This is a genomic window from Nocardia sp. NPDC051833 (assembly GCF_040681225.1).
Classification (GTDB): Bacteria; Actinomycetota; Actinomycetes; order Mycobacteriales; family Mycobacteriaceae; genus Nocardia.
In genome coordinates, this window is sequence record NZ_JBFAYK010000001.1 from 3,089,810 (window position 1) to 3,144,412 (window position 54,603).

General features: G+C 70.0%; 62 protein-coding genes (2 of these 62 only partly in view). 40 read left to right on the plus strand and 22 right to left on the minus strand.

Annotated features, from left to right (window positions below):
• Window positions 1–1,320 carry the 5' portion of a serine/threonine-protein kinase gene (locus tag AB0L91_RS13970; RefSeq protein ID WP_357346128.1) on the minus strand. Its footprint begins 1,086 nt before the window's first position, so 1,320 of the gene's 2,406 nt are visible here — the first part of the coding sequence; its start codon is at window positions 1,318–1,320; its stop codon lies off the left edge, out of view.
• A 225-nt stretch (window positions 1,321–1,545) separates the two neighbouring features.
• On the opposite strand from AB0L91_RS13970, the gene AB0L91_RS13975 reads away from it, so the two are divergent.
• On the plus strand, window positions 1,546–2,895 hold the full coding sequence (locus AB0L91_RS13975) for an amidase family protein (protein ID WP_357346130.1): 1,350 nt from the start codon (window positions 1,546–1,548) through the stop codon (window positions 2,893–2,895).
• Here the strand turns inward: AB0L91_RS13975 and AB0L91_RS13980 are convergent.
• Together AB0L91_RS13980 and AB0L91_RS13985 are read right to left on the minus strand one after the other, a co-directional pair.
• Window positions 2,892–3,788, minus strand: coding sequence for a LysR substrate-binding domain-containing protein (locus tag AB0L91_RS13980; protein WP_355280830.1), 897 nt, complete (start codon window positions 3,786–3,788; stop codon window positions 2,892–2,894). The two genes, AB0L91_RS13975 and AB0L91_RS13980, sit on opposite strands and share 4 nt — an antisense overlap.
• Window positions 3,789–4,203: 415 nt before the next feature.
• On the minus strand, window positions 4,204–5,766 hold the full coding sequence (locus tag AB0L91_RS13985) for an aldehyde dehydrogenase family protein (RefSeq protein ID WP_355270658.1): 1,563 nt from the start codon (window positions 5,764–5,766) through the stop codon (window positions 4,204–4,206).
• A gap of 106 nt (window positions 5,767–5,872) precedes the next feature.
• On the opposite strand from AB0L91_RS13985, the gene AB0L91_RS13990 reads away from it, so the two are divergent.
• A complete protein-coding gene (locus AB0L91_RS13990) occupies window positions 5,873–7,096 on the plus strand; it encodes a helix-turn-helix domain-containing protein (protein WP_365009936.1) in 1,224 nt (407 codons plus the stop codon).
• Here the strand turns inward: AB0L91_RS13990 and AB0L91_RS13995 are convergent.
• Window positions 7,081–7,353, minus strand: a complete 273-nt coding sequence (locus tag AB0L91_RS13995) for a DUF2277 domain-containing protein (RefSeq protein ID WP_189029638.1) — start codon at window positions 7,351–7,353, stop codon at window positions 7,081–7,083. The two genes, AB0L91_RS13990 and AB0L91_RS13995, sit on opposite strands and share 16 nt — an antisense overlap.
• 97 nt (window positions 7,354–7,450) lie before the next feature.
• On the opposite strand from AB0L91_RS13995, the gene AB0L91_RS14000 reads away from it, so the two are divergent.
• Entirely contained in the window at window positions 7,451–8,308 is an 858-nt protein-coding gene (locus tag AB0L91_RS14000) for a DUF1266 domain-containing protein (RefSeq protein WP_355270661.1), read from the plus strand.
• Between the two features lie 22 nt (window positions 8,309–8,330).
• Here the strand turns inward: AB0L91_RS14000 and AB0L91_RS14005 are convergent, their stop codons facing one another.
• Window positions 8,331–9,266: a hypothetical protein gene (locus AB0L91_RS14005; RefSeq protein WP_355270663.1), complete on the minus strand. Its 936-nt coding sequence runs from the start codon at window positions 9,264–9,266 to the stop codon at window positions 8,331–8,333.
• A gap of 276 nt (window positions 9,267–9,542) precedes the next feature.
• Here AB0L91_RS14005 and ftsH point away from each other — a divergent pair, with 276 nt between their 5' ends.
• The 19 genes from ftsH to AB0L91_RS14100 all read left to right on the plus strand — a co-directional run bounded on the left by ftsH (window position 9,543) and on the right by AB0L91_RS14100 (window position 28,459).
• Window positions 9,543–11,891 (plus strand): ATP-dependent zinc metalloprotease FtsH, encoded by a 2,349-nt coding sequence (ftsH, locus tag AB0L91_RS14010; protein ID WP_357346137.1) that lies wholly within the window; start codon window positions 9,543–9,545, stop codon window positions 11,889–11,891.
• A 71-nt stretch (window positions 11,892–11,962) separates the two neighbouring features.
• Window positions 11,963–12,637 carry a GTP cyclohydrolase I FolE gene (gene folE / locus AB0L91_RS14015; protein WP_355270666.1) on the plus strand — a complete coding sequence of 225 codons (675 nt, stop codon included), beginning with the start codon at window positions 11,963–11,965 and terminating at the stop codon, window positions 12,635–12,637.
• Entirely contained in the window at window positions 12,634–13,506 is an 873-nt protein-coding gene (folP, locus tag AB0L91_RS14020) for a dihydropteroate synthase (protein ID WP_355270667.1), read from the plus strand. Before folE ends, folP begins: the two co-directional genes overlap by 4 nt.
• Complete coding sequence (folB, locus tag AB0L91_RS14025; RefSeq protein ID WP_357346140.1) at window positions 13,503–13,925, plus strand: dihydroneopterin aldolase; 423 nt, start codon at window positions 13,503–13,505, stop codon at window positions 13,923–13,925. The genes folP and folB overlap by 4 nt, the downstream gene beginning before the upstream one ends.
• A complete protein-coding gene (gene folK / locus AB0L91_RS14030) occupies window positions 13,922–14,461 on the plus strand; it encodes a 2-amino-4-hydroxy-6-hydroxymethyldihydropteridine diphosphokinase (RefSeq protein WP_365009941.1) in 540 nt (179 codons plus the stop codon). Before folB ends, folK begins: the two co-directional genes overlap by 4 nt.
• A complete protein-coding gene (locus AB0L91_RS14035) occupies window positions 14,455–14,928 on the plus strand; it encodes a DUF3180 domain-containing protein (RefSeq protein ID WP_355270672.1) in 474 nt (157 codons plus the stop codon). The genes folK and AB0L91_RS14035 overlap by 7 nt, the downstream gene beginning before the upstream one ends.
• Window positions 14,929–14,996: 68 nt before the next feature.
• The gene (locus AB0L91_RS14040) at window positions 14,997–16,172 is read left to right on the plus strand and encodes a DUF6779 domain-containing protein (RefSeq protein WP_365009944.1); all 1,176 of its coding nucleotides are present in this window, start codon (window positions 14,997–14,999) and stop codon (window positions 16,170–16,172) included.
• A 228-nt stretch (window positions 16,173–16,400) separates the two neighbouring features.
• A complete protein-coding gene (locus tag AB0L91_RS14045; protein WP_357346145.1) occupies window positions 16,401–17,315 on the plus strand; it encodes a DUF2520 domain-containing protein in 915 nt (304 codons plus the stop codon).
• On the plus strand, window positions 17,315–18,271 hold the full coding sequence (panC, locus tag AB0L91_RS14050) for a pantoate--beta-alanine ligase (protein ID WP_365009947.1): 957 nt from the start codon (window positions 17,315–17,317) through the stop codon (window positions 18,269–18,271). The genes AB0L91_RS14045 and panC overlap by 1 nt, the downstream gene beginning before the upstream one ends.
• Before the next feature lie 14 nt (window positions 18,272–18,285).
• On the plus strand, window positions 18,286–18,705 hold the full coding sequence (panD, locus tag AB0L91_RS14055) for an aspartate 1-decarboxylase (protein ID WP_110041391.1): 420 nt from the start codon (window positions 18,286–18,288) through the stop codon (window positions 18,703–18,705).
• A 19-nt stretch (window positions 18,706–18,724) separates the two neighbouring features.
• Window positions 18,725–19,507, plus strand: coding sequence for a type III pantothenate kinase (locus AB0L91_RS14060; protein ID WP_355270679.1), 783 nt, complete (start codon window positions 18,725–18,727; stop codon window positions 19,505–19,507).
• Window positions 19,508–19,669: 162 nt separating this feature from the next.
• Window positions 19,670–20,266, plus strand: a complete 597-nt coding sequence (locus AB0L91_RS14065) for a cysteine dioxygenase family protein (protein ID WP_355270681.1) — start codon at window positions 19,670–19,672, stop codon at window positions 20,264–20,266.
• An 8-nt stretch (window positions 20,267–20,274) separates the two neighbouring features.
• Complete coding sequence (locus AB0L91_RS14070; protein WP_218720644.1) at window positions 20,275–20,697, plus strand: rhodanese-like domain-containing protein; 423 nt, start codon at window positions 20,275–20,277, stop codon at window positions 20,695–20,697.
• A 304-nt stretch (window positions 20,698–21,001) separates the two neighbouring features.
• Window positions 21,002–22,468, plus strand: a complete 1,467-nt coding sequence (gene lysS / locus AB0L91_RS14075; protein WP_355271703.1) for a lysine--tRNA ligase — start codon at window positions 21,002–21,004, stop codon at window positions 22,466–22,468.
• A 115-nt stretch (window positions 22,469–22,583) separates the two neighbouring features.
• Window positions 22,584–22,946, plus strand: coding sequence for an Lsr2 family protein (locus tag AB0L91_RS14080; RefSeq protein ID WP_019044650.1), 363 nt, complete (start codon window positions 22,584–22,586; stop codon window positions 22,944–22,946).
• Between the two features lie 301 nt (window positions 22,947–23,247).
• Window positions 23,248–23,862, plus strand: a complete 615-nt coding sequence (locus tag AB0L91_RS14085) for an FHA domain-containing protein (protein ID WP_355270683.1) — start codon at window positions 23,248–23,250, stop codon at window positions 23,860–23,862.
• 126 nt (window positions 23,863–23,988) lie between these two features.
• The gene (locus AB0L91_RS14090) at window positions 23,989–24,591 is read left to right on the plus strand and encodes an anthrone oxygenase family protein (RefSeq protein ID WP_365009952.1); all 603 of its coding nucleotides are present in this window, start codon (window positions 23,989–23,991) and stop codon (window positions 24,589–24,591) included.
• Window positions 24,592–24,672: 81 nt separating this feature from the next.
• On the plus strand, window positions 24,673–25,611 hold the full coding sequence (locus AB0L91_RS14095) for an alpha/beta fold hydrolase (RefSeq protein ID WP_365009954.1): 939 nt from the start codon (window positions 24,673–24,675) through the stop codon (window positions 25,609–25,611).
• Window positions 25,612–25,891: 280 nt separating this feature from the next.
• The gene (locus AB0L91_RS14100; RefSeq protein ID WP_355270689.1) at window positions 25,892–28,459 is read left to right on the plus strand and encodes an ATP-dependent Clp protease ATP-binding subunit; all 2,568 of its coding nucleotides are present in this window, start codon (window positions 25,892–25,894) and stop codon (window positions 28,457–28,459) included.
• Between the two features lie 60 nt (window positions 28,460–28,519).
• On the opposite strand, the gene AB0L91_RS14105 is transcribed toward AB0L91_RS14100, so the two are convergent.
• Window positions 28,520–28,984 carry a YfbM family protein gene (locus tag AB0L91_RS14105; RefSeq protein ID WP_365009956.1) on the minus strand — a complete coding sequence of 155 codons (465 nt, stop codon included), beginning with the start codon at window positions 28,982–28,984 and terminating at the stop codon, window positions 28,520–28,522.
• Between the two features lie 121 nt (window positions 28,985–29,105).
• Between AB0L91_RS14105 and AB0L91_RS14110 the strand changes: the two genes are divergently transcribed.
• Window positions 29,106–29,603, plus strand: coding sequence for a hypothetical protein (locus AB0L91_RS14110; protein WP_365009958.1), 498 nt, complete (start codon window positions 29,106–29,108; stop codon window positions 29,601–29,603).
• On the opposite strand, the gene AB0L91_RS14115 is transcribed toward AB0L91_RS14110, so the two are convergent.
• Together AB0L91_RS14115 and AB0L91_RS14120 are read right to left on the minus strand one after the other, a co-directional pair.
• Window positions 29,593–30,387 carry an LLM class flavin-dependent oxidoreductase gene (locus tag AB0L91_RS14115; RefSeq protein WP_365009960.1) on the minus strand — a complete coding sequence of 265 codons (795 nt, stop codon included), beginning with the start codon at window positions 30,385–30,387 and terminating at the stop codon, window positions 29,593–29,595. The genes AB0L91_RS14110 and AB0L91_RS14115 overlap by 11 nt on opposite strands.
• A gap of 9 nt (window positions 30,388–30,396) precedes the next feature.
• Window positions 30,397–30,663: a hypothetical protein gene (locus AB0L91_RS14120; RefSeq protein ID WP_365009963.1), complete on the minus strand. Its 267-nt coding sequence runs from the start codon at window positions 30,661–30,663 to the stop codon at window positions 30,397–30,399.
• A 161-nt stretch (window positions 30,664–30,824) separates the two neighbouring features.
• On the opposite strand from AB0L91_RS14120, the gene AB0L91_RS14125 reads away from it, so the two are divergent.
• Window positions 30,825–31,679, plus strand: coding sequence for an AraC family transcriptional regulator (locus tag AB0L91_RS14125; protein ID WP_365009966.1), 855 nt, complete (start codon window positions 30,825–30,827; stop codon window positions 31,677–31,679).
• An 8-nt stretch (window positions 31,680–31,687) separates the two neighbouring features.
• Here the strand turns inward: AB0L91_RS14125 and AB0L91_RS14130 are convergent, their stop codons facing one another.
• Together AB0L91_RS14130 and AB0L91_RS14135 are read right to left on the minus strand one after the other, a co-directional pair.
• On the minus strand, window positions 31,688–32,878 hold the full coding sequence (locus AB0L91_RS14130) for an MFS transporter (protein WP_365009968.1): 1,191 nt from the start codon (window positions 32,876–32,878) through the stop codon (window positions 31,688–31,690).
• Window positions 32,879–32,950: 72 nt separating this feature from the next.
• A complete protein-coding gene (locus tag AB0L91_RS14135; RefSeq protein ID WP_365009971.1) occupies window positions 32,951–33,421 on the minus strand; it encodes a DUF1877 family protein in 471 nt (156 codons plus the stop codon).
• Window positions 33,422–33,603: 182 nt separating this feature from the next.
• Between AB0L91_RS14135 and AB0L91_RS14140 the strand changes: the two genes are divergently transcribed.
• Window positions 33,604–34,251, plus strand: a complete 648-nt coding sequence (locus tag AB0L91_RS14140) for a VWA domain-containing protein (RefSeq protein WP_355270702.1) — start codon at window positions 33,604–33,606, stop codon at window positions 34,249–34,251.
• A 9-nt stretch (window positions 34,252–34,260) separates the two neighbouring features.
• Here AB0L91_RS14140 and AB0L91_RS14145 read toward each other — a convergent pair whose 3' ends face one another.
• Together AB0L91_RS14145 and AB0L91_RS14150 are read right to left on the minus strand one after the other, a co-directional pair.
• Complete coding sequence (locus AB0L91_RS14145) at window positions 34,261–34,944, minus strand: response regulator transcription factor (RefSeq protein WP_365009974.1); 684 nt, start codon at window positions 34,942–34,944, stop codon at window positions 34,261–34,263.
• Window positions 34,941–36,227, minus strand: coding sequence for a histidine kinase (locus tag AB0L91_RS14150; protein ID WP_365009977.1), 1,287 nt, complete (start codon window positions 36,225–36,227; stop codon window positions 34,941–34,943). Before AB0L91_RS14150 ends, AB0L91_RS14145 begins: the two co-directional genes overlap by 4 nt.
• Window positions 36,228–36,441: 214 nt before the next feature.
• Between AB0L91_RS14150 and AB0L91_RS14155 the strand changes: the two genes are divergently transcribed.
• On the plus strand, window positions 36,442–37,335 hold the full coding sequence (locus tag AB0L91_RS14155) for an ABC transporter ATP-binding protein (RefSeq protein ID WP_365009980.1): 894 nt from the start codon (window positions 36,442–36,444) through the stop codon (window positions 37,333–37,335).
• 5 nt (window positions 37,336–37,340) lie between these two features.
• The gene (locus tag AB0L91_RS14160) at window positions 37,341–38,192 is read left to right on the plus strand and encodes an ABC transporter permease (RefSeq protein WP_365009983.1); all 852 of its coding nucleotides are present in this window, start codon (window positions 37,341–37,343) and stop codon (window positions 38,190–38,192) included.
• 3 nt (window positions 38,193–38,195) lie between these two features.
• Here the strand turns inward: AB0L91_RS14160 and AB0L91_RS14165 are convergent, their stop codons facing one another.
• A complete protein-coding gene (locus AB0L91_RS14165) occupies window positions 38,196–38,678 on the minus strand; it encodes a DUF4240 domain-containing protein (protein ID WP_365009986.1) in 483 nt (160 codons plus the stop codon).
• A gap of 31 nt (window positions 38,679–38,709) precedes the next feature.
• Window positions 38,710–39,318 carry a helix-turn-helix domain-containing protein gene (locus tag AB0L91_RS14170; RefSeq protein ID WP_365009988.1) on the minus strand — a complete coding sequence of 203 codons (609 nt, stop codon included), beginning with the start codon at window positions 39,316–39,318 and terminating at the stop codon, window positions 38,710–38,712.
• A gap of 109 nt (window positions 39,319–39,427) precedes the next feature.
• On the opposite strand from AB0L91_RS14170, the gene AB0L91_RS14175 reads away from it, so the two are divergent.
• From AB0L91_RS14175 to AB0L91_RS14190, 4 genes are all read left to right on the plus strand, one after another.
• Window positions 39,428–40,081 (plus strand): NAD(P)H-dependent oxidoreductase, encoded by a 654-nt coding sequence (locus tag AB0L91_RS14175; RefSeq protein ID WP_365009991.1) that lies wholly within the window; start codon window positions 39,428–39,430, stop codon window positions 40,079–40,081.
• Complete coding sequence (locus AB0L91_RS14180; RefSeq protein WP_189029701.1) at window positions 40,078–40,398, plus strand: multidrug efflux SMR transporter; 321 nt, start codon at window positions 40,078–40,080, stop codon at window positions 40,396–40,398. Before AB0L91_RS14175 ends, AB0L91_RS14180 begins: the two co-directional genes overlap by 4 nt.
• A 55-nt stretch (window positions 40,399–40,453) precedes the next feature.
• A complete protein-coding gene (locus AB0L91_RS14185; RefSeq protein WP_355270717.1) occupies window positions 40,454–40,900 on the plus strand; it encodes an SRPBCC domain-containing protein in 447 nt (148 codons plus the stop codon).
• 82 nt (window positions 40,901–40,982) lie between these two features.
• Window positions 40,983–41,420, plus strand: coding sequence for an OsmC family peroxiredoxin (locus tag AB0L91_RS14190; protein WP_357346181.1), 438 nt, complete (start codon window positions 40,983–40,985; stop codon window positions 41,418–41,420).
• A 15-nt stretch (window positions 41,421–41,435) separates the two neighbouring features.
• Here AB0L91_RS14190 and AB0L91_RS14195 read toward each other — a convergent pair whose 3' ends face one another.
• The 4 genes from AB0L91_RS14195 to AB0L91_RS14210 form a co-directional block, all read right to left on the minus strand.
• Window positions 41,436–41,894 (minus strand): hypothetical protein, encoded by a 459-nt coding sequence (locus AB0L91_RS14195; RefSeq protein WP_365009994.1) that lies wholly within the window; start codon window positions 41,892–41,894, stop codon window positions 41,436–41,438.
• Window positions 41,895–41,930: 36 nt separating this feature from the next.
• On the minus strand, window positions 41,931–42,719 hold the full coding sequence (locus tag AB0L91_RS14200; RefSeq protein ID WP_357346185.1) for a CbtA family protein: 789 nt from the start codon (window positions 42,717–42,719) through the stop codon (window positions 41,931–41,933).
• Complete coding sequence (locus tag AB0L91_RS14205) at window positions 42,710–42,910, minus strand: CbtB-domain containing protein (RefSeq protein ID WP_355270724.1); 201 nt, start codon at window positions 42,908–42,910, stop codon at window positions 42,710–42,712. The genes AB0L91_RS14200 and AB0L91_RS14205 overlap by 10 nt, the downstream gene beginning before the upstream one ends.
• Before the next feature lie 223 nt (window positions 42,911–43,133).
• On the minus strand, window positions 43,134–43,457 hold the full coding sequence (locus tag AB0L91_RS14210) for an antibiotic biosynthesis monooxygenase (RefSeq protein WP_355270725.1): 324 nt from the start codon (window positions 43,455–43,457) through the stop codon (window positions 43,134–43,136).
• A gap of 55 nt (window positions 43,458–43,512) precedes the next feature.
• On the opposite strand from AB0L91_RS14210, the gene AB0L91_RS14215 reads away from it, so the two are divergent.
• Window positions 43,513–44,256, plus strand: a complete 744-nt coding sequence (locus AB0L91_RS14215) for an alpha/beta hydrolase (protein ID WP_365009997.1) — start codon at window positions 43,513–43,515, stop codon at window positions 44,254–44,256.
• A gap of 47 nt (window positions 44,257–44,303) precedes the next feature.
• Here the strand turns inward: AB0L91_RS14215 and AB0L91_RS14220 are convergent, their stop codons facing one another.
• Window positions 44,304–45,182 (minus strand): A/G-specific adenine glycosylase, encoded by an 879-nt coding sequence (locus tag AB0L91_RS14220; RefSeq protein WP_365009999.1) that lies wholly within the window; start codon window positions 45,180–45,182, stop codon window positions 44,304–44,306.
• A 90-nt stretch (window positions 45,183–45,272) separates the two neighbouring features.
• Here AB0L91_RS14220 and AB0L91_RS14225 point away from each other — a divergent pair, with 90 nt between their 5' ends.
• Entirely contained in the window at window positions 45,273–45,896 is a 624-nt protein-coding gene (locus tag AB0L91_RS14225; RefSeq protein ID WP_355270729.1) for a carbonic anhydrase, read from the plus strand.
• Between the two features lie 81 nt (window positions 45,897–45,977).
• Window positions 45,978–46,658, plus strand: coding sequence for a hypothetical protein (locus AB0L91_RS14230; protein ID WP_365010000.1), 681 nt, complete (start codon window positions 45,978–45,980; stop codon window positions 46,656–46,658).
• Window positions 46,659–46,813: 155 nt separating this feature from the next.
• Here AB0L91_RS14230 and radA read toward each other — a convergent pair whose 3' ends face one another.
• Window positions 46,814–48,214, minus strand: a complete 1,401-nt coding sequence (gene radA, locus AB0L91_RS14235; protein ID WP_355270733.1) for a DNA repair protein RadA — start codon at window positions 48,212–48,214, stop codon at window positions 46,814–46,816.
• A gap of 80 nt (window positions 48,215–48,294) precedes the next feature.
• Window positions 48,295–49,017: a hypothetical protein gene (locus AB0L91_RS14240; RefSeq protein ID WP_355270735.1), complete on the minus strand. Its 723-nt coding sequence runs from the start codon at window positions 49,015–49,017 to the stop codon at window positions 48,295–48,297.
• 352 nt (window positions 49,018–49,369) lie between these two features.
• Between AB0L91_RS14240 and carD the strand changes: the two genes are divergently transcribed.
• The 6 genes from carD (at window position 49,370) to AB0L91_RS14270 (ending at window position 53,906) form a co-directional block, all read left to right on the plus strand.
• The gene (carD, locus tag AB0L91_RS14245; protein WP_019044685.1) at window positions 49,370–49,858 is read left to right on the plus strand and encodes an RNA polymerase-binding transcription factor CarD; all 489 of its coding nucleotides are present in this window, start codon (window positions 49,370–49,372) and stop codon (window positions 49,856–49,858) included.
• Window position 49,859: 1 nt separating this feature from the next.
• Window positions 49,860–50,594 carry a 2-C-methyl-D-erythritol 4-phosphate cytidylyltransferase gene (gene ispD / locus AB0L91_RS14250; protein ID WP_365010004.1) on the plus strand — a complete coding sequence of 245 codons (735 nt, stop codon included), beginning with the start codon at window positions 49,860–49,862 and terminating at the stop codon, window positions 50,592–50,594.
• Window positions 50,591–51,058, plus strand: a complete 468-nt coding sequence (gene ispF / locus AB0L91_RS14255; protein ID WP_280342920.1) for a 2-C-methyl-D-erythritol 2,4-cyclodiphosphate synthase — start codon at window positions 50,591–50,593, stop codon at window positions 51,056–51,058. The genes ispD and ispF overlap by 4 nt, the downstream gene beginning before the upstream one ends.
• 132 nt (window positions 51,059–51,190) lie before the next feature.
• Complete coding sequence (gene cysS, locus AB0L91_RS14260; RefSeq protein WP_365010007.1) at window positions 51,191–52,594, plus strand: cysteine--tRNA ligase; 1,404 nt, start codon at window positions 51,191–51,193, stop codon at window positions 52,592–52,594.
• Window positions 52,594–53,577 (plus strand): 23S rRNA (guanosine(2251)-2'-O)-methyltransferase RlmB, encoded by a 984-nt coding sequence (gene rlmB / locus AB0L91_RS14265; protein WP_355270742.1) that lies wholly within the window; start codon window positions 52,594–52,596, stop codon window positions 53,575–53,577. Before cysS ends, rlmB begins: the two co-directional genes overlap by 1 nt.
• A gap of 50 nt (window positions 53,578–53,627) precedes the next feature.
• Window positions 53,628–53,906, plus strand: coding sequence for a DUF4190 domain-containing protein (locus AB0L91_RS14270; protein ID WP_357346199.1), 279 nt, complete (start codon window positions 53,628–53,630; stop codon window positions 53,904–53,906).
• 3 nt (window positions 53,907–53,909) lie between these two features.
• Here the strand turns inward: AB0L91_RS14270 and AB0L91_RS14275 are convergent, their stop codons facing one another.
• Window positions 53,910–54,603, minus strand: partial view of an enoyl-CoA hydratase-related protein gene (locus tag AB0L91_RS14275; protein WP_357346201.1) — the 3' portion only. The gene runs 107 nt beyond the window's last position; 694 of the gene's 801 nt are visible here — the last part of the coding sequence; its start codon lies off the right edge, out of view; its stop codon occupies window positions 53,910–53,912.

Here is a 54,603-nt window from a genome sequence, read left to right on the forward strand (position 1 = left end):
GTAGATGTCGGCGCGGGTGTCCAGGTCGGCGGCGCTGCGGCCGAGCCCGGGATGGCAGGCCTCGAGCTGCTCGGGCGACATGTACGACAGCGAGCCGCCGAAGTACGAGACCGGGCTGGTACCGGCGACGGTGCGGCTGAAGCTGATGTTGAAGTCGGCCAGCTTGGGTACGCCCTCGGCGGTCAGCAGGACGTTGGCGGGCTTGACGTCGCGGTGCAGCACGCCGTGCGCGGCCGCGTAGTCGAGTGCCTCGGCGAGGCGCCTGCCCAGCCAGGCCACGGTCTCCGGCCAGCTCAGCTCGGCCAGTTCGGCGCGCACGCTCGAGTCGGTCGGGCGGATCTCGCCCTTCTCCTCCATCGCCGCGTCCACGGCGTCGAGCAGCAGCTTGCCGCTGCGCTCCTCGGGCGGCGTCGCGCGGACCCAGCGCAGCAGGCCGAGCAGGGTGCCGCCGGGCAGGAACTGCATGTAGAGCAGGCGCAGGCGGCGGGCCGCGGACGGCGTCGCGTCGGTGTCGAGCAGCTGCTGGTCGAACACGCGCACGATGTAGTCGTGGTCGAGCTGGGCCAGGGTCTGCGGCTCGGTGCCGCGGTCGGCGGAGATCTTCACCGCGACCAGCCGCTGCATCGAGGTCTGCCGAGCCAGGAAGACCCGCGCGAACGCGCCGGACCCGAGCCCGGTCAGCAGCTCGAAATCGCCGATCCGCTGACCGATCTCGATCCGGTCCAGCGGTGCGAACGCGCCGGGCCCGGACGCGTCGGCGGTCGCCGCGGCGGTTGCCGCAGCGGTCGCTGTCGCGGTGAGGTCGAGCTCGGGCGTGGTCACCTGGGTAGTACGACGTGACGCGGGCGGTTGGTTCACCGTGGGGTCGGGATCGTCGGTGCGGTGGGTGCTCTGTTCGAGCTCGTCGGTGTTGAGCAGACCGCGCAGGCTCGCCGCCTGATCCGGGTATTCGCGCAGGCAGTCGCGGGGGTCGACGCGCTCGCCGCTGTGCCTGCGGATGACGAATTCCTCGAACACCAGCCCGGCGGGCAGCGTGGTGCGCGCGAGTTCGGGGAACTCCGCGCAGTAGTCGGCCAGGCGCTTGCGGGCGACGGTCTCGCCCGCGTGCTGCAGCCACCGGTGCCGCAGATCGACGCGGATCAGCTCGTGCAGCGCCTGCCTGCGCAGGGTCTGCGCATCGGGCAGGAACTCGGACATATCAGGCGGCTGACCGGTGGCTCCCCAGGCTTCGGCGAACGCGTCGACCATGCTCGCGCGCACGTTTGTACCCGGACCGGCGCTCGTGTCGGGTCCGTCACCGCTTCCGGTGTTATCGCTCATCCAAACCGACCTAAGGTTCGCGTGGAGCGTGACCGAAATTCCTTCCGCCACACCCGACACCATCGGCCCCCGAGCCGTACCCGAATGATACTTTGCGCCTCGAGAGCAGATCACCCGAATTTCGACGACCATGCGACGGGGGCGAATCCGCACATGCACGATGACCTCACAGCGGTAGCATGGGAGTCCGTCGACGACGACGGCGTGACGGACGCTGAGGTGGCGATGAACTCTTCCCACCCACCCGCCGACGAGTACCCCATCGGCGGCCCGGCGGCGGCGCTGGCCGCCCGGGTACGCGCGGGCACGATCGCGCCCGTCGACGTGGTGACCGAGGCACTGACCCGCATCTCCTCGGAGAATCGCAAGATCAACGCGTTCACCGTCGTGCGCGCCGAGCAGGCGCGCGCCGAGGCGCGCGAGCTGACCGCCCGCGACGAGCTGGACGAGCTGCCGCTGGCCGGGGTGCCGGTCGCGGTGAAGCAGAACATCGAGGTCGCCGGCGTGCCGACCAGAACGGGGTCCGCCGCCACCTCGGCCGAGCCCGCCGCCGCCGATCACCCGGTGGTGGCCCGGCTGCGGGCCGCCGGCGCGATCGTGGTCGGGGTCACCGCGATGCCCGAGCTCGGCCTCTGGGCGACGACCGACGAGGACGGCACCGTCACCCGCAATCCGCGCGATGTCGGCCGGTCGGCCGGTGGGTCCTCGGGCGGGGCGGCCGCCGCGGTCGCGGCCGGGCTGGTGCCGATCGCGCACGGCAACGACGGGCTCGGTTCGATCCGGGTGCCCGCCGCGGCGTGCGGGGTCTTCGGGATCAAGCCGGGTCGACAGGTGGTGCCCGCCGGGATCGGCGCCGACTCCTGGGGTGGCATGGCCGAGAACGGCGTGCTCGCGACGACCGTGTCGGACGCGGCGCTGGCGCTGTCGGTGCTGGCGGATCGGTCGGATCTGGCCGAGCTACGCGCGCCACAGCGACTACGCGTCGGACTTGCCGTGGCTCCGCCGTCGCGACTGGTCCGGGTGGATCGACACTGGACGGCGGCAGCGCGTACCGCGGGTGCGCGCGCGGCGGCGGCCGGTCACCTGGTGGAACCGGTCGAACTTCCCTATGGCGACGTGGCGCTGCTGATGCTGCTGCGCTGGCCGAGCGCCGGCCTGGCCGACGCGGCGCGGCTACCGCACCCCGAGCTGTTGCAGCGCCGCACCAAGCGGCATCTGGCGCTGGGCAGGCTGATCCGGCGGCTGCGGCTGGTGCGCCCGGATCAGGTCGACCGGACCGAGGCCCGGCTGGTCGACTTCTTCGAGAACTTCGACGTGGTGATCACCCCCACGCTCGCGGCGCCGCCGCCCAAGGCCAGGAAGTGGAGCGGGCGGGGCTGGACCTCGAACGTGCTGGCCTCGGCGCGCTACGCGCCGTTCACCGGCATCTGGAATCTGGTCGGCTGGCCCGCCGCGTCGGTGCCGATGGGCACCCATCCCGAGGCGCACACCCCGCTCGCGGCGCAGCTGGCCGGGCCGCCGGGGAGCGAGGCCACCTTGCTCGGCCTCGCCGCCCAACTGGAACTGTCGAACTAGACCGCGATCGGCTGCGGCTGCTGCTGGGGTTCGGAGAAGCCACCGTCGACGGCGCGACCGGCGAACTCCAGGATGGTCGGCCGGGTGTCGTCGGCGCGCCACGCCACCGCCAGCTCACACGGGGTGAGGCCGGCGACCGGACGCGCGGTCAGGCCGGGCCAGCGGTACATCGGGACGTTGTTCTCGGCGAGCAGGCACACGCCCAGGCCCAGGCTCACGGCCTCGAGCTTGTCCTCGGGGGTAGCCGCCTCGGCGCCGATCTTGGCCGCGCGTCCGCCGCGGGCGTCGTTGCCGAGCCAGAAGTCACGGACCGCGCCCGCCTCGGTCGGCAGGGCGACGAACGGCTCGTCGAGCAGATCGGCGAACTCGATCGTCTCCTGCTCGGCGAGCGGGTGGTTCTCGGGTAGTAGCACCCAGCGCGGCTCGGTGCGCAGCACCTGCCAGCGGTAGCGGTTGGGGTCGGGCAGCGGCAGCCACACCAGGGCCAGGTCGGCCTGTCGGCCCGCCAGGCCGCTGGACGGGTCGTTCCAGGAGGCGGCGTGCAGGGCCAGGCGGTGGCCGCTGGCGCTCTCCAGGTCGTTGAGCAGGCCGCGGCCGAGGGCGGATTGGATGCCGACGCGCAGCACTTCACCGGCTTCCTGCAGGGAGACGTTGGTCACCTCCCACAGCTCCAGGATCTTGCGGGCGCCTTCGAGCAGTTCCTTACCGGCGACGGTCAGGGCGACACTGCGCTGGTTGCGGTCGAACAGGACCACGTCGAGCTGGCGTTCGAGCTGGCGGATCTGGCGTGAGAGCGTCGGCTGAGCGATGTGCAGCCGCTGGGCGGCGTTGGTGAAATGCAGTTCCTCAGCGACGGCGACGAAATACCGCAGATCGCGCAAATGCGGGTCCATAGCACCTTGCTATCAGAATCGGTCGGGAAATTCCAGCCAAAACGGGCAAGGAAGTTCGCGTAAGTGGATCAAAACAGTCACCAGGTTGGTATCGCACAGCATATGGCCTGACATGGTGCGCTGCATCATTGAGGCGTCATTTGTGGACAGGCACCGGGCGACGACCGGTGGATGTGTGACTGCTGGGCGGTTGACCAGCGGAAATGCGTCCGGGCTCACACGATTCGGTGGGGTGTGGCGTGCGCCCCGGCGAGGCCGTCGGGCGATGAAACAGACCGCTGACCACTGTCCGTGCGGGAAACCCTGCGATGCAGTGAGTTTCGTCACAAACAGGTTTCGGTGGGTGGAATCCGGCCGTGGCGAGCGGTGCGCGCACGGCCGGATTCGCCGCCTCAGCTCACGCGGCGGGCGGTGCTCATCGACCGCTCTTGAGCCGCCACACCGCGGGGAGGTCGATGCGGCGGATGCCGCGCGCACCGGCGGCCCGCATCGCGCCCACCGCGATGACCAGCTTGTTCATGTCGTACGGGTACCAGAACAGTTCCTTGCCCATGGTGGGCAGCTTCGGCTTGGTCATCGCCTGCGCGCGGCAGTACTTGCGCAGGCCCGCCGCCCCGCCCCAGCGCGCGCCGACGCCGGACAGGCCCCAGCCACCCATCGGCATCGCCGGGTTGAACAGGTTCGAGAACACGTCGTTGATGTTGACCGCGCCCGCGTTCAGCTGCCGGGCCACCCGTTCGCCGCGCGCCTTGTCGCCGGTCCACACCGACGCCGACAGGCCGTAGATCGAATCGTTGGCCAGCCGGATCGCCTCGGCCTCGTCGGCCACCTTCATCACCGGCAGCGTCGGGCCGAAGGTCTCCTCGGCGACGCACGACATCGAATGGTCGACATCGACGAGCACGGTCGGCTCGAAGAACGTGCCGACCCCGGTGCGCTTGCCGCCGGTGGTCGCCCGCGCGCCCGCCGCGATCGCCTCGTCGACATGGCGCTGCACGATCCGCACCTGGTTCTCGTTGGCCAGCGCGCCCACGTCGTTCTTCGATTCGCGCCCGTCCTCGCCCTGGCGCAGGGCGGCGACGGCGGCGGTCAGCTTGGTGACGAACTCGTCGTAGACCGGCGCCTCCACGTAGACCCGCTCCACCGAGATGCAGACCTGCCCGGCGTTGAACATGCCGCCGAAGGCGATGCCGTGCGCGGCGCGATCGATGTCGGCGTCGGCCAGCACGATCGCCGGGTCCTTGCCGCCGAGCTCGAGGCTGTAGGGCACCATCCGCTCCGCGCAGGCGGTCGCGATCTTGCGCCCGGTCGCGGTGGAGCCGGTGAACTGGATGTAGTCGGCGTTCTCGACGACGGCCGCGCCGGTCGCGCCCGCGCCGGTGACCACCTTGAACACCGGCGGCGCGCCGATCTCGGCCCAGCCGCGGGCCAGCTCGACCGCCGACAGCGGGGTCACCTCCGACGGCTTGAGGATCACCGCGGCGCCGGCCGCCAGCGCGGGGAACACGTCGATCGCGGGCATCGCGAGCGGGAAGTTCCACGGCGTGATCACGCCGACGACCGGGTACGGCCGGTAGGCGACGGTCAGCGACTTCACCCGGGCCAGCGGGCTGTGCGGGGAGGGATGCTCGTCGGCGAGGAACTTGCCGGCCCGGCGCGCGTAGTAGCCGAGCAGATCCACGGCGAAGGCCGGGTCGATGAGCGCGTCGACGCGCGGCTTGGCGGTCTCGGACTGCAGGACCGCGGCCAGATGCTCGGTGTTGTCGATCATCCAGTCCTGCATCTTCAGCAGCCACTTCTTGCGGCCCTCGGGGCCGATCGCCTCCCATTCGGGCTGGTAGAGGCGCAGTTCCCGGACCGCGGCCGCCACGTCGTCCGGCGCGACGATCGGCACCGAGCCGGTCTGGACGCCGGTCGCCGGATTGTGTACCGCGATCACCTGGGCATCGGCCGCGGCGGTCTGGTCGAGTTCGGTCACTGTCGTGCTCCCCACTGCGTTGTGTGAATCAGTTCACCAACTATCAGCCTGGCACAATGAGAGCGCGGATTCTTGGCCGTTCACGTCAACGAAATCGGGATTTTTGGTGTCTGGAGAACAAATCACCGAACAGGTGCGCGGCTGGTTCGCCGAGTTCGTGTTCGATCTGCTGCGCACACAGTCGATGGACCGGATCCTGGCCCGGCTCGACGCGGCCGTGCTGGCCGGGTCACCCGAACTCGACGACCCCGATCTGCGCCGTGACCTGGCCGCCAGCACCCGCGCGCACGCCAGGGTGGTGCTCGGCGGCCTCGCCACCGACAGCGACGACCTCGTCCTGCCCGAGGAAGCGCACGTCCTAGCCAGGACGATCGCCCGCCGCGGCCTCGATATCCGGGTCCTGCTGCGCGCCTACCAGGCGGGCTTCGCCGAGACGCTCGCGGTGATGACCGAGACCGTCGACGAGGGGCAGGTGCCGCCGGATCTGGAACGGGCGGTCATGCTGCGCCTGTTCGACCGCACGGCCACCTGGATGGGCCTGTCGATCGAGCAGCTCACCGGCACCTTCATGGCCGAGCGCGAGCGGGTGCTGCGCGATGCCCTCAACACCCGCACCGAGCTGGTGCGGGCGCTGCTGGCGGGCACGTCGGTCGACGTCGACCAGGCCGCGATCGTCCTGGGCTACCGGCTCGCGCAACGACATCTGGCGTTCCTGCTCTGGACCGGCGACGCGGCGGGCGAGGAACCCGGCGGCCTGCTCGACCGCACCGCGACCAGGATCGCCACCGCGCTCGGCGCCACCGGCCTGCTCACCGTCGCGGCCAGCGCCAGCGGGCTGTGGGCCTGGGCGGCGATCGAGGACGACGCCGAGCTCGCCGAGCGGATCGCGCGCTGCGAGGTGGTGGCGCCGGTGCGGGTGGCGTTCGGGCTGCCCGGCGCGCACGTCGACGGGTTCGTCGCCAGTCATCGGGAGGCCGTCGCGGCGCGCCGGGTCGCCGAACGTGGCACGGGCGCGGTCACCAGTTACCGCGAGGTCGAGATCGCCTATCTGGCCGGGATCGACACGGCCGCGATGCGTGGGCTCATCGCCCGCGAACTGCGCGGGCTCACCGGAACCGATCCGGTCGCGACGCGGCTACGCGCGACCCTGCACGCCTACCTGCGCGCGCAGCGCAGCCCGGAGGAAGCCGCGCGCACGCTCGGCGTGCACAAGAACACGGTGCGCTACCGGATCACCCGGGTGGAGGAGATCCTCGGACACCCGGTGTCCGAGCGCGCGCTCGCGCTGGAGGTGGCGCTGGATTGCGTCGCCGCCTACGGAGTCTCCTGAACCGCGCCGTCCCTGGCCGCGATCCGGCGCAGCGGCGGTTCGGTGGGCGGCGGGACCCGGCGATCGGGTAGTTCGGCGAGCAGCGTCGTCGTGGCCGCGGCGATGGCCGCGACGGCCTTGTCGACCGCGGGTTTGGTGGTGCTGCTCAGCCCGGAGATGCCGCCGACTTTGCGCACGTATTGCAAGGCGGCAGCGTAGATCTCCTGCTCGGTGGCGGCAGGCTCCAGACCACGCAAGACGGTGATATTTCTACACATGTCAGAACCATAGACCTGTGTGGCAGGTCACGGCAGGCCAAGAAAGGAGATTCGCTCCTAGGCCCAGGACGGCACCCGCCGCACTAGACTCGGCCGCATGCCTGCCAGGGGAGTACCAGCGCTGACCACCTTTCCCTACCCGGAACTGGACGGCCGCGAGGAAGACCACTGGTCCGGAGCCGGTGTGAGCGACGATGAACTTCGCGCGCTGGCGCTCGGCGCCTTCTACTCCACCCGCTGGGACGCCTTCCACGACGCGATGCTGCTCGGTCCCGAGCGCGAGCACCCGCTGGGCGATCGCCGCGAACTCGCCATCGACACCCTCACCGGCGCGTGGGGCATCACCGACGGCACCGAGGCGCGCGCGTCGATGGAACAGCTCCTCGAGGGCATGCACGCGCCGCTCTACTCCCTGGTGCACCCGCTGGTGATGGCCTCGATCAACGCCAGCGAGCGCGACCGCTTCGGCGAGCGCGCCGACCGGCACCGCGCCTTCCTCCGTCAGGTCGGTTCGTTCCGCGGCATGGACAACCCCGAGGCCCTGGTCCGCGACTACGACATCTGGGCCCAGGCCATCAAGATCGGTTTCACCGACCACCTGGCCCGCCCGCTGCCCAACGACATCTCCGCCTGGGACCTGGCCCGCGTCGTCGCGGTCGCCCGGATGGCGTTCACCGCCGGCTACATCGATGCCGATGTCGCGTGGGAGTACTGCATGCGCGCGCTCGCGCCCGCCCAGCGCCGCTACCGCAACTGGCGGCAGTTCGGCGACGCCTACCTGGCCGGCTGGACCTACTGGCAGGCCACCGAGGACCTCGCCGAGCTCAAGAACGGCGGCGTTGACCGCCGGATGGAACTGCTACGGCTGTGGACCCGCCCGACCAGCCCGTGGCGCCGGATCGAGCTGAACGAGCCCGAGCAGAAGACCGAAACCGAAGCGGCCGAACCGAACTGAGCGTTCGGCCCGGCCGGTCGGGTCAGAGGCTGCGCAGGATGCCGCGGCCGTAGCGCTGGAACTGGGTGTCGTCGACCATGCCGAGCGAGTGCCGCTCGACCAGCAGTTCCCACTCCGCGTAGAGCTGGGACACGCCGGGGTCGGCGGGCCCGGCCGCGCCGTCGGCGGCCTGCCTGCGCACGGCGAAGTTGACCGCGCAGGTCACCCGTTCGGTGTCGGCGCGGTCGACGCCGGCGAAATGCAGCGTCCGGTTGCCGTCGCTGACGTCCATGCCCGAGCCGCCGTGCCTGGTGTCGACCTCGCCGGGCGCCGAGCGCGCGCCGTCGACCGTGCGGGCGCCGAGGATCGCGGCGACGGCCAGTTCGTGGGCGTAGCGCTCGCCGCTGCCGATCGAGATGAACAGCAGCCGGGTGGTGGTCGCCGCGAGCAGACCGGTGCCGGTGCCCGCGGGCGGCGCGGCGACGGCGATCGCGGTCTCGAGCACGTACTCGTCGGGGGTGACGTAGCGGTGCAGCGCGTTGACCGCCGAGCGGGCCTCCTTGCGCGGCGCCATCCGGCGCACCGCGCGCTCGACATCGGCCCGGACCGGTCCCGACTTGCCCCACTCGGGCGCGGGCGGGGTGAGGTCGGGCGCGGCGACGTCGATCCGCTGGGTGGCCATGATCTGGTCGTTGATCCGGTCGACGATGCCGAGCGCGGCGGGCACGTCGTGTTCGGCGATGAGGACGGGTAGCGGGGTACGGTCGGCGGGCACGCCGGTGAGCACCGGGGTGGGATAACGCAGGTAGATCTCGATCACCACCGCGTCGTCGGCGCGCCGGTTCAGCCGCACTTTGAGCAGGTCGGCGATGGGAACATCGAGAACCCGTTCGCCATCGGTACCCGGCCGCAGAACGGTGAGACGTCCACGGCCGTGGCGCAGAATCGCTGTGGGTGTTCGTAGCTCGACGATGTCCATACCCCCTGCGCTGTAGTTGTGTCGTCGCCCACGATAAGGCGGGCATGACATGATTGTGGCCACTTGCAACAACGCGTTCGGAGCTTTCGGGAACCGTTCCCCAGCTCTGAACGTTGACCAGTGCAACTGCACCAGCAGCCGAACTGCGCGATGTATCGAACTAGACCGTACGCGGTAACGTGGCATGTCCGCATCCGAAACCCGCCGATCTCGACGCTTCGCTAGGCACACCCGGAGAAATAACCGGAAAGGACTGGGCCGTCCGGCCGACGCTCTATGAACCGCAAGACAGTGTTTCGCACTTTGGCGATCATCTCGGGCATCATGCTCATGATCTGGCTGTTCAGCTTTCTCAGCGATGACACGCGCGGCTGGGAGAGTGTCGACACCTCCGTGGCGCTCAGCCAGCTGAACGACAAAGCCAACGTCAAGAACGTCCAGATCGATGACAAGGAGCAGCAGCTCCGCATCGAATTGAACAACGGCAACGAGGCGACGAACAACAACACCAAGATCGTCGCCAAGTATCCGGGCGGCGGGGAGACCTCGGCGCAGATCTTCGACGCGGTGCAGCAGTCCGGCGCGAAGTACGACACGGTGGTCAAGCAGGAGAGCTGGCTGTCGCAGCTGCTGCTGTTCATCGTGCCGATGGTGCTGCTGGTCGGCCTGTTCATCTTCGTGATGTCGCGCATGCAGGGCGGTGGTCGCGGCGGCATGATGGGCTTCGGTAAATCGAAGGCCAAACAGCTGTCCAAGGACATGCCCAAGACCACGTTCGCCGATGTGGCCGGCGCCGACGAGGCCGTCGAAGAGCTGTACGAGATCAAGGACTTCCTGCAGAATCCGGCCCGCTACCAGGCGCTGGGCGCGAAGATCCCGAAGGGCGTGCTGCTCTACGGTCCCCCCGGTACCGGTAAGACGCTGCTCGCGCGCGCTGTCGCCGGTGAGGCGGGCGTCCCGTTCTTCACCATCTCCGGTTCGGACTTCGTCGAGATGTTCGTCGGTGTCGGCGCCTCGCGCGTGCGTGACCTGTTCGAGCAGGCCAAGCAGAACAGCCCCTGCATCATCTTCGTCGACGAGATCGACGCGGTCGGCCGCCAGCGCGGCGCCGGCCTCGGCGGCGGCCACGACGAGCGTGAGCAGACCCTCAACCAGCTGCTCGTCGAGATGGACGGCTTCGGCGACCGCACCGGCATCATCCTGATCGCGGCGACCAACCGCCCCGACATCCTCGACCCGGCGCTGCTGCGCCCCGGCCGGTTCGACCGGCAGATCCCGGTCGGCAACCCCGACCTGGCCGGTCGCCGCGCGATCCTGCGGGTGCACTCGCAGGGCAAGCCGATCTCGCCCGACGCCGACCTCGAGGGTCTGGCCAAGCGCACCGTCGGCATGTCCGGCGCCGACCTGGCCAACGTCATCAACGAGGCCGCGCTGCTCACCGCGCGTGAGCACGGCTCGGTCATCACCGGTGAATCGCTGGAGGAGTCGGTCGACCGCGTCATCGGCGGTCCGCGCCGCAAGAGCCGGATCATCAGCGAGCACGAGAAGAAGATCACCGCCTACCACGAGGGTGGCCACACCCTGGCGGCCTGGGCGATGCCCGATATCGAGCCGGTCTACAAGGTCACCATCCTGGCCCGCGGCCGCACCGGCGGCCACGCCATGACGGTGCCCGAGGACGACAAGGGCCTGATGACCCGCTCGGAGATGATCGCCCGGCTGGTGTTCGCGATGGGAGGCCGCGCGGCCGAGGAACTGGTGTTCCACGAGCCGACGACCGGCGCGTCCTCCGATATCGACCAGGCGACCAAGATCGCGCGCGGCATGGTCACCGAGTACGGCATGAGCGCCCGCCTCGGCGCGGTCCGCTACGGCCAAGAGCAGGGCGACCCGTTCCTCGGCCGCTCGATGGGCCAGGGCTCGGACTACTCGCACGAGGTGGCCCGCGAGATCGACGAGGAGGTGCGCAACCTGATCGAGGCCGCGCACACCGAGGCCTGGTCGATCCTGAGCGAGTACCGCGAGCAGCTCGACGCGCTGGCGACCGCGCTGCTCGAGCGCGAGACCCTGCACCGCAAGGACCTCGAAGAGGTGCTGGCCGGGGTCGAGAAGCGGCCGCGGATCACCGCGTTCAACGACTTCGGTGACCGTCATCCGTCCGACAAGCCCCCGGTGAAGACCCCGGGCGAGCTGGCCGCCGAGCGCGGCGAGCCGTGGCCGCCGGTGCAGCCCGCCCCGGTGCCCGCCGGTGCCCCGCTGGAACCCGCCAACGGCTACCCGGCGCAGCCGCCGCAGTACGGCCAGCCCGCTCCGCCCGCCAGCGGCTACCCGCTGCCCGCCGCGCCCACCCAGGCGATCCCGCGGCAGCAGGGCACGCACGGTTCGCGGCCCGACTACGGCGCCCCGGCCGGCTGGTCGGCGCCCGGCTGGCCGCCGCGCGACGAGCCGCAGCAGCCCCAGCCGCCGCAGGCCCCGCAGGGCCAGGGCAATGCCTGGGGCCAGCCGGAGCAGCCGCGGCACGCCGGTGGCTTCCAGCCGTGGGCTGAGCCGCCCGCCGCGCCGCCGCAGCAGCCCGGCACCGATCCGGAGAACAACGACTGGGAAGGGCCGAACGGCCGCCGCTGACCGGCGGCCAACTACGCTCGACCGTCGGATGCCGGACGATCACCGGCGTCGACATGTGGAGGTGCGGAGAAGTGTCGGCCAACAAGAAGGTCGCTGAGCCAACAGGGAACGGGTCGATCGCCGACGGCGAACTCGGCTCGACGAGCCCGACGGACCTGACGGCGCTGGCCACCGGTCGTCCGTTCGACCAGGACCGGGCCGAGCGCGCGGTCAGGGAACTGCTGCTCGCGGTCGGCGAGGATCCGGACCGTCCCGGTCTGCTCGACACGCCGGCCCGGGTGGCGCGGGCCTACCGGGAGATGTTCGCCGGGCTCTACACCGAGCCCGACGAGGTGCTGGCGACGACCTTCGACGAGGGTCACCAGGAGCTCGTGCTGGTCCGCGACATCCCGATGTTCTCGACCTGCGAGCACCACCTGGTGTCCTTCCACGGCGTCGCGCACGTCGGCTACATCCCCGGCACCCACGGCCGGGTCACCGGCCTGTCCAAGCTGGCCCGCGTCGTCGACCTGTACGCCAAGCGCCCGCAGGTGCAGGAGCGGCTGACCAGCCAGATCGCCGACGCGGTGATGCGCAGGCTGGACCCGCGCGGCGCGATCGTCGTGATCGAGGCAGAGCACCTGTGCATGGCCATGCGCGGCATCCGCAAGCCGGGCGCGAGCACCACCACCTCGGCGGTGCGCGGCCTGCTGCAGACCAACGCCGCCTCGCGCGCCGAGGCGCTGGACCTGATCCTGCGCAAATGAGCGAGCACCTCGTGACCGCGCCGCGGGACGGCCGCTCGTGTGTGGTCATGGGTGTGGTGAACGTGACCGGGGATTCGTTCTCCGACGGCGGTCGCTATCTCGATCCCGAACTCGCGATCGCGCACGGTGTCGCGCTGCACGCGGCGGGCGCCGACATCATCGACGTCGGCGGTGAGTCGACCAGGCCGGGCGCCGACCGGGTCGACCCGGCCACCGAGGCGGGCCGGGTGGCGCCGGTGATCCGCGGCCTGGTCGCCGCCGGCGTGCCGACCAGCGTCGACACCATGCGCGCCGAGGTCGCCGAGGCGGCACTGGAGGCCGGCGTCTCGGTGGTCAACGACGTCTCCGGCGGGCGCGCCGACCCGAACATGGTGAAGGTCGTCGCCGAGTCCGGCGTGCCGTGGATCCTCATGCACTGGCGCGCGGGCGCCGACTACCGCCACACCGGTCCGGCCGACCACTACGACGATGTCGTCGCCGAGGTCCGTGCCGAGCTCGCCGCCCAGGTCGAGCTGGCCGTCGCCGCCGGTGTCGCCCCCGAACGGCTGATCCTGGATCCCGGCCTCGGCTTCGCCAAGAACGCCGAGCACAACTGGGAACTGCTCGGCGCGCTGCCCGAGCTGATCGCGGACGGCCTGCCGATCCTGATCGGCGCCTCCCGGAAACGTTTCCTCGGCGCGCTGCTGGCCGACGAGTCCGGCCCGCGTCCGCCGGACGGCAGGGAGACGGCCACCGCCGCGGTCTCGGCGATCGCCGCCAGCCAGGGCGCGTGGGGTGTGCGGGTGCACGATGTGCGTGCCTCGCTGGACGCGATCGCCGTTGTCGACGCGTGGCGCCGAGCCACTGCCGCCCGAGGAGCCACCCGATGACCTCACCGCTGCTGCCACCGCCCGCCGGCCGGTCCGCGACCTCGCGGATCGAGCTGCGCGGCCTGCGCGTGTTCGGCAGGCACGGCGTGTTCGACTTCGAGCGCCGCGACGGCCAGGAGTTCGTCGTCGACCTGACGGTGTGGGTCGATTTCGCGGCGGCCGCCGCCTCCGACGACCTGGCCGACACCGTCGACTACGGCGCGCTCGCCGAACGCGCGGTGAACATCGTCGCCGGTCCGCCGCGCGATCTGATCGAGACCGTGGTCTCCGAGATCGCCGACGACGTGATGACCGATCCGCGGATCGAGGCGGTGGAAGCCGTGGTGCACAAGCCGTCCGCGCCGATCCCGCACACCTTCGCCGACGTGCGGGTGGTGGCGACGCGGTACCGCACGATCGAGCCGGGGCCGCGCCGATGAGTCGCGCCGTCCTGTCGATCGGCTCGAACCTGGGCGACCGGCTCGCGCACCTGCGCGACGTCGTCGCCGCGCTGGGGGAGCGGGTGCTCGCGGTCTCGCCGGTCTACACGACCGCGCCGTGGGGCGGTGTCGAACAGGACGACTACCTCAATGCCGTTGTGCTGGCCGAGGATCCGGCCTTCGACGACTACGCCTGGCTGCGGTTCGGGCAGGACCTCGAGCAGGCGTCGGGGCGGGTCAGGGAGATCCGGTGGGGGGCGCGCACCCTCGATGTCGACGTGGTCGCCTGCACCGACGCCACCGGTGCCACCGTCGTCCGCGCCACCGATCCCGCGCTGATCCTGCCCCACCCGCAGGCGCACAACCGGGCGTTCGTGCTGGTCCCGTGGCTCGATGTCGAGCCGTCGGCGCGACTGCGGGTCGACGGTGTCGACGTGCCGATCGCCGAATTGCTGGCCGGTCTCGACCCGGCCGAGCGCGCCGGGGTCGTGCGCACCGAGCTGGTGTTGCGGGACGAGAGCACTCGCCCGTGCTGAAGCCGACCAGGGTGCTCGATCTGGCGCTCAATGTGGTGGTCGCCGCGGCGATCGCCTGGGTTGCCACCCGATTCGCGTATTCGACCTTCCCGACCATCTCGGTCGCGGCGGGCGCGTCGCTGCTGCCGGTCGCCGCGATCGAGGCGGCGCTCGGGTTCGTCATCAAGGCCAAGATCGCCGACGAGAAGATCGGCGACGGCCCGAACGAACTGCATCCGATCAATGTCGCGCGCGCGGCCGCGCTGGCGAAGGCCTCCATGCAGGTGGGCTCGCTGGCCGCCGGTGTGTGGCTTGGCTTCCTACTGTGGGTATTCCCACAGCGCGGCACCCTGACGGCGGCCGCCGCGGATTCGCCGGGCGCGGTCGTCGGCCTGCTCGCCGGTTCCGCCCTGGTTGCTGCGGCTTTGTGGCTGGAGTATTGCTGCCGGGCCCCCGAGGAACCGCCGGACGAACCCGCTACCACCTAGCAACTTGCGGATGGAATCACCGCCGGGTTCGGTGGGCCGACCAGCACTTTCCGGCTACCCTGGCCCACATGGTTTCACCCTCCCGTAGCACTCCGCCCCGTCGACGGCGGGACGACGCGGGAAAGCTCTTCATCGGCGTGCTCATCCTGCTCGGTCTGACAGCAAGCGTTTTCCTGATCTTCAGCGAGAACGTCCAATACGTTCGAGTAGGCCTGGTAGCGGCCCTGTGGGCGGCGGTGATCGGCGCCCTCGCGGCGACTCGGTACCGCAAGGACGCCGCGGTCGACAAGGCGAAGGTGCGCGATCTCCAGACGGTGTACGAGTTGCAGCTCGAACGCGAGATCAACGCCCGCCGCGAATACGAGATGGGCGTCGAGGCGCGCGTGCGCGCCGAAGTCGGCGCCGACGCCTCCGAGATCGCCGCACTGCGGGCCGAACTCACCCTCCTCCGCCAGAACCTGCAGGTCCTCTTCGATGGCCCGCTGCCCGACGAGCAGCCCGCCCTGCAGGCCGACGCGGTCCGCATCGACGCCCTGCCCGCCGGTGGCTTCGACGCGTTCGACGACGCGGACCACGATTACGCCGATAGCCCGGTGGATGCCAATGCCGCCTGGTTCGGACCGTGGCAGCAACCGCCCAGCGCGCTGAAACCCGTCTTCATGCAGCCGGTTTCGGCCAATTTCGCCGACCCCTACGACGACCCGGTCACCGCCGAGACCTCCGCTGTCCAGCTCGACGACTACGCCGAGGCCCAGCAGGCCGAGGCCGCGCAGCCCGCCCCGACACCACCGCCGGCCCCGCAGCCCGTCGCGCCCACTCCGGCCCCGGCGAACGGCAAGACCCCGCCGCCCCGCCTGTCGGCCCCGAACACCCGCAAGGTCGACGAATTCGGCGCGACGATCTCCGACACCGCCCCGGCGAACGCCGCCAACGGCTCGCCGGCCGAGAGCGCGGCGGCGAACGGTACGCCCACCGAGCCCACCGCCACCGGCACGGCCGGTGCCCCGGTGTCGGCCGACCCCTACGTCGCCCCGGCAGCGGACAGCACTCCCGCCTCGCCCGAGCCCGCCGCGGACACCGACGGCCCCGCCGAGGCCCCGGCCGCACCCAAGCCCGCCGACCCCACCCCGACCGTCGGCACCAGCTCCCGTCGCCGCCGCCGCGCCGAGGAAGAGGGTGCCCCGCGCCTATCGGTCGCCGACATCATGGCCAACCTCCAGTCGGAGTCCGGCGCGCGCAACTGACGCACCGGCATCGAACCGCTCGCGCCGCACCGGCGTGGGCGGTTTGTCGTTTTCCGGCATCGCCGCAGGTGGCGAACGAGTCGTAGATCACGTGACGGGTCCGTGGCGGCGCTCGGGGGCTCCCCGATATTCTCGATCCGTAACGTCCGGTACCCGCACTGCGGGACTGGAACGCAAATCGAGAGGACAGTGTTGACCTCGAGAAGTGTCAATTCCGATGGCGCGAACGTGGGTGTCGACCCTGCGCCCGCACGACTGACGGTGGGAATCGTCTCGGCGGGACGGGTGGGTTCGGCGCTCGGTGTCGCGCTCGAGCGAGCCGGTCACGTGGTGTTCGGTGTCGCCGCGATCTCCGATGCCTCGGTGCACCGGGCGCAGACGCGGCTGCCCGATTCGCAGATCCTGCCGGTGGAGCAGATCGCCCAGCGCAGCGAGCTGCTCCTGCTCGCCGTCCCCGACGCCGAGCTGGCCGGGCTGGTCCGCGGCCTGGCCAGTGCCGGGGTCGTGCGTCCCGGCACGATCGTGGTGCACACCGCGGGCGCGCACGGCGTCGGCGTGCTCGCGCCGCTCACCGAACAGGGCGCGCTCGGCCTGGCCATCCATCCCGCGATGACCTTCACCGGCCACGACGAGGACATCGACCGCCTCGCCAACGCCTGCTTCGGCGTCACCGCCGCCGACGAGGTCGGCTACGCGATCGGCCAGGCGCTGGTCATCGAGATGGGCGGCGAGCCGGTGAAGGTGGCCGAGGAGCAGCGCACGCTGTACCACGCCGCCCTCGCGCACGGCGCCAATCACCTGGTCACGGTCATCGTCGACGCGGTCACCGCGCTGCGCGCGGCCATGGACGGGCCGGGCCTGCTCGGTCAGCCGGTGGTCGACGATCAGCCGGGCGGCCTGCCCGAGCGCCTGCTCGCCCCGCTCGTCTCCGCCGCGCTGGACAACGCGCTGCGCCGCGGCAAGGCCGCGCTGACCGGCCCGGTCGCGCGCGGTGACGTCGACGCGGTCGCCGCGCACCTGTCCGCGCTGGCCGCGGTGGACGAGCGCCTGGCCGCCGCCTATCGCGCGATGTCGCTGCGCACCGCCGAACTCGCCCAGACCAATCCGGCCCTGCTGGACCTGCTCGCCAAGGAAGGCCACTGATGGAACCCAGAGAAGTGCACCACCACCAGGGCGGCGCGCGGGCCACCGGCGCGTACAAGCCCGGCGTGCTGACCGTCCACCACAGCCCCGAGGTCGTCGACACAGTGACCAAGGCGCTGCGCGGCGCGGGCCGCACGATCGGTTTCGTGCCGACCATGGGCGCGCTGCACGAGGGCCACCTGCAGCTGGTCCGCCAGGCCAAGCTGACCAATCAGGTCGTGATCGTCTCGATCTTCGTCAACCCGCTGCAGTTCGGCGCGAACGAGGATCTCGACGCCTACCCGCGCACCCTCGACGCCGACCTCGAACTGCTCCGGCACGAGGGTGTCGACCTGGTGTTCGCGCCGTCGGTGTCCGACATGTACCCCGAGGGCCCGCGCACCACGGTGCTGCCCGGCCCGATCGGCGCCGAGCTCGAGGGCGGCAGCAGGCCGACGCACTTCGCGGGCATGCTCACCGTCGTCGCCAAGCTGCTCAATATCGCGCACGCCTCCGAGGCGTACTTCGGCGAGAAGGACTACCAGCAGCTCACGCTGATCCGGCAGATGGTCCGCGACCTGAACATGGACGTGAAGATCGTCGCCTACCCGACGGTCCGCGAGCCCGACGGTCTGGCGCTGTCCTCGCGCAACCGCTACCTCGACGCCGCCCAGCGGGAGTCGGCGCTCGGCCTGTCGGCCGCGCTGGCCGCGGGCAGGCACGCCGCCGGCCTCGGCCCGGAGGCGGTCGTGCGGGCGGCGCGCGCCGTCATCGACGCCGTCGACGGTCTCGACGTGGACTACCTCGAACTGCGCGACAGCAACCTGGGCCCCGCGCCCACCGCGGGCAATGCCCGGTTGCTCGTCGCCGCCAAGGTCGGCGACACCCGCCTGATCGACAATGCCCCGATTGTTCTCGGCGCCCAGATCGACGGGCACCCCGACGCGAACTCCCTGCCTGCCGCGCAGGCGAACTGAGAAAGGCGACGACGATGTTGCGCACCATGATGAAGTCGAAGATCCACCGTGCCACGGTGACCCACGCCGACCTGCACTACGTGGGCTCGGTGACCGTCGACCAGGATCTGCTCGACGCCGCCGATCTGCTCGAGGGCGAGCAGGTCTGCATCGTCGACATCGACAACGGCGCCCGGCTGGAGACCTACGTCATCGCCGGCGAGCGCGGTTCGGGCGTGATCGGGATCAACGGCGCCGCCGCCCATCTCGTGCACCCCGGCGACCTGGTCATCCTGATCGCCTACGGCCAGATGGACGAGCAGGAGCTGCGCGACTACGACCCCAAGGTGGTCTTCGTCGACGACCGCAACCGCCCGGTGGAGCTCGGTTCGGACCCGGCGCACGCGCCCGAGGGTTCCGGCCTGACCTCCCCGCGCTCCCTGTCGTTCGCCTGAGCGCGGCGGGGGGACAGCGATGCTGCTGACGATCGACGTCCGCAACACCGGGATCGAACTGGGCCTGTTCACCGGCAGCGGCGAGCACGCGAAACTGGCGCGGCACTGGCGTATCCACACCAATCCGCTGCTCACCGCCGACGAGTTCGCCATGCAGGTGCGTGGCCTGGTCGGTGCCGAGCTCGACCAGGTGGTCGGCGTCTCGGCCTTGTCGACGGTGCCGCCGGTGCTGCGCGAGCTGCGCACCATGCTCGCGCGCTACTGGGCGCACGTGCCGCATGTGCTGGTCGAACCCGGCGTGCGGACCGGCATCCCGCTGCTGGTGGACAACCCGAAGGAGGTCGGCGCCGACCGCATCGTCAACTGCCTGGCGGCCTACCGCCGCTTCGGTGGTCCGGCGATCGTGGTCGATTTCGGCACCGCCATCTGCGTCGACCTGGTCTCGGCCAAGGGCGAGTTCTTGGGCGGTGTGATCGCGCCCGGCGTGGAGATCTCCACCGAGGCGCTGGTCGAGCGCAGCGCGCTGCGCCGGGTGGAACTCACCCGCCCGCGCTCGGTGCTCGGCAAGAACAGCATGGAATGCATGCAGTCCGGCGCCGTGTTCGGTTTCGCGGGCCTGGTCGACGGCCTGATCGATCGCATCCGCGACGAGTTCGACGCCTTCGCGGGCACCGATGTCACCGTGGTCGCGACGGGCGCGGGCGCGCCGCTGATCGTGCCGGAATCGGAGACCATCGATCAGCACGAGCCGCATCTGACGCTGACCGGGCTGCGCCACGTCTACGAACGCAACAAGAAGTGACTGTGGCGCAGGTCATTTTCGCCGGAGCGCGTGTCAACTGCTAAACTCACGCTCGTGTCCTTCCGTGTGAGCACCCAGGAGTGTTGTCGAGGCTGACCTGCCTCGACCGTTCGAGGCTGACGTTTTCCCCTCGACCGTTTCGCACCTCCTGGAGATTCGCTCATGCGTTCTTCTGTCCTTTCCCTGACGTCCGCCCGCGACGGCTACTCCGCGACGCCCCCGCTCGACCGGGCGGTGGCTTCGGCGTTGCCGACCCGGCTGCGGCCCGCTGACCTGCTGCGACTCACCGACGAGGGCGCCGAAGACGTTCTCGCCGGTCGCTACGATCACCTGCTGCCCGCCGACGGCGTCTGGCCGACAGAGGAACGCTGGGCCACCCGGCTGATCGCCGACGACGAGGTCGATGTCTGGCTGATCAGCTGGACGCCGGGTAAATCCACCGAATTGCACGATCACGCCGGCTCGCTGGGCGCGCTCACCGTGCTCAGCGGCGCGCTCTCGGAATTCCGCTGGAATGGTTCCGAGTTACGCAGGCGCACGCTCGCCGCCGGCGATCAGGCCTCGTTCCCGATCGGCTGGGTACACGACGTGGTGCGGGCGCCCGCCGCCGCCGAATCCGTCGGCCCGCTGGATCCCACGCTGAGCGTGCACGCCTATTCCCCGCCGTTGTCGGCGATGTCCTATTACGAGGTGACCGGACACGGCACCTTGCGGCGAACCAAAACCGTCCTCACCGACCAGCCCGAAGGTGACCTGTGATGAGTCGTTTGACGATTGATCAGATGCTCGAGAACGCCCGCGCCGACCTACGCAGGCTCTACGTCTACGACCTGTCCGCCGCATTGGCCAGGGGTGCGATTCTGGTGGACATCCGCCCGGCCGCGCAGCGGGTTCGTGAAGGTTCCCTACCCGGTGCGCTGGTCATCGAACGCAATGTCCTGGAATGGCGCCTCGACCCGACCTCGTCGGCGCGTTTGTCGCTGGCCGTCGACCACGACGTGGAATGGATCATCTTCTGCTCGGAGGGCTACACCTCGAGTTTGGCGGCGGCGTCGTTGCAGCAGCTCGGTTTGCACCGCGCCACCGATCTCATCGGCGGCTACCAGGCATTGAAGTCCGCGGGCTTGCTGACCGTCGCCGTGGGGGCGCCGCACTTTGCCCGTGAGGTGAATGCGCTCGCCTCGTTGTAGGACACCTGGCCGGTGGCCGGGCCGCCCGAGCGGTGGCCCGGCCACTGCTCGTCCAGGGGTGAGTTGGCTTGTCGGCGTGCTGATTCGGGGGCCTCGGGTGCGTGAGTTTGTTTCGATGGTGTGACGTGGATTGCATTCGGCCGAGGAATGGCCGGTGCGGTGTCCGGTTACCGACGAGTCGTCCGTGGGCGGGCCGCTTATCCATTTCCGGCGCACGCTACTGTTATCGGATGTGAGCACCCCTAACCCCGCCGATACCGGCCGCGCCGTCAGTTCCGCCGTGGACAGCGATGTTCCCGAGCAGATGCGGATTCGCCGGGACAAGCGGGAACGGCTGCTCGCCGAGGGCGGTGAGGCCTATCCGGTGGTGGTGCCCCGCACGCATACGCTGGCCGAAATTCGGGCCGCCTACCCGGATCTGGAGCCCGATACCCAGACCGGTCTGCAGGCCGGCATCGCGGGCCGCGTCATTTTCGTCCGCAATACCGGCAAGCTCTGCTTCGCCACCCTGCAGGAGGGCGACGGCACCAAGCTGCAGGCGATGATCAGCCTCAACGGCGTCGGCGCCGACGCGCTGGCCGCCTGGAAGTCCGATGTGGACCTCGGTGACTTCGTGTTCGTGCACGGTGAGGTCATCTCCTCGCGGACCGGTGAATTGAGCGTGATGGCCGATTCCTGGTCGATGGCGGCCAAGTCGCTGCGGCCGCTGCCGGTCGCGCACAAGGAGATGAACGAGGAGTCGCGCGTCCGGCAGCGCTACGTCGACCTGATCGTGCGTCCCGAGGCCAGGGAAATGGCCCGTACCCGCGTGAACGTGGTCCGCGCGCTGCGCACCGCGCTGGAGCGCCGCGGCTTCCTCGAGGTCGAGACCCCGATGCTGCAGACCATCCACGGCGGCGCGGCGGCGCGCCCGTTCGTCACCCATTCCAATGCCCTGGACATGGAGTTGTTCCTGCGTATCGCGCCGGAACTGTTCCTGAAGCGCTGTGTGGTCGGCGGCCTGGAGAAGGTCTTCGAGATCAACCGGAACTTCCGCAACGAGGGCGCCGACTCGACCCATTCGCCCGAGTTCGCGATGCTGGAAACCTACGAGGCTTACGGCACCTATGACGACTCCGCGAAGATGACCCGGGAATTGATCCAGGAAGTCGCGCAGGAGGCATTCGGCACCCTCGTGGTGACACTGGCCGACGGTACGGAATATGATCTCGGCGGCGAGTGGACGACGGTCGAGATGTATCCGTCGCTGTCGGAGTCGATCGGTGTCGAGGTCACTCCCGAAACCACTGTCGAGGAATTGCTGGCGCTCGCCGATCGGGTCGGTCTGGAAATTCCCACGGGCAAGGGCTACGGTCACGGGAAACTTGTCGAAGAACTGTGGGAACACGCGTATGGCGACAAGCTGTACGCGCCGACTTTCGTTCGCGACTTCCCGGTCGAGACGTCGCCGCTGACGCGTCAGCACCGCAGCAAGGGCGGCGTCACGGAGAAGTGGGACCTGTATGTTCGCGGCTTCGAGTTGGCAACGGGCTATTCGGAGTTGGTCGACCCGGTGATCCAGCGGGAACGGTTCGTCGATCAGGCGAGGCTGGCCGCCGCGGGCGATGACGAGGCCATGGTGCTGGACGAAGACTTCCTCGCCGCGATGGAACACGGCATGCCGCCGACCACCGGAACCGGTATGGGAATCGATCGCTTGTTGATGGCACTGACCGGTTTGGGAATCCGGGAAACGATCCTGTTCCCGATTGTCCGCCCGACTAGTCGCTGACCAGTCGATTTGCGGGGTGAAGACCTCGTGTTGGAATTTTCGTAATTAGAGGTATTCTTGCCCTGGGTATTCGGCCTGGAGGCAGGCTTGACGATTTCGAGAGGACGTTCATCTCATGGCAAAGAAGGTCACCGTTAGCCTGATCGACGATGTCGACGGTGAGTCCATCGCGGACGAGACCATCGAGTTCGCTATCGATGGCGTGTCGTACGAGATCGATCTGTCCGAGGCTAACGCGGCGCGGCTGCGCGAAGGCTTGGACGAGTGGGTCGCCAACGCCCGTCGCGTGAGTGGCCGTCGCCGGGTGAAGGCGGCAGGGGCGCCGGCACCGCAGGGGAAGAGCCGAGTTTCCATGGACCGGGAACAGAGCGCCGCAATTCGTGAATGGGCCCGCCGCAAGGGCCACAAGGTCTCCGCGCGCGGCCGCATCTCGGCCGACATCACTGAGGCGTACAACAAGGAAGTCGGCAAGGCCTGAAGTTCGACGGCGGTCCGGGGTTGCTGACGCGGCGATCCCGGACCGCTCTGCTGTCAACGGTGTACCCGCAGGTCGGGACATGCGTGGGCGGACTCAGGGGAACTCCTGGGGAGATAGACTGATGTTCGTGCGCAAGGTTTTTCACGTCGGCGATGGCCGACCGTCCGACCCGATCCGGCGAGTACATGGGTAACTCACCGGGTACGGGCGAACGGGCGAAGGTCTCACCGCCGCCCGCCGTCGATTCGGCCAACGCGCACGAGTCCGGCCAAAATCGCGGAGAGGCGGGACTGTGACCGGCATGGCGAGTTCTTTTTTGCGGTATACCGATGACACGGGGCGCCAGCACGAGCTGGCGCTCGAACCCGCGCAGCAGCGGTTCACCATCGGCCGCAATGTGCAGGCCGACCTCGTCCTCGGCTGGGACGCCGAGGTCTCCCGTCTGCATGCCGCCGTCGAGTACCTGGGCGCGCACTGGACCATCGTCGACGACGGCCTGTCCCGCAACGGCACCTTCGTCAACGGCGAGCGGCTGATCGGCAGGCGCAGGCTGAGCCCGGGTGACCGCATCCGGGTCGGCACCACGCTGGTGCATTTCTTCGATTTCGGCGGGGTCGTCGACGACGCGACGCACACCGCGTCCGGTTCCATTCCCACCATGCGCTCGCTCACCGAGACCCAGCGCGCGGTGCTGATCGCGCTGTGCCGCCCGTACAAGCACGGCACCGGTTTCGCCACCCCCGCCTCGAATCAGCAGATCGCCGAGGAATTGTTCCTTTCCATCGACGCGATCAAGACGCATCTGCGCGCGCTGTTCGCGAAATTCGGGGTGGAGAACCTGCCGCAGAACCAGAAGCGCACCCGGCTGGCGGCGCTGGCGATGCAGAGCGGGATGATCTCCGACCACGATCTGTGAGGTCGCGACGCTCGCGCAGGTGCCTGAGCGTCTGAACCATGTCGGCGAGCCGCATGACAAGGTTGACTTACTCGTAACACCGGAGCACAGGGATCGAGCTCCGGAACACGAGTCAGGAGACCTCACATGTTCGCACTTCGGATGGCCGCCATGGTTCTGGCGCTGCTCAGCACCGGGCTGATCGCGGGTGTGTTCTACGCCTACGCGATCTCGGTGATGCCGGCCCTGGCGCGGACCGGCGACCGCACGCTGATCGACGTCATGCAGAAGATCAACGTGGTGATCATCAACCCGTGGTTCATGCTCGGCTTCCTCGGCACGGTCGGGTTCACGGCGCTGGCCGCGGCCCTGTCGCTGGGCAAGGAACACCGCACCACGCTGATCTGGCTCGGCGTCGCCCTCGCGCTGAACGTGATCGCCTTCGCCGTCACCTCGGGGCTGAACGTGCCGCTCAACGACGCGCTCGCCGCGGCGGGTGACCCGTCGGCGATCGCCGACACCGCGGCCGTGCGGGCCGACTTCGAGGCGGCCTGGGTGCGCTGGAACATCGTCCGCGGGGTGCTGCACACGCTGGCGTTCCTGGTGCTGTGCGGCGCGCTGTTCGCGGCGGGTGTGCAGCAGGGCAAGACGAGCGCCGCGGGCGCCGGTGCGGTTGCCGGTCAGCCGGTTCCCCAGGCGATGGGCGCGCCGCTGGCCGGTGGCTACGCGCCCGCGCCGTTCCAGCGTTGATGGCGATCTGCCAATAGGGCCACGCGATCACTAGAACGTGTTCCATGATGAGCGGAACACGTTCTAGTGAGGAGTCGTTTCATGCGACGTAGTTCGGGATCGTTGCTGGTACTGGCCGCCGCCGCGCTGCTGACCTGGGGGACCGGGGGCACCGCCGCCGCCGAGTATCCGGTCGACTACAACTTCTTCGCCGGCATCGCCCCGGAGCTCGCCAACCCCGGCGGCGCGCTGCCCGGCGCGAACGATCCGGGCTGCGTCCCCTCCGCCGAGCATCCGAACCCGGTGGTGCTGCTGCACGGCACCGGCGGTGGCGCGCAGACGAATTGGGGCGTGTACGCCCCGCTGCTGGCCAACGAGGGCTACTGCGTCTTCGCCCTCACCTACGGCGCGTACGGGTTGCCCTGGCCGGTCTCGGCGGTCGGCGGGATGCGGCCCATCGAGCAGAGCGCGGCCGAGGTGTCGGCCTTCGTCGACCGGGTGCTCGCGCGCACCGGCGCGGCGCGGGTCGACTTCGTCGCTCATTCGCAGGGCAACATCGTCGGCAACTACTACATCAAGCGCCTCGGCGGCGCGGCCAAGGTGGACAAGCTGGTCGGGATCGCCCCGCCGTGGCTCGGCACCAACGCGCTCGGCGCGGGCGACATCGCGGCCTACAGCCGGGCGCTGGGCGCCGGTCCCGCCTTCGACGCGGTCGCCACCTCGCTGTGCCAGGCGTGCGGGCAGATGCTGACCGGCGACGACTTCATGGCCGCCCTCAACGCCGACGGGGTGTACAGCCCGCAGGTCACCTACACGAACATCGTCTCCTCGATCGACGAGCTGGTCGTGCCCCACACCTCCGGCCTGGTGCCCGGACCGAACGCCACTTCCGTCGTCGTCCAGGACGGCTGCGCCCAGGACTACTCCGAGCACTTGGCCATCGCGGGCAGCCCGCGCGCGGCCGGTCACGTCCTCAACGCCCTGGATCCGGCCCGTCAGGCCCCGGTTCCGTGCGAGTTCGTGCCGCCGTTCACCGGCTGAGGCCGTCACCGCTCCGTCATATTTCGCTGTAGGCAAAACTCCGAGGGAAACGAATGCCGCGACGTGCGCGTTATGAATGAATGACCATGTTGCCGCCGGTCATCAATAGGGTGGACCGGCGGCGGCGGAATCCCCTGCCAACTAGAGTGGAGGCGGGGGCCGCAACCCCCGGGCTTCATGGCAGGCTGACGGCGACAGTTGTCGGTCCGACGCCCTAGGTTGTACCGAGCACACTGCGGCGTCTGTTGCCAGAATGTCGGAGCAGGAGAGTGAGGGAGCGATGTTCGAGAGGTTCACCGACCGCGCGAGGCGTGTCGTTGTCCTGGCCCAAGAAGAGGCCCGGATGCTCAACCACAACTACATCGGCACCGAGCACATCCTGCTTGGGTTGATCCACGAGGGCGAGGGCGTGGCGGCGAAGTCGCTGGAGTCGCTTGGCATCTCGCTGGAGGGTGTGCGCAGCCAGGTCGAGGAGATCATCGGGCAGGGCCAGCAGGCGCCGTCCGGCCACATCCCCTTCACCCCGCGCGCCAAGAAGGTGCTGGAGCTGAGCCTGCGCGAGGCGCTGCAGCTCGGCCACAACTACATCGGTACCGAGCACATCCTGCTCGGTCTCATCCGCGAGGGCGAGGGCGTCGCCGCCCAGGTTCTGGTCAAGCTCGGTGCCGACCTGAACCGCGTCCGTCAGCAGGTCATCCAGCTGCTGTCCGGGTACCAGGGCAAGGAGCCCGTCGAGGGCTCCGGCTCGCGCGGTGAGGCGGGCACGCCGTCCACTTCGCTGGTGCTCGACCAGTTCGGCCGCAACCTCACGCAGGCCGCGCTCGAGGGCAAGCTCGACCCGGTCATCGGCCGCTCGAAGGAAATCGAGCGCGTCATGCAGGTGCTGAGCCGCCGCACCAAGAACAACCCGGTGCTGATCGGTGAGCCCGGTGTCGGTAAGACCGCGGTCGTCGAGGGCCTGGCGCAGGCCATCGTCAACGGCGAGGTTCCCGAGACCCTCAAGGACAAGCAGCTCTACACCCTCGACCTGGGTTCCCTGGTCGCGGGCAGCCGCTACCGCGGTGACTTCGAAGAGCGCCTGAAGAAGGTGCTCAAGGAGATCAACACCCGCGGCGACATCATCCTGTTCATCGACGAGCTGCACACGCTCGTCGGCGCGGGTGCTGCCGAAGGCGCCATCGACGCGGCCTCGATCCTGAAGCCGAAGCTGGCCCGTGGCGAGCTGCAGACCATCGGCGCGACCACCCTCGACGAGTACCGCAAGTACATCGAGAAGGACGCCGCCTTGGAACGCCGCTTCCAGCCGGTGCAGGTCGGCGAGCCGACCGTCGAGCACACCATCAACATCCTCAAGGGTCTGCGCGACCGCTACGAGGCGCACCACCGGGTGTCCATCACCGACGGCGCCCTGGTCGCCGCCGCGACGCTGGCCGACCGCTACATCAACGACCGGTTCCTGCCGGACAAGGCGATCGACCTCATCGACGAGGCGGGCGCGCGCATGCGCATCCGCCGGATGACCGCGCCGCCGGACCTGCGCGAGTTCGACGACAAGATCGCCGACGCCCGCCGCGAGAAGGAAAGCGCGATCGACGCGCAGGACTTCGAGAAGGCCGCGCGCCTGCGGGACAAGGAGAAGCAGCTCGTCGCCAAGCGCGCCGAGCGCGAGAAGCAGTGGCGTTCCGGTGATCTGGACGTCGTGGCCGAGGTCGACGACGAGCAGATCGCGGAGGTGCTGGCCAACTGGACCGGCATCCCCGTCTTCAAGCTCACCGAGGAGGAGACCACCCGTCTGCTCCGCATGGAGGACGAGCTGCACAAGCGGATCATCGGCCAGGAAGACGCCGTCAAGGCCGTCTCCAAGGCGATCCGCCGCACTCGCGCCGGCCTGAAGGACCCCAAGCGCCCCTCCGGCTCGTTCATCTTCGCCGGTCCGTCCGGTGTCGGTAAGACCGAGCTGTCCAAGGCGCTGGCGAACTTCCTGTTCGGCGACGACGACGCGCTCATCCAGATCGACATGGGCGAGTTCCACGACCGCTTCACCGCGTCGCGGCTCTTCGGTGCCCCTCCCGGGTACGTGGGCTACGAGGAGGGCGGCCAGCTCACCGAGAAGGTGCGCCGCAAGCCGTTCTCCGTGGTGCTGTTCGACGAGATCGAGAAGGCGCACCAGGAGATCTACAACACCCTCCTGCAGGTGCTCGAGGACGGCCGTCTCACCGACGGTCAGGGTCGTACGGTCGACTTCAAGAACACCGTGCTGATCTTCACCTCGAACCTGGGCACCTCCGACATCTCCAAGGCTGTCGGCCTGGGCTTCACCCAGTCCAACGCCGAGGGCTCGAACTACGAGCGGATGAAGCTCAAGGTCAACGACGAGCTGAAGAAGCACTTCCGCCCCGAGTTCCTCAACCGCATCGACGACGTGATCGTCTTCCACCAGCTCACGAGCGAACAGATCGTGATGATGGTGGACCTGATGATCGGCCGCGTCGCCAAGCAGCTGAAGAACAAGGACATGGGCATCGAGCTGACCGAACAGGCCAAGAGCCTGCTCGCCAAGCGCGGTTTCGACCCGGTCCTCGGTGCGCGGCCGCTGCGTCGCACGATCCAGCGCGAGATCGAGGACCAGCTGTCGGAGAAGATCCTCTTCGGCGAGATCGGCGCGGGCCAGACCATCACGGTCGACGTGGAGGGCTGGAACGGCGAGGGCCAGGGCGAGGACGCCAAGTTCACCTTCGCCGGCAAGGCGAAGCTGACCAAGGCGCCCGCGGGCGACGACAAGCCCGAGGTCGTCCTGACCGGCGCTGCCGAGGGCACCGCGCCCGAGGCCGCCGCCTCCGGCGAGTAAACAGCTGAACCGACGAAGCCCGCTCCTGGATTTCCAGGGGCGGGCTTCGTCGTGTGCTGGTCAGCCGAAGTGCTGGAGGAAGCCGGATCCGCGCGCGGCGGCGTACCGGAACACCTGCTCCAGGCCGTCGTAGTGGTGGCGCAGGTAGTGCAGCGCGCTCTCACCGTCGCGGACCCAGATGTTCGGGTACACCCCGGCCGCGTCCATCGCCGCGGGGTCGTAGAACAGCGCGGGCTCGTCGAACGGGAAGCGGCTCAGGACCTTCGCCGTGGCGGACACGTCGTCCGGGGACCACGCGAAATAGTTCTCGTGGTCCAGCGGACGGCCGGTGTCGACGAGGTCGATCCCCAGGTCCGCCTGGGTCAGTAGATAGCCCAAGCCCGCCCACGCTTTGTCCAGATAGCCGCTCGGCCCGCCGTCCTGGACCACCAGACCGTCGAGGAAATCGTCGGGCCACTCGGTCGTCGTCGTCAGCCGCGCTAGCTCCTCGGCACTCACCCTGGTGAACGACATGGTCAGCCCCATCCGGAACTTCCTTTCCTCCTGCGGATTCCGGCCGAAGCTAGCAGTGCCGACCGACATGTCGCGGGCGAGTAGGGCTGGGCGGCGCGAACTTTCAGCGCGCCGGATTGCTAGGTTTGTCAGCGTGTTCGGGTGGGTAAAGGCGCGTGGCGCCGGAATGTTCGTTGTCGGGGTGGCCGTGGCCGGGTGTGGCGCGGAGGACGCCGGATCCGCGCCGCCGACGATCGCGTCGTCGGCACCCGCGCCCACGAAGGCCCCGGTCGTCGACGGGGTGCTGCCGAGCGGCGCCGACAAGCAGGGGTGGCTCGATCCGGGTGCGCGCTGCCTCGACGGTGAGCGGCCGGTGCTCCTGATCGGCGCGACCAGGAGTTCCAAGGAGAAGTTCGCGGTGTGCGAACGGGCCGACGCGACCCGCGTGTTGCGGGCCGCGGCGCCGAGCCTGCGCGCCCAGCCGTTCGAGGCGCCGTTCTTCACCTACACCGCCAACAGCCAGCAGTTCTTGAACGGCGACGGGATGAAGATCGACCTGTCCAAGGCGACCGTCACGGTGACCGACGATCCGCAGAATCCGCGCTACATCGTCGGTTTCGTCGTGGAGGCGTACTGGAGCGTCATCTACTGAGCGCCAGCTCGAGCGTCGGTGCGAACGACTCGGCGAGTTCTCCGGGGACGATCAGCTCGTCGATTCCGTAGCGCGCGCTGCGGGATTCGAGGATCTCCACAGCGGCCTGTGGATCGCTGGGGAGAAGTCCGGCGGCGTTCGCGTCGCGCAGTTTGCTCGCGGTGTAGCCGAGGCGTGCGCTGAGCCAGATCGGCAATTGTTCACCGACGCCGACCAACTGGAGCGTGAATCGGACGTCGCGATCGGTGTGCTCGGTGACCGTGGCGACCATGGCGGCCAGTTCGTCTTCGGTGGCGTCGGGTGCGGCGGCCAGCAGGACGCGATCGGCGTTGGCGGCGGCGGTGGCCAGCATGCGCGGGCCGCTCGCCGCGATCACGATCGGCGGAGCCGGGTCGACCTGGGCCCGGACCGCTGCCACGGTGTCGATCAGCTGCTGTCGTCGTTCGCGCGCCGAACCCCAGGGCATGCCGAGCTTTTCGGCTTCGCCCCGGGCGTCGGGTCGGCCGGTGCCGAGACCGAGCTCGAATCGGCCGTCCGAGAGCAGTTGCAGGGCGGCGACTTCCCGGACCGTCGAACCGATGGTGCGCAAGGGCGCCGCGAGGACATTGGGCCGCAGCCGCAGTGTCGTCGTCACGGCGGCCGCGGCGGCGAGCACGGGGAGCGGCGACGGGGTGTACAGGGTGTCGGGGAGCAGCACGGTGGCGTATCCCTGCCGCTCGGCGTCGACCACCGCGCGTGTCCACTGTGCCCCGGAGCTGGGCGTCAGCACGATCCCGAATCGCATCGCGGCCTCCTACTTCTTCTCGCGCCGGGGCTCGTTCAGCACCGCGAGCCTGCTGCGGTACTCGGACTCGCTGATCTCGCCCCGGGCGAACCCGGTGCGCAGTGCTCCGATCGCGCCGCCGCGCCCGACGCACCGTCTGCGCGCGAAGAACAGGACCGCGATCACGGTGATCCAGAACAGCAACGGAAAGATCCAGAAGAACGGCCAGGGGTGCCAGCCGCCGTCGTAGTGGTCGGCCAGGAAGGTCAGCGTCGTCGCGCTGTCGACAATGTTCATGACTTCAGCCTGCTCGCGACGGCCGTCGCGGACATCGGCCGCGCGACCCGATCCCGGCTACGTCTGCGCGCGTAGGGCGGGGCGGGATTTCACGGCCGCACCGCCGCCGAGCTGCCTTGGTACCGTGAATCCGTCGGAGATCCACCCGGAGGTTGTGCACGGTGACGCTGATCGAATCTGGTGCGAGCGGTCTCGACGATGTGCTCGCCGGTCTGCAATGGCGGTTCGCGGGCCGGGACGAATTCGCGCTCCCCGCCGGCGGCTGGGAGCACCTCGCCGGCGAGCCGACCGCCCTGGTGGTGATCGACGGCTTGGTCCGGGTCCACTGCCCGGCGTCCGGCGATCACGACGCCGAGGCCGAGGATCTGGCGAGCGGCGATTTCCTGTTCGTCCCCCGCCCGAACCGCCTCGCGATCACCGGCCTCACCGACAGCACCGTGCTGCGGGTGCGGCTGGATCCGGTCGGGTCGGGCAGTGCGATGGACGCGCTGCCGCGCCGGGTGCTGCTCACCGAATTCGTCCGGCACGCGCCGCTGGCCGCGACGATGCTGGAGCACCTGGTGCGGGACTGCCCCGATCCGTACGGGGTGCAGGGCGATCGGGTCGCCACGCTGATCGGCTCGATGGCGGTCGAGTCCTGGCACGCGCGCGGATGCGCGCCGAAGCGGTGGCTGCTCCGGGTGCACGAGCCGGGCGTGGCGCGGGCCGTGGCCGCGATGCACGCCGAACCCGGCCGGGAGTGGACCGTCGAGGCGCTGGCCCGGGTCGCGCTGGCTTCGCGCTCCGGCTTCGCCGCGCGATTCCAGGCGGCGACCGGGCTCACGCCGGGGCGATATCTGACGAAGCTGCGGGTCGAACGCGCGCAGCTGTTCCTGGCCGAGCACAACGTGTCGGTCGGCGCGGTGGCGCGGCGGCTGGGCTACCGGTCCGAAACCGCCTTCGGCCGGGCGTTCCGCAGGCACACGGGCCACACGCCGTCGGAATGGCGACGCGCGGCCCGCTCGGCCTCGGGCTGACCCGACCGCTAGCTCGCCGCGCGGGCGAGCGACACCCGCACCAGCACCCCGCCGAGCACGGCGGCCAGCGCCGCGAGTCCGTAGGTCGCGGCCAGGCCGATGCCGTCCACCCCGCGCCCACCGACCGCGGAACCGAGGATGATCGCCAGCTGGAAACCGCCGACCACCAGCCCGCTGCCCGCCTCCATCCGCTCGGGCAGCACCCGCGACACCCACACCTGCACCAGGTTGAGGATGCCGCCGAACGCGCCGCCCCACACCACCACGGCGACATAGCCGAGCACCGGCACCGCACCGGAGACGATGATCGCCAGCAGCGACAGCCCGATGGCCGTCGGCACCGCGACCAGCAGGACGCCGAGCTTGCGGTCGGCCAGCGACCCGAGCACGAAATTCCCGAGCAGACCGCCCACTCCGAACAGCGCGAGCAATACCGGAATCGCCGACGGACCCGCCTCGAGCAGTTCGGCGAGCGCGGGCCGGATGTAGGTGAACCCGGCGAAATGCCCGCCGATCACCGCGACCACGCTGACCAGCCCCAACGCCACTCCCGGCGCCCGGAGGGCCGCGCCCATCGCCGCGAATCCGATGCCCTTGCTCGGCGCGATCGGCGGCAGCATCACCCGCACCGCCACCGCCGCGACCACGGTCAGCGCCGCGGTCACGACGAACACGGTCCGCCACCCCGCGTAGGTGCTCAGCAGCACCCCCAGCGGCACCCCGGCCACGGTGGCGACGGTGGTCCCCGAGTTCACGATCATCATGGCCTTGCCGAGGCGATCCGCGGGCACCAGCTGCGCGGCGATCACCAACGCCATCGACCAGTACCCGCCCACCGCGACTCCGAGTAGCAGTCGCGCGACCAGCAGCAACGCGATGTTCGGCGACACCGCCACCAGCACGTTCGACGCGGCGGCCCCGATGGTCAGCACCAGCAGCAGTGTGCGGCGGTCGGTCTTGGGAAACAGGGAGCCCAGCCCCAGCGCGGCGAGCAGCGCGGTCAACGCGGTCGCGCTGACGGAGAGCCCGACCACTCCTTCCGGTACCCGCAGGTCATCGGCGAGCGCGGTCAGTACGCCTGGTGGCAGGAACTCCGCCGTCACCAGCGTGAAGCTGCCGAGGAACATGGTGAGCAGCGCGGGCCAGGCGCGGCGGCCGGTCTCCGGTGCCGCGGCGTCGATGGTCGATGTCGTCGTCATGCCCGGTGCAACAACGCTTCTCGCACCGGTTCGCGACCCGGACGCCACACGGTCCGACCCAAACGCCAGGGTTCAGGCGAAGCTTTGGACGAACCCCGATCCGTGCCGGTCGGCGAAATCGAAGACCCGCACCAGCTGGGCGTAGTGGAAGCCGAGCTCGCGCAGGCCGTCGTCACCGTCGCGCACCCAGACGTGCGGGTAGACCAGGGTCGCGTCCATGCGCTCCGGGTCGTAATGCGCGGCCAGCTGGTCGAAGGTGAGGGCGCGCAGCAATGCGGCCGTGTGGGACACGTCCTCCGGGCTCCAGACGCTGTAGCCCTCCGCCTCGATATCCAGTGGACGGCCGGTGAAGAACAGATCGACACCGGTGCGCGCCGCTTCGAACAAATACCTCAGGCCCGCCCAGGATTTGTCCAGATAGCCGGTGGGCTCGGTATCGGGAGTCCGCACCTGCTCGACGAATCGCGCCGCCAGCTCCCTGTCCGCGACGATCCGTTCCAGATCGGCCGCGCCCACCCTGGTGAACGACATGACCGCACCCATGAATCCCCCTCTGTTCGTTCCGATTTCGGTGATACCGGCCATCGGTGCCCGACAGCCTCAGGCAGTGAATGTTCGCCGCCTTGGAGTTCGCTTTTCATCGGCTTTCGGTGGCATTTCGGGGTCGGTGAATCGGCGTACGGTGGGAATTGTTCGTCGCAGAGAAACAACACGGGGGTGTTCACATGACCGATTCCAACCGCACACTGATTGCCGTACTGCTCGACCGTTCCGGGTCGATGCAGTCGATCAAAGCCGACACCGAGGGTGGGCTGGCCGCCTATTTCGAACAGCAGCGTTCGGTGCCGAAATCCATCGAGGTGACGCTGGCGCAGTTCGACACCGCCTACGAGGTGGTCTACGCGAACGTGCCGCTGGACCAGGTGCCGCCGCCGAACCTGTTGCCGCGCGGCGGAACCGCGCTCTACGACGCGGTCGGCAAGCTGGTCACCGACGTCGGCGCCGAACTCGCGGCCCGCCCCGAGCCCGAGCGCCCCGGCACCGTGATCGTCGTCGTCCTCACCGACGGCCACGAGAACTCGAGCAGGGAATGGACCCACCCCGCGGTGAAGTCCCTGATCACCCAGCAGCAGGACGTCTACAACTGGACCTTCGTCTTCCTCGGCGCCAACATGGACGCCGTCGAAGTAGGCGCCCACCTGGGCTTCGACCGCGACTCCGCGATCACCTACGCCCCGGTCGCCGGCGGCGTCCGCGGCGCCTTCGACGCCCTCGCCGCCTACTCCGCCCGAGCCCAAGCCGCCCCCGCGGGCACCGCCCGCCGAGCCAGCTTCTCCGCCGCCGAACGCCGCAAGGCCGACCCGGGCACGTAGTCGGGACCGCTACTGCCAGCCCGGGCGGACCAGGCCGGATTCGTAGGCGAGGACGACGAGTTGGGTGCGGTCGCGGGCGTCGAGTTTGGTGAGGATGCGGCTGACGTGGGTGCGGGCAGTGGCGGGGCTGAGGTAGAGGCGGGCGCCGATCTCGGCGTTGGTGAGGCCTTCGGCGACGAGGATCATCACCTCGCGTTCGCGGTCGGTGAGGTCGGCGAGCGCGGCGGGTGGGGGTTGTTTGGCGTGGGTGGAGAACTCGGCGAGGAGGCGGCGGGTGACGCCGGGGGAGAGCAGGGCGTCGCCCGCGGCGACCACCCGGACCGCGCGCAGCAGGTCGGCGGGTTCGGTGTGTTTGACCAGGAACCCGGCCGCGCCGGCCCGGATCGCCTCGAAGACGTATTCGTCCAGCTCGAAGGTGGTGAGCACGACGACGCGGACCGCGGCGAGCGTGGGATCGTCGGCGATCATCCTGGTGGCGGCCAAGCCGTCGAGGATGGGCATCCGGATGTCCATCAGCACCACGTCGGGGACGAGCGCGCGGGTCAGCCGGACGGCCTGTTCGCCGTTCTCGGCCTCGCCGACCACCTCGATGTCGTCCTGGGCGTCGAGCAGCGCGACGAACCCGCCGCGCACCAGCGCCTGATCGTCGGCGACGAGCACCCGCGTCGTCGTCTTGTCGGACGGTTCGCTCATGCCGTCTCCTTGTCGCCGGACACCGAATCCGCCACCGGCCGGGCGGGCAGCCTGGCCGCCACCCGGAACCCGCCGGACGGCCGCGGTCCCGCCGTCAGCGCGCCGCCGAGCGCGTGCGCCCGTTCGCGCATCCCGATGATCCCGTTGCCACCGGCGCCGGTGCGGACCGCGGTGCCGGTGGGCCGGGTGTTGTCGACGGTGATGTCGACGGTGTCGGGCGTATAGCGCAGGGTGATCAGCGCGGTGGCGCCCGGCGCGTGCCGCACCACGTTGGTCAGCGATTCCTGGATGATCCTGGCCGCCGCTACATCGATCACGCTCGGCAGCTTCTTGGGCGTGCCGATGATCTTGGTGTCGACGGCGAGTCCGGTCGCACGGGTGCGTTCCAGCAGGGTGTCGAGGTCGTCGAGCGAGGGCACCGGCGCGCGGGGCGCGGGCCGGGGTGGCGGCGCCGGCGCGATCGGCGGCGGCGAATCGGCCACGGCGGCAACCGAATCGACGGGCGCGGTGACCACCGGCGCGACCGGGGCGCCGCTGCGGATGGCGTGCAGCAGCGTGTGCACCTCGGCCAGCGCCTCCTTGGAGGTCGTCTTGATGGTGGCCAGCGCGGCCGCGGCCTGCTGCGGTTTGCGGTCGAACAGCTCCAGCGCCACCGAGGACTGCACATTGATCAGCGAAAGACTGTGCGCGAGTACGTCGTGCAGCTCCCTGGCGATGGCCAGCCGCTCCTCGCTGGCGGCCCTGGCCTGCTGCGCCTCCGCGTCGCGCTGCGCGGCCTCGGCGCGCTGCCTGCGCGCGACAACGACGGCCCGCCGCTGCCGCACCCCCTCGGCGATCGCGACCAGAATCCCCATCCAGGCCAGCAGCCCGAACAGCTGCCACGCGCCGGTCTCGCGCCCGAGCAGCGCGGGCACCGGCCACACCATGGTCAGATAGCCGACCGCGACCAAGGGGTAGGTGCGCCAACGTGATCCGTTGACCGCCGCGCTCACGAACGCGATCACCAGCGACAGGAAGATCGGCCCGTACCCGTAATCGCGCAGCACATACGCCACCGCGGCCAACAGCGCGACCAGCAGCACCGGCTCGGGCAGCACCCGCCGGAAGCCCAGCGCGATCGGGCCCGCGAGCAGCAACAGATACGCGAACGCGTCGAGCGAACGCACGCCGGTCTGATGCGCGTTGGCGCCGGAACTCCCGGCCAGCTGGATCAGCGCGACCACACCCGCCAGACCCCAGTCCTGCAGGACCGAGCCACGCTCCCATTTCGCAGACGCTCTCACCTCCCTCACCCTATTGCGTAGGCGCGCCCTCCGCGTCGGCCTGCGCTCGTAATTCCGCCGCGAACCCCGTCATCGGGCCGGATCGGCCGGTCGGCGGGCCCCGCGAGGCGAATTCTCAGCGTCGGCGACGGGCACGGGTAGGCCGCGCGGCGTAGTGCGGGAGTCGCTCCGGGACGGATGTCCGAGGACCCCCGTGACGCGGATTCTGATTCGCATGAACGATTCGATCGTGGTCACCGACGGGCTGACCAAACGCTATGGCGAGCACCGCGCGGTGGACGCGGTGAGCATGCGCGTCGCGGCCGGGGAGATCTACGGCTTCCTCGGCCCGAACGGCGCGGGCAAGACCACCACCCTGCGCATGCTGGCCGGCCTGATCCGGCCCAGCGCCGGCACCGCCCTGGTGCACGGCCGCGCCCCGGGCGACCCGGCGGTCCTGCGCCGCATCGGCGTCCTCATCGAGGGCCCCGGCTTCTATCCGTACCTCTCCGGCCGCGACAACCTGGGCATACTGGCCCGCTATCGCGGCCACCGCCCCGCCGATGTCGAACAGGCGCTGGCCCGCGTCGGCCTGACCGACCGGGCGGACGACCGTTTCCGCACCTATTCGCTCGGCATGAAGCAGCGCCTCGGTGTCGGCGCGGCCCTGCTCGGCGACCCCGACCTGCTGATCCTCGACGAGCCGACCAACGGTCTCGACCCGGCCGGACTGGCCGAAATGCGCACGCTCATCGTCGAACTGGCCGCCGACGGGCACACCGTGCTGCTGTCGAGCCACCAGCTCGCCGAGGTGCAGGAGATCTGCCACCGGGTCGGCGTGATCTCCGGTGGCCGCCTGCTCGCCGAATCGACGGTGGCCGAATTGCGGGGCAGCGCAACGCTGGTCGTGCGGGCCGAGCCCGCCGACAGCGCGCTCACGGCGATCCGTTCCGTCGCGCCCGCCCGCGCCGGCGTCGACGGCATCCGGGTCGAGACGACGGCCGCGACCGCGCCCGAGGTGGCGCGCGCGGTGGTCGCGGCGGGCGTCGATCTGCTGGAACTGCGGGTCGACGAGAAATCCCTGGAAGAAGTGTTCTTCGAGATGACGGCTGTGGAGGTCGCGAAATGACCGGTATGACAAGGGATCTGTGGGCGAGCATGCGGGCGGAGTCGGTGCGGCTGGGGCGCTGGCCCGCGTTCTGGATCGTCCTCGGCGTCTGGATCCTGCTGAACCTGACCTTCGCCTACCTGTTCAACTATCTCGCCTACACCTCGGGCGAGAGCGGTGCGATGTCCGACGGGCTGCCCCGCGATGTGCTGCTCGGCCAGCTCCTGCCCGCCGCCGTCCCCGAGGTCTTCACCCAGGGCATGGCGATGTTCGGTGGCGCGTTGATGCTGGTCCTCGGTGCGCTCGCGGTGGGCAGCGGCTACGGCTGGGGTACCTGGAAAACCGTGTTCACGCAGGGGCCGAGCCGTCCGGCGGCTGTCGGCGGGCTGCTGGCGAGCCTGCTGGTCGTGGTGGTGGCGCTGGTCTGCGTGGCGTTCGCCGTCGACCTCGGCGTCGCCTCGCTCATCGCGGTGAGCGAGGGGCAGCCGCTGGTGTTGCCCTCGCTGACCCGAACCGTGCTCGGCCTCGGTTCCGGCGCGGCCATCCTCGGCATGTGGACGCTGGCGGGCGCCCTCATCGGCGCCATCGCCCGTGGGCCCGCGCTCGCCGTCGGCCTCGGGCTGATCTGGGTGCTCGTCGTGGAGAACCTGCTGCGCGGGGTGGCGGGCATCTTCGGCCCGATCGAGGCCGTCACCGACCTGCTGCCCGGCACCGCCGCGGGGTCGCTGGCGGGCGCGATGCGCACGGTCGGCGGCCCGGCCACCCCCGGTGTGCTCGATATTCTCAGCCGAGGCGAGTCACTGGCCCTGCTCGGTGCGTATGTGCTGGTCTTCGCGGGCGGCACGATCGGGCTGATGACGCGCCGCGATCTGACCTGACGCTCAGTGCCACCCGGCCGGGTTCGAGGCGCTCTCCCTGGAGATGCCCGAACCCGTGTCGGGGAACCCGCCGTAGAGCTTGTCGTGCAGGTGGGCGAAGAAATAGCAGAGTTCCTCGCACTCGGCGTCCGGCACCGCGGCCGTCGGATCGGCGCGCACGGCGTCGTAGTGCTCGCGGCCCATCGCGACGATGAAGCCGCGGGCGTAGAGGAAACCGTCGTCGGAGCCGTCGGTGATCTCCTGGATGTCGGCGCGGTCGATCTCGTAGAGCGCCCGCTCGACGACGCGATCCAGGGCGGTCAGCTCGGCGCTGGTGAAATCGGTGCTCACCGAGCGCAGGGCATCGATGAACCGGCCGAGCAGGTCGTAGTCGAAGTCGCCGTCGAGCAGTGCCCGGCGCGCGGCGGCCGAACCGGTGCGCTCCCAGGCGGTTTCGATCAGGTCCCAGAATCGGGCGGCTTCGGTGTCGGTCGGAAGTGTCGTCACCCGCGTGACGGTAGCGGCAGGGACCGACAGGTCAGGCCCCGCCGAGCAGCCGGTGGGCGAGCAGGGTCAGCCCGTCGACGATCCGCTCCGCCGACAGTCCGCGCTCGCGCTGCTGCAGGTAGACCTCGGCGGCCAGCGGCGCGAGGACGGTGTCGACCAGCGAATCCGGGTGGGCCACATCGGCATCGGCCAGCAGGGCGCGCACGTGCGCCGACCAGAACCCGTACGCGCCGGTCGCGAAGCGGGCGCCGCCGGTCTCCGCCCCGAGCACCAGATGCGCGTGGGCCGAGAGCAATTCGATCATCGCCGCGTAGAACGCCGCGAGCCGCTCGGCCGGTGGCGCGCCGGGGCCCAGTGGCGGATCGCCGCGCAGGAGATGTTCCTGCAGCGCGCGCTCGTGCTCGTCGAGCAGGGCGACGGCGATGGCGGTGCGGTCGGGGTAGCGGCGGTAGAGGGTGCCACGGCCGACGCCCGCCGCCTTGGCGATGTCGTCCATGGTGACGGTGCGCGGGTCGCGGGTGGCGAAGAGTTCGGCCGCCGCCGCCAGCACCTTGGCCCGGTTGCGGGCCGCGTCGGTGCGCTCGGCGGGCTGCGGTGCGTCCAGCGCGGTGCCGGTGAGCAGGTCGGATCGAGGCTCCATGGTCTCGACTGTAGCCCAGAAACGAATATGTGGACAAGCTGTCCACTTGTGTTCTATCGTCGAGTCCTCGACAAGCGGACATGATGTCCAGTTCTGGAAGGGTTCGACCATGACACACCTGCTGCACCTCGACGCCAGCGCTCGCACCCGGTCGGTCAGCCGCAGGCTCGGCGCGGAATTCGTGGATTCCTGGCGCGCCGCGGAACCCGACGGCGAGTACACCTACCGCGACCTGGCCGTCGACCCGGTGCCGTTCATCGACGAGGGCTGGACCGAACTCTGCGACGCCGTCCTCGCCGCGGGCAGCACCGACCTCGACCGTCTCCCGGAACTGGCCGCGACCCCCGCCGCCAGGGTCGCCTGGGCGATCGTCGAGCCGCTGCTCGCGCAGGTGCTCGCCGCCGACGTGATCCTCATCGGCACGCCGATGTACAACTACTCGATTCCCGCCACCCTCAAGGCGTGGCTCGACCAGGTCACCTTCCCTCGGATGTCGCTGGGGGAGCGCAGGTTCGTGGTGGTCGGGGCGCGCGGCGGCGCCTACTCGCCGGGTGCGCCCAAGGCCGCGTTCGACTACCAGGAGCGCTATCTGCGCGACTTCTTCGCCGGGCACTACGCCGTCACCGACACCGTGTTCGTCAACGCCGAACTCGCCAACGCCGTCCAGGACCCGAACCTGGCCCACCTGCGCGACGCGCACGAGGCCTCGCTCGCCGCGGCGCTGACCGAAGTTCGCCTGCTCGCAAAGGATTACGTGAAATGAGCTGGGTAGTACTCGGCCTCGCCGGCCTCGTCGAGATCATCTGGTCGCAGACCATCAAGCCCACCGAGAACTTCACCAAACTCGGTCCCACCCTGCTCTGCATCGCCCTCGGCTCGCTCGCGGTGTACCTGCTCTCCCGGGCCATGCACACCCTGCCCGTCGGCACCGCGTACGCGGTGTTCACCGGCATCGGCGCGCTCGGCGCGATCAGCCTCGGCGTGCTCGTCCACAAGGACCCGCTCAGCGCGGGCCGGATGCTGGCGCTGGCGCTGATCCTCGGCGGGATCGTGCTGGCCCGCGTCACCAATCCCGAGTGACGCTGTCGCACACCCGATGCGGCGAACGGCCGGTCCGAGCCGGTAAGGTCGGCTGATGGACCAGCCAGTTCGCCCCCCGGACCTGTCTGCGCGACCGCACGAGCTCACGGTCGAGCGCGTGATGAAAGCCTCGCCCAGCCTGCTCTACGCGGCCTGGACCCAGGGCCTGGACCTGTGGCTGGCCGTGCCCGGATCGGTGCTCGGGCGGCCCGGCGTCAACGAACCCCTGTACTTCGACACCGGCACGGCCGACAAGCGCAACCCGCACTACGGCCGCGTCCTGCTGCTGGAACAGGACCGCCGGGTCGAGTTCACCTGGGTCACCGCCGCTACCGACGGCGTGGAGACCGTGGTCGCGGCCGAATTCCTCAAGCAGCCCCGGGGTATCCGGCTGCGGCTGCGGCACTCCGGGTTCCCCACCGCCGCCATCCGCGACCTGCACCAGCAGGTCTGGCCGGAGATGCTGGAACGCCTGGACGAGGTCACCGGCACCGTCGCCTGAACGGCGAACCCGGGCGGGGAGCGGCCGGGATCCGAGTAGGTTCGTCATCGAACGCAACACCCAACGAATCGAAAGGATTGTCATGCCGACTCGTAGCGCACGCACCCTCTGGGCAGGCGGACTGCAGGACGGTTCCGGGCAGGTCGAACTGGTCAGCTCCGGTGCTGGCAAGTTCGATGTGACCTTCCCGCGCCGCGTGGCCGACACCGCCGAGGGCACCAGCCCGGAGGAGCTGATCGGCGCCGCGCATTCGTCGTGCTACTCGATGGCGCTGTCGGCCGAGATCGCCAACGCGGGCGGCACCCCGGAGAGCCTGGACGTCACCGCCGACGTGACCCTCGGCCCCGACCCGGCGGGCGGCTTCCGGATCAGCAAGATCAAGCTGACCGTGCGCGCCGTGGCCGCGGGCCTGGACGCCGAGGGCTTCTACGCCGCGGCCGTCGCCGCCAAGAACGGCTGCCCGGTCAGCAAGGCGCTGGCCGGTGTCGCCGAGGTCGAACTGGACGCCGAGATCATCTGATGTCCCCGCCGCGGCTCATCGCTGGGTGAACCAGCGGTGGGCCGCGGGCGTGTACATGGCCGCGATCGCGACGACCACGGCCAGGATGTGGACGGCGCGGCACCCGGCGAGCACCGCCGACGACGGTGCCAGGCCGGCGAACAGCGCGCCGAAGTCGTCGGTGGACAGCAGCACCGCCAGCGGCTCGATGATCAGCGACAGCAACCCGACCACGCCGATCCCGACGGTGAGCAGCGCCCGCGCGACCCGGCTGCCGTTCACCATGTACATCCCCACCGCCGCGACGACCAGATAGATGGCCAGCCGGGGCAGCAACCCGGACGCGGTCGCCGCGAACTCACCCCCGCCGCGCACCGCGCGCAGCAGTCCCTCGGCGGCACCGGCCGCGAGCGCGGTCACGAGACCGCCGAACGCGACATTCACCGCGCGCGGCCGGGCGTCGGAAACGGAAACGGAAAAGGCAGTGCCGGTCATGACACCGACACTGCCTTCCACTGATACCCGCGAGGATCACCCTGCGGTAGCGACCTGCCCTGCTACCGGAGTGCTACGCCGCGAGGCGAATTCGGTGAGCGCGGCGAAGGCCAGGCCCAGTGCGACCCACAGCGTGGTGGTCTCGGCCAGCGAGGCCACCCGGAACTTCCACAGCAGGGTCGCCGGGAAGTCGTCGGCCACCTCGTTCACGCCCGGCAGCAGCACGTAGCCGACCGTGGTGACCAGCACGAACGCGAGCACGCCCGCGATCAGCCGGAGCGTGTCCAGCTGTCCGGCCAAGGCCCGGTACGCGGCGACCGAGGCCGCGACGGCGAGCAGGCCGAGCACGACGGCCGCGACCCACAGCCAGGTGCGGTTGTTGATCGTCTCCGGATCGCCCACCGCCGGTGGGTTGGCCGGGTACTTGAAGAACGGCACCGCGACGATCGCGGCCCACGCGAATCCCGCCGAGGCCAGCGACAACGCGACCCCCGACAGGGTGGTGAACCGGCGGGCGATGTTGACGGCCGAGGCGAACAACGCGCCGAACGCCATGCCGGCCAGGCCGAGCGCGAGGAACTGACCCGCCTTCTGTCCGGTCCGGCTGACCAGCGGTTCTTCCTCGCCGCCGTGCGAATGGCCCTGGGGCTCGGCCGCCTCGTGCGGATGATCCGCCGGAGCGGCGGCAGCTTCTTCGATGGCGATCGCGGCGTCTACCTGGGGCTCGCCGACGAAATAGCCCACTGTGGCGGCCAGCAGGCCGGCGATCAAGCCGGCCAGCAGGCCACGCAACAGCAGGGTTTTGAGTGATCCGGTCAGTGGCACGGAACACCCAGCAGGTGACGTCCGTCGTGCATCAGCTCGTGCAGGAACATCCCGCTACGCGAGACGGCCCCCTGATCGAAACCGACCAGGTACAGGGCGAGCAGTGCAAGCAGAACGACACCGACCGTGACGAGCACGGTTGCCAGGGTGTCCAGGCCGGCAGACCGGCTGGGTGAATGCGCGATAGCCATTCGGGTCCTCCTCAGGGATACGCGTCCCATGGTCGAAGTGGTGCGAAGGTGCCGGTGTCTGGCTCTCCGGCACCGGGGACCCGGTACGTGGATACAGTGGCGCGACCGCTCCGGAATCTCACCGGAATTACCGCGCACCCTCGCGTATGTTCCCTCGAACTGTGACAGTCACGGGGCGTCCACGTCAATACGCGCATCCGCATGTCCAGCGGAAACGCCGTCGTCAGGCCTTCGCGGGGACGTCGAGGACGACCTCGAACTCGAGCAGCGACGCACCGGTCGAGACCGGCTTCGGGCGCTCGCCCTCGCCACCGTTCCCGGCGTGTGCCGCACGGGCCGGACCGTCGCGCCACGCGGCGAAGGATTCCTCCGAATCCCATTGCGTCACCACGAAATACCGGTTGTCGCCGGCCACCGGGCGCAGCAGCTGGAAGCCGAGGAAACCGGGGGAGTTCTCCACCGCGTGCGCGCGGGCGGCGAACCGCTTCTCCAGCTCCGGGCCGGCACCTTCAGGGATCTCGATCGCATTGATCTTCACAACAGCCATGAGCCGACAATACGACCGCGCGGGAAACATCCCGGTCTGGGGCACAATCGGCAGGGTGTTGTACGACGAAGGCGGGACCGGCGTCCCGATCCTGCTGTTGCACGGGCTGATGGGCAGCGCGCGCACCTGGACCGATCAGCTGCCATGGCTGCGCGAATACGGCCACCTCTACACCGTCGACGCCGCCGGGCACGGTCGGGTGCCGCCCGCCGAGCTCACGACCGAGGCGTTCGTCGCCGATCTCGCCGAGCTCACCGCCGCGATCACCGAGCCGATGGTGATCGTCGGGCACTCGATGGGCGCGATCCACGGCTGGGTCTTCGCCGCCACCCATCCCGAGCGGGTCCGCGCCCTCGTGGTGGAGGACATCGCCCCCGACTTCACCGGCCGCACTGCCGCGCACTGGGCCGAGCTGATCGGATCCTGGCCGCAGCCGTTCGCCGACGACCAGGCGGTGCTCGACTACTTCGGGCCCGTCGCGGGCACGTATTTCCTGCGTGCCTTCACCGCGGGTCCCGACGGCTATCGGCTGCACGGTGCGGTCGACACCTTCCGTGCCATCTCCGAGGAGTGGGGGACCAGGGACTTCTGGACCGAATGGAAGTCGCTGGAGCTCCCCGTGCTGCTCATCGAGGGCGAGCACACCATCACCCCGCCGGGGCAGATGCGCACGATGGCCGAAGTGCACCCCGACGCGGAGTACACGCTCGTCGCCGGGGCCGCGCACCTGGTGCACGACGAGCAGCCCGAGGTCTATCGCGACCACGTCGGCCGGTTCCTGCGCCGCGTGCTGGGCTGACCAGCCCGACGGTCTGCTCGGCCGGGCGAGGGCGCGCAGCCCGGTGACTAGCCCGCAGCCCCGCCTTCACCGGCCAGCGCGAACAGGCCGTCCTCGGTCTGCTCGATCAGGCCGTCGACCAGCAGCGAGTCCAACGCCCGCGCCCGCTGGCCGGGATCGCGGGTCCAGGCCAGGTCGAGGCGGACCCGCTCGACCGGGCCGGACGCGTCGCGCAGGACGTCGAGCAGCCTGCCGCGCGCCTGCCGATCGGTGCCCTCGTACTTCTGCACCTTGCGGACCACCTCGGCGGCGGGCTTGCCCGCGTCGACCCACGCGCACGCGGGCAACGGGCACCGCGCGCAGTCGGGATTGCGGGCGGTGCAGACCAGCGCGCCCAGTTCCATCAGCGCCGCCGAGAACTTCGCGGCGCGCGGCACCGAGATCGGGAGCAGGGCAGCGGTTTCGGCGAGGTCGCGCGAGGACGGATTGCCCGGCTCGCGTCCGTGCACCGCCCGCGCGACGACCCGGCGGACATTGGTGTCGACCACCGGGACGCGCCGGCCGTAGGCGAAACAGGCCACCGCGCGGGCGGTGTAGTCACCGATGCCGGGCAGGCTCAGCAGCACGTCGACGTCGGTCGGCACCACGTCGCCGTGCTCGGTGGCCAGCACCCGCGCGCACTCGTGCAGCCGCAGCGCCCGGCGCGGATAGCCGAGCTTGCCCCAGGCGCGCAGCACCTCGGCCTGCGAGGACGCGGCCATCGCCGAGGGCACCGGCCACCGCGCCACCCATTCCCGCCAGATCGGCTCGACCCGCACCACGGGGGTCTGCTGCAACATGATCTCGCTCATCAGGATGTGCCACGCGGTCGCTTCCGGCCTGCGCCACGGCAGGTCACGTGCCGTCTCGGTGAACCAATCCAGCAGCACTTCCGCGTCGATACTCACTGTTCCCGTTCCGCCTCAGCCAGGCCATCTTTGCCGACGCGTAACGCGGCGGACTCGCTGGTAACCACAGGTCTGTGCACAATGGTCGGTATGCCTGGTTCCAATCCGATAAGCGCCTGGAAGTCGCTGCGCGAAGGCAATGAGCGCTTCGTCAACGGCACCCTGCTGCATCCTAGCCAGGGCGCCGCCGACCGAGCCAAGCTCGTCAGCGGCCAGCACCCGCACGCGATCCTGTTCGGCTGCGGTGACTCCCGGGTGGCCGCGGAACTGATCTTCGATCAGGGCCTCGGCGACATGTTCGTCGTGCGGACCGCGGGTCACGTGGTGGACAGCTCGGTGCTCGGCTCGATCGAGTACGGCGTCGAGGTGCTCAACGTGCCGCTGATCGTCGTCCTCGGACACGACAGCTGCGGCGCGGTGAAGGCCACCATCGACGCGCTCGACGGCGGCGAGGTCCCCGGCGGATTCATCCGCAGCGTGGTCGAGCGCGTGACGCCGTCGATCCTGGTCGGCCGTCGTGAGGGCCTCAGCTCGATCGACGAGTTCGAGGCGCGCCACGTCGTGGAGACCAGCAGGCTGCTGATGCAGCGGTCGATGATCATCTCCCAGCGCGTCGCCACCGGTCAGTGCGCGATCGCGAGCGTCACCTACAAGCTCGAGGACGGGCGCGTGCACCTGCGTCGCGTCGTCGGGAACATCGGCGAGGTGGTCTGAACCGGGCGATCGTCCCGGTTCCACCCCCGACACGCCGAGGTCATCGAGCGCGGGCCCGCGCGGTGCGCTTACCGTTGAGGCGTGCTGGAACCGAATGGACCGCTGCCACCGGAGATCTACTGGCGTCGCCGCGCACTCGCCATCGGCGTCATCGTCGTCGCGCTCGCGATCGTGATCTGGCTCGTCACGATGGTGGCGCGTGGTGGTGACTCGTCCAGCGACAATGCCGCGGCCACGTCGACCACCGCTCCGGCGAGCAGTGCGGCGTCGACCAGCAGTGTCGCGGAGTCGAGCAGTGCGACCGCGACCAGCGCCGCCGCCACCTCGAGCGCCGCGGCGAGCAGTTCGCCGACGGATCAGCCCGCGGCGCAGCCGTGCAGTGATCAGTCGCTCGCGTTGAAGGTGACCGTCGGCCAGCCGACGTACCGGGTGGGCGATCAGCCCGGATTCGGCACCGTCATCACCAATATCTCCTCGGCGCCGTGTTCGCGCGATCTCGGTCCCGGCCCGCAATTCCTGGTCTACACGCTCGACGGGCAGCGTCGGCTGTGGGCGAGCAACGACTGCAACCCGGATGGACCGCCGGAAGTGAAGACGCTCAAGGCCGGTGAGCAGTTGTCCTACAAGGGCAGCTGGTTCGGGACCACCTCCCAGCCGAACTGCGCCGGTGATCGGCTACAGGTGCCCGCCGGGGCCTACATGGTGGTGGCCCAGCTCGGCGCTGTGCGCAGCGCCGCCGAGCCGTTCAACCTCGCGACCTAGCCGCGGACGCCCGCGCGCACCCGGCATTGTGCGGGTGCGCTATAAGTCACATGTTCAACTCGGGTGGATTTGCAGGCTTCGCATGATCGGTGACTATGTCAATGGTCGTTGCCACGGGAATGGCCGATATCGGCGATATCCCGGGTTTGCCGGAGTTATTCCACGGGGACCGGCTCCCTGGCTGCGCGTGATTTGCGGAGTTCGGCCAATCGCAGCGCCGAGCGCAGATCGCCGACCTCGTGGATACGCATCGAACCGATCTTGGTTTTCTCCGATCCGGGCGGTACCAGCGCGGTGGTGAAGCCGAGCCGTTCGGCCTCGGCCAGGCGCCGCGACAGCCCGGTGACCTTGCGGACCTCGCCCGCCAGCCCGACCTCGCCCAGGATCACCCAGCCCGCGGGCAGCGCGATATCGGCCTCGGCGGAGGCGATGGCCAGCGCGATGGCCAGGTCGGCCGTCGGCTCGTTCAGGCGCATGCCGCCGACGGTGGCGGCGTACACGTCGTGCTTGCCCAGGAACACCCGCCCACGGCTCTGCAGGACGGCCAGCACCATGGCGACGCGGTTGTAGTCCAGGCCGCTCACCGCGCGCCGTGGCTGCGGGATCTCGGTCTTGACGGTCAGCCCCTGCACCTCCGCCACCAGCGGGCGTTTGCCGTCCATCGCGACGGTCACCGCGGTGCCGGGGACGGTGTCGGTGCGGTGGTGCAGGAACAGGCCCGACGGGTCGTCGACGCAGGCGATGCCGTCTTCGTGCAGTTCGAAGCAGCCCACCTCGTCGGCGCTGCCGAACCGATTCTTGATGCCGCGGATCATGCGCAGCGTCGAGTTCTTGTCGCCCTCGAATTGCAGCACCACGTCGACCAGATGCTCGAGGGTGCGCGGACCCGCGACATTGCCGTCCTTGGTGACGTGACCGACCAGCAGCACCGCGATCCCGCTGGCCTTCGCCAGCGAGGTCAGCGCCGCGGTCACCGCGCGCACCTGGGTGACACCGCCGATCACGCCGTCCACCTCGGGCGCCAGCATGGTCTGCACCGAGTCGACCACCAGCAGTGTCGGCCGCACCTGTTCCACGTGCCCGAGCACGATCGACAGGTCCGATTCGGCGGCCAGGTACACCCGGTCGTGCACCGCGCCGGTGCGGTCGGCCCGCAGCCGCACCTGCCCGGCCGACTCCTCCGCGGTCACGTACAGCGAGGTCTCGCTGCGCTGGGCGGCCCAGCGGTGCGCGACCTCGAGCAGCAGTGTCGACTTGCCGACGCCGGGCTCACCCGAGAGCAGCACCACCGATCCGGGCACCACGCCGCCGCCGAGCACCCGGTCCAGCTCGCTCACCCCGGTCGAGCGGGCCTGGGTGATCTTGGCGTCGATCTGCGACAGCGGTGCCGCCGCCGTGCTCGGCAGCATCGCGCGCCTGCCCGGCGCCGCGGCGGCCGCGGACACGGCCACCTCGTTCACCGTGCCCCAGGCGCCGCAATCCGGGCACTTACCCACCCATTTGGACACCTCGTGCGAGCACGCGGTGCACCGGAAGACAGCTTTGGTCTTGGCCACACGCGCACCCTACGGACCGGCTCCGACAAAAAGAAAAGCCGCCGCGGACACGCCGCGACGGCTTTCTGTTCGGCCTGGTCTCAGTGACCGGCGCCCTCGGGGGCCGGGCCGGACTTCTCGTTCTCGACGCGGTCGACCTCGGCGGCGTCGACCGGGACCGACACCTGCACGGTGCCCGCGTCCTTGAAGTTGAAGGTGACGTTGTAGGTCAGGCCGGGGTAGATCTGCTTGCTCAGGCCGGTGATCTCGATCGAGCCGGGCTTGGCCTCGGGATCGATCGAGGGCACGTCGTGACCGGCCGCGGACGTGGTGGGCGCCGCGGAGGTCGTCGGGGCCGCGGTGGTGGTCGGCGCGGCCGTGGTGGTCGGTGTGGCGCCGTGGTGGTCGTCGGACTCGGCGGCGGCGACCTTCACCGGGCCGGCGACGACGGTCTGCTGCGGCTTCAGCACGAACTTGGGGTCGCCCGCCGGGCCGGTGAGCTTGACGGTGCCGAGGTCGGTGGTGACGCTGGTCAGCTCGTCGGTGACGGTCTCGCTGCCGTTGATGATCGACAGCGCGATCACCGCCTTGCCGCCCTTGTCGTGCTCCGCCGGGGACGCCGGGTAGATGATGTGCACGTTGCGCAGCGAGATCGGGCCCACGTTCGCGTGGTTGCCGTTGATCGCGGCGGCCTGCGACGAGGTCTGCGTGTGCTGGCCGGCACTGCAGCCGCTCAGGGCGATACCCGCGGCGGCGGCGAGCGCGGCAACCGTCGCCATGCGACGTCGCGCCGACGGGGCGGTCACAGCTTTCAGGGCAGTCACGGTTTGTCCTCCATGTCGACCGGGCTCACTCCGTCCACACAGCGGATCGGAGGGTAGTAACTAGGCAGCGTAGTAGTTCGCTTCGCGCGCGTGGCGTCCGGGCTCGCGACGCGCGGGCGCGGAAGTAACAGTTCGGTGTCTCGGACGGGGTTGCCGGATCGGTGCCGGGGGAGTGGGGCGCGGATACGGCTCGCTGTGCTGGTGGTTAACCCGTTCTGGCGCAACACAATGCACACCAATTCCGCGTTGTCAACCCCTACGATGGCCTCGTTGTGGCCCTGACCTGCACAGTTGATCGCGCCGTTATCGAGTCGCATGTTAAACTGTGAACATCGAAAGGGGCACGGGACACATGATTTTTAAGGTCGGAGACACCGTCGTTTACCCCCACCACGGAGCGGCGCTGATCGAAGCAATCGAGACCCGCACCATCAAGGGTGTGCAGAAAGAGTATCTGGTCCTGAAGGTCGCGCAAGGCGACCTGACCGTTCGGGTTCCCGCGGAGAACGCCGAATATGTCGGCGTCCGTGACGTCGTCGGCCAGGAGGGTCTCGACCGCGTCTTCCAGGTGCTGCGCGCGCCACACACGGAGGAGCCGACCAACTGGTCCCGCCGTTACAAGGCCAACCTCGAGAAGCTCGCCTCCGGCGATGTGAACAAGGTGGCCGAGGTCGTGCGCGACCTGTGGCGTCGCGAGCAGGATCGCGGCCTGTCCGCCGGTGAGAAGCGGATGCTGGCCAAGGCTCGCCAGATCCTCGTCGGTGAGCTCGCGCTCGCCGAGGGCACCGACGACGGCAAGGCCGAATCGCTGCTCGACGAGGTCCTCGCCGCGGCTTCCTAGAGTGCGACCTGTCGTAGCACTGGTCCCTGCCGCCGGTCGTGGCGTGCGCCTGGGTGAATCCACCCCGAAGGCGTTCGTCCCGGTCGGCGGCACACCTATGGTCCGGCTGGCCGTCGACGGGCTGATCGCGTCCGGTGCGGTGCACCGGGTCGTCGTGGTCGTGCCCGCCGAGCTGGTCGATGCCGCGTCCGCTCTGCTGTCAACCCCCTCGCTGACCGGCGGTTCGATGCCCCCTGTGCCGGTGCAGGTCGTCGTTGGCGGCGCCGAGCGCACCGATTCGGTGCGCGCCGGGATCGCGGCCGCGCCCGACGCCGCGTTCTACCTCGTGCACGACGCCGCTCGCGCGCTCACTCCACCGGAGCTGATCGCGCGGGTGGCCGCCGAGCTGCACGCGGGCAGTCCCGCCGTCGTGCCCGCCCTGCCGGTCGTCGACACCGTGAAATCGGTCGACGACGCCGGCGTCGTCACCGGCACCCCCGATCGCGCCCACCTGCGCGCCATCCAGACCCCCCAGGGCTTCGCCGCCGATCTGCTGCGCGCGGCGTACGCCACCGAGGTCGGCGCGACCGACGACGCGGGCTTGGTCGAACGCCTCGGCGTCGCCGTGCGCACCGTCGCGGGCGACCCGCTCGCCTTCAAGATCACCACCCCGCTCGACCTGCGCCTGGCCGACGCCCTGCGCGCCGATCAGGCCGCCGTCGACGCACCACGTGCCGCGCAGGCGGTCGCGCGATGAGAGTCGGCATCGGCAGCGATGTGCACCCCATCGAGCCAGGTCGTCCCTGCTGGATGGCCGGTCTGCTGTTCCCCGACGCCGACGGCTGCGCCGGGCACTCCGACGGTGACGTCGCCGCGCACGCGCTCTGCGACGCGCTGCTCTCGGCCGCAGGCCTCGGCGACGTCGGCGCCGTCTTCGGCGTCGGCCGTCCCGAATGGGCCGGAGTCACCGGCGCCGCCATGCTCACCGAGGTCCGCAGGCTGCTGGCCGAGGAGGGCTTCGCGGTCGTCAACGCCGCGGTGCAGGTCATCGGCAATCGACCGAAGATCGGGCCGCGCCGCGCCGAGGCGCAGAAAGTGCTCGGCGAACTGCTCGACGCGCCGGTCTCCGTTTCCGGCACCACCACGGACGGTCTCGGGCTGACCGGCCGCGGCGAAGGCATCGCGGCCATCGCCACCTGCCTGATCGCGGCGTGTTCGTAGCCCGCACGGGCCCCGAAAATTTCCTGCCGCACCACGCCTTCTCGCCGCTTCCTTTCGCCGGGGTACAACCACGGCGAGCCACGAACCGGCCGGTCATCTCCACCACCATCCCACCGACTAGGATCGAATGCCGTGACCTTGCGCCTTTTTGACACCGACACGCGGACCCTGCGGGAATTCACCCCGCTGGTCCCCGGCCGTGCCTCGGTGTATCTGTGTGGGGCCACCGTGCAGGGTCAGCCCCATATCGGGCACGTGCGCAGCGGCGTCGCGTTCGATGTGCTGCGCCGCTGGCTGCTCGCGCACGACTACGACGTCCGGTTCATCCGCAATGTCACCGATATCGACGACAAGATCCTGAACAAGGCCGCCGAGGCGGGCAGGCCGTGGTGGGAATGGGCCGCCACGCACGAGCGCGCCTTCGACGCGGCCTACGAGGTGCTCGGCGTGCTGCCGCCCTCGGCCGAGCCGCGCGCCACCGGCCACATCACCCAGATGGTCGGGCTGATGGAGCGCCTGATCGAGCGCGGCCACGCCTACGCCGCCGACGGTGACGTCTACTTCGACGTGCTGAGCTGGCCGAACTACGGCGAGCTGTCCGGCCACAAACTCGACGACGTGCACCAGGGCGAGACCCCGACCCGCGGCAAGCGCGACCCGCGCGATTTCACGCTGTGGAAGTCGGCCAAGCCGGGCGAGCCGAGCTGGCCGTCGCCTTGGGGCCCCGGCCGCCCCGGCTGGCATCTGGAATGCTCGGCCATGGCCGAGTTCTATCTCGGCCCCGAATTCGATATCCACTGCGGTGGTATGGATTTGATTTTCCCGCACCACGAGAACGAGATCGCTCAGTCCAAGGCGGCCGGTGACGGTTTCGCGCGTTACTGGCTGCACAACGGCTGGGTGACGATGGGCGGGGAGAAGATGTCGAAGTCGCTCGGCAATGTGCTCTCGGTGCCGAATGTGCTCAGCCGGGTCCGCCCGGTCGAATTGCGTTTCTATCTGGGCAGCGCGCATTACCGCTCGATGCTCGAATACTCCGACAAAGCACTCGACGACGCGGTCGCCTCGTATCAGCGCATCGAGGCATTCGTGCATCGCGTGCTCGACCGGGCCGGCGAGGTCCCGATCGGTAAATGGACCGACGGATTCGCCGCCGCGATCGACGACGATCTGGCGATTCCGAAGGCGCTGGCCGAAATTCACCACGTGGTGCACGAGGGCAATCGCGCGCTGGAGGCTGGCACCGTGGAGACCGCGGCCGAATTGGCCGGTCAGGTCCGCGCGATGCTCGGCGTCCTGGGCGTCGACCCGCTCGACCCGCACTGGTACACCCCGGCCGACAACTCGGCGGCGCTGGAGGCGCTCGACGTGCTGGTCCGCTCCGAGCTGGATCGCCGGGCGAGCGCGCGAGCGGAGAAGAACTGGGCAGAGGCCGATGCCGCACGGGATCGGCTCGTGGCGGCGGGTATCGAGGTCACCGACACCCCGCAGGGGCCGGAATGGTCGCTGGGCGCAGCTAGCGGAAAGGCGAACTGATGGCAGGCAATTCACAGCGACGCGGAGCGATCAGGAAGGGCGGCACCAAGAAGGGCGCCGTCGTCGGTTCCGGCGGCAAGCGCCGTCGCGGCCTCGAGGGCAGGGGCGCGACGCCGCCCGCCACCGAGCGCACCAAGCATCCCGCCGCCAAGCGCGCCGCGGCCGCCGCCAAAGCCAAAGCGGCGCAGTCCCGTCCGACCGGTAAGGCCGGTGTCCCGCGGGTCGGCCGCAAGTCCGACGACGGTCCCGAGCTGGTGCTCGGCCGCAACCCCGTGCTCGAGTGCCTGCGTGCCGACGTGCCGGCCACCGCGCTCTACGTGGCCGTCGGCACCGAGAACGACGACCGCCTCTCCGAGAGCGTGCAGCGCGCCGCCGACATGGGCATCTCCATCCTCGAGGTGCCGCGCACCGATCTGGATCGGCTCAGCGCCAACGGTTTGCACCAGGGCGTCGCCCTGCAGGTGCCGCCGTACCGCTACGCCCACCCGGACGACCTGATGGACCGGGTGAAGACCTCCGGCGAGCCGGGTCTGCTGGTCGCGCTGGACAACATCTCCGATCCGCGCAACCTCGGCGCGGTCATCCGCTCGGTCGCCGCGTTCGGCGGTCAGGGCGTTGTCATCCCGCAGCGGCGCAGTGCCAGCGTCACCGCGGTGGCCTGGCGGACCAGCGCGGGCGCCGCGGCGCGCCTGCCCGTCGCCAGGGCGACCAACCTGACCCGCACGCTGAAGGACTGGGCGTCGCAGGGCTTCCAGATCGTCGGCCTCGACGCGGGCGGTGACACCCCGCTCGACGAATTCGACGGCAGCGTGCCGACGGTGGTCGTCGTCGGGTCCGAGGGCAAGGGTCTCTCGCGCCTGGTGCGCGAGAACTGCGACTCGATCCTGAGCATCCCGATGGCCGGTCCGGTCGAGTCGCTCAACGCCTCGGTCGCCGCCGGTGTGGTCCTCGCCGACATCGCCAGGCAGCGCCGTCTGGGCTGACCCCGCGCGGTTTCCGGGCAAATCGGCTCTGTCGCCGTAGAATTCGATGCGTGGCGATACCCAACCAGCCGATCGGTGAGACGGTCGAGCACCCGCAGGCCAACCTGATCCTGACGCTCGGGCTGCTCAGCCCGTTCTGCTGCGGGATCTTCGGGCCGGTCGCGTGGGTGCTCGGCAAGCGGGCCCTCAACGAGATCGACGCGTCCTACGGCGCCCTGTCCGGGCGCTCCCAGGTGTTGATCGGGTACATCGCGGGCATCATCGGCACCATCTTGATGGTGTTGTTCGCGATGCTCTACATCGCGGGTTCCTGCAACGGGAACTTCTGACCCTCAGTCCAGGCTGGGGCGCTCCTCGGGGGCGTCCCAGGCCGGCCATTCCGCGCTGATGCTGCCGGTCCACTTGGGCTGACGGCGCTCCTTGAACGCGGCCATCGCCTCGCCGCCGTCGATGCTCTTGGCGACATGCGCGTTGAGCTCGGATTCGAGCTGCCCGACGACGGCGGGTGTCATCCCGAGGCTCTCCCAGATCAGTCGCTTGGTCAGCGCGACCGGCAGCGGAGCTGGCCCGTTGGCGATGTCGTGGGCGACCGCCATCGCGGTGGGCAAGACCTCGCCCGCGGGCAGGCTGGCATTGGCCAGGCCCATCGACTTGGCCTCGTCGCCGTCGAAGGTGCGTCCGGTCAGCATGATGTCGGCGGCGTTGGCCAGCCCGGCCAGGCGCGGCACGGTCCAGTGCGCGTAGCCGTCGGCGAGGACGCCGCGGCGGACCTGGCTGAGCCCGTAGACGGCGTCGCGGGCGAAGTACCGCAGATCGCATTGCAGCGCCAGGGCCAGCCCGATCCCGACCGCGTGGCCGTTGACGGCCGCGATCACCGGCTTGCGGACCTGCCACGGCGGCGGATCCAGCGTCACCTCGCCGTTGACCCGGGCGGACAGATCCGCGCCCGCGCAGAAGGCGGGCGCGGTGCCGGTGATCACGACGGCGCGAATCGAGTCCTCGCTGTCGCAGCGGCGCAGTGCCGCG

Coding starts and splice junctions, on each gene's coding strand:
- AB0L91_RS13975 (WP_357346130.1), top strand. CDS start 1,546: ATGAACTCTTCCCACCCACCCGCCGACGAGTACCCCATCGGCGGCCCG.
- AB0L91_RS13980 (WP_355280830.1), bottom strand. CDS start 3,788: ATGGACCCGCATTTGCGCGATCTGCGGTATTTCGTCGCCGTCGCTGAG.
- AB0L91_RS13995 (WP_189029638.1), bottom strand. CDS start 7,353: ATGTGTAGAAATATCACCGTCTTGCGTGGTCTGGAGCCTGCCGCCACC.
- AB0L91_RS14000 (WP_355270661.1), top strand. CDS start 7,451: ATGCCTGCCAGGGGAGTACCAGCGCTGACCACCTTTCCCTACCCGGAA.
- AB0L91_RS14005 (WP_355270663.1), bottom strand. CDS start 9,266: ATGGACATCGTCGAGCTACGAACACCCACAGCGATTCTGCGCCACGGC.
- ftsH (WP_357346137.1), top strand. CDS start 9,543: ATGAACCGCAAGACAGTGTTTCGCACTTTGGCGATCATCTCGGGCATC.
- folP (WP_355270667.1), top strand. CDS start 12,634: ATGAGCGAGCACCTCGTGACCGCGCCGCGGGACGGCCGCTCGTGTGTG.
- folB (WP_357346140.1), top strand. CDS start 13,503: ATGACCTCACCGCTGCTGCCACCGCCCGCCGGCCGGTCCGCGACCTCG.
- folK (WP_365009941.1), top strand. CDS start 13,922: ATGAGTCGCGCCGTCCTGTCGATCGGCTCGAACCTGGGCGACCGGCTC.
- AB0L91_RS14040 (WP_365009944.1), top strand. CDS start 14,997: ATGGTTTCACCCTCCCGTAGCACTCCGCCCCGTCGACGGCGGGACGAC.
- panC (WP_365009947.1), top strand. CDS start 17,315: ATGGAACCCAGAGAAGTGCACCACCACCAGGGCGGCGCGCGGGCCACC.
- panD (WP_110041391.1), top strand. CDS start 18,286: ATGTTGCGCACCATGATGAAGTCGAAGATCCACCGTGCCACGGTGACC.
- AB0L91_RS14060 (WP_355270679.1), top strand. CDS start 18,725: ATGCTGCTGACGATCGACGTCCGCAACACCGGGATCGAACTGGGCCTG.
- AB0L91_RS14065 (WP_355270681.1), top strand. CDS start 19,670: ATGCGTTCTTCTGTCCTTTCCCTGACGTCCGCCCGCGACGGCTACTCC.
- lysS (WP_355271703.1), top strand. CDS start 21,002: ATGCGGATTCGCCGGGACAAGCGGGAACGGCTGCTCGCCGAGGGCGGT.
- AB0L91_RS14080 (WP_019044650.1), top strand. CDS start 22,584: ATGGCAAAGAAGGTCACCGTTAGCCTGATCGACGATGTCGACGGTGAG.
- AB0L91_RS14085 (WP_355270683.1), top strand. CDS start 23,248: ATGGCGAGTTCTTTTTTGCGGTATACCGATGACACGGGGCGCCAGCAC.
- AB0L91_RS14090 (WP_365009952.1), top strand. CDS start 23,989: ATGTTCGCACTTCGGATGGCCGCCATGGTTCTGGCGCTGCTCAGCACC.
- AB0L91_RS14095 (WP_365009954.1), top strand. CDS start 24,673: ATGCGACGTAGTTCGGGATCGTTGCTGGTACTGGCCGCCGCCGCGCTG.
- AB0L91_RS14100 (WP_355270689.1), top strand. CDS start 25,892: ATGTTCGAGAGGTTCACCGACCGCGCGAGGCGTGTCGTTGTCCTGGCC.
- AB0L91_RS14105 (WP_365009956.1), bottom strand. CDS start 28,984: ATGGGGCTGACCATGTCGTTCACCAGGGTGAGTGCCGAGGAGCTAGCG.
- AB0L91_RS14115 (WP_365009960.1), bottom strand. CDS start 30,387: ATGCGATTCGGGATCGTGCTGACGCCCAGCTCCGGGGCACAGTGGACA.
- AB0L91_RS14120 (WP_365009963.1), bottom strand. CDS start 30,663: ATGAACATTGTCGACAGCGCGACGACGCTGACCTTCCTGGCCGACCAC.
- AB0L91_RS14130 (WP_365009968.1), bottom strand. CDS start 32,878: ATGACGACGACATCGACCATCGACGCCGCGGCACCGGAGACCGGCCGC.
- AB0L91_RS14135 (WP_365009971.1), bottom strand. CDS start 33,421: ATGGGTGCGGTCATGTCGTTCACCAGGGTGGGCGCGGCCGATCTGGAA.
- AB0L91_RS14140 (WP_355270702.1), top strand. CDS start 33,604: ATGACCGATTCCAACCGCACACTGATTGCCGTACTGCTCGACCGTTCC.
- AB0L91_RS14145 (WP_365009974.1), bottom strand. CDS start 34,944: ATGAGCGAACCGTCCGACAAGACGACGACGCGGGTGCTCGTCGCCGAC.
- AB0L91_RS14155 (WP_365009980.1), top strand. CDS start 36,442: ATGAACGATTCGATCGTGGTCACCGACGGGCTGACCAAACGCTATGGC.
- AB0L91_RS14160 (WP_365009983.1), top strand. CDS start 37,341: ATGACAAGGGATCTGTGGGCGAGCATGCGGGCGGAGTCGGTGCGGCTG.
- AB0L91_RS14170 (WP_365009988.1), bottom strand. CDS start 39,318: ATGGAGCCTCGATCCGACCTGCTCACCGGCACCGCGCTGGACGCACCG.
- AB0L91_RS14175 (WP_365009991.1), top strand. CDS start 39,428: ATGACACACCTGCTGCACCTCGACGCCAGCGCTCGCACCCGGTCGGTC.
- AB0L91_RS14180 (WP_189029701.1), top strand. CDS start 40,078: ATGAGCTGGGTAGTACTCGGCCTCGCCGGCCTCGTCGAGATCATCTGG.
- AB0L91_RS14185 (WP_355270717.1), top strand. CDS start 40,454: ATGGACCAGCCAGTTCGCCCCCCGGACCTGTCTGCGCGACCGCACGAG.
- AB0L91_RS14190 (WP_357346181.1), top strand. CDS start 40,983: ATGCCGACTCGTAGCGCACGCACCCTCTGGGCAGGCGGACTGCAGGAC.
- AB0L91_RS14195 (WP_365009994.1), bottom strand. CDS start 41,894: ATGACCGGCACTGCCTTTTCCGTTTCCGTTTCCGACGCCCGGCCGCGC.
- AB0L91_RS14205 (WP_355270724.1), bottom strand. CDS start 42,910: ATGGCTATCGCGCATTCACCCAGCCGGTCTGCCGGCCTGGACACCCTG.
- AB0L91_RS14210 (WP_355270725.1), bottom strand. CDS start 43,457: ATGGCTGTTGTGAAGATCAATGCGATCGAGATCCCTGAAGGTGCCGGC.
- AB0L91_RS14225 (WP_355270729.1), top strand. CDS start 45,273: ATGCCTGGTTCCAATCCGATAAGCGCCTGGAAGTCGCTGCGCGAAGGC.
- carD (WP_019044685.1), top strand. CDS start 49,370: ATGATTTTTAAGGTCGGAGACACCGTCGTTTACCCCCACCACGGAGCG.
- ispF (WP_280342920.1), top strand. CDS start 50,591: ATGAGAGTCGGCATCGGCAGCGATGTGCACCCCATCGAGCCAGGTCGT.
- rlmB (WP_355270742.1), top strand. CDS start 52,594: ATGGCAGGCAATTCACAGCGACGCGGAGCGATCAGGAAGGGCGGCACC.